Raw genomic sequence first — 57,671 nt, 5'->3', positions numbered from 1 at the left:
CGAAGCGTTATCCGAAGGCGTCACGCGCCGTCATAAGCAAGGTTGCGAGCGAACAGAAACGCCTCGCCTGCTGAGGTCTTCCGGAATGTCTCCGGACGCCGCATCGCCTCGACAGGCGATCCGCCAGTTTCTCGCATCGCTTCGAAGTCCTGCGCGCATTCTCGTCGCGATCTCTGGCGGCAGCGATTCTACCGGCCTGCTTCTCCTCCTCGATGAAGTCGTAAAGGCCGCGCCCCATCTTGAAATTTCCCTTTGTGCCGCGACCGTCGACCACGCGCTGCGTGCCGGTTCCGCAGACGAGGCGCGAGAGGTCGCAGCCCTCTGTGCAGCCCTCGGCATTCCCCATATGAGCGCCACATGGCAGGGCGAAAAACCGAAAACCGGCATCATGGCCGCGGCACGCGAGGCCCGTTACAGCCTTCTAGCCGAGGCGGCCGAAGCGCTCGGCGCCAACCTCATCGTCACCGGCCATACGCTTGACGACCAGCGCGAAACGCTTGCCATGCGTGGCATGCGAACGGAGCAGGTTTCGACCGGTATTGCCGATGCCGTGCTTTTCGACCGGCGATTCTGGATTTTGCGTCCGCTTCTATTTTCCACTCGGATGGATATCCGCGCTTTCCTGCGGGCGCGGGGCGTGCGGTGGATCGACGATCCGAGCAATGAGGATACGAATTACGAGCGTGTGCGGATGCGCCGGCAACTTTCGGCCCATACATCTGTGGAGAGGGATATACGCGCCGCCTGGGCGGAGCGGCTCACTCTCTCGTCTCGAGCCGCCGAATGGCTGGATCGCCATTTCCAGCTTCACGGCGGCGTGCTTGGGCAGGTGATGCCTGGCGGGTTGCGGCAGGACCGAGCGGTCCTCGACTATACGCTCGGCCGGCTGACGGCGGTATTCGGCGGGCAGCCATTCGCGCCGGGCAGGGTGAAGATGGAACGTATTCTCGCATTCGTCGCCGGCAGCAGCGCGCCGGGACGGATGACCGCCGGCAGAGTGGTGTTCGATCTGAGGCGCGACGGGCTTTATCTGGCGCGCGAGTACCGAGGGATGGTGCCGCTGATATTGCAGTCGGGGGAGACGGGGGTTTGGGATGGCAGGTTCCGTGTTGAAAACCGATTAGGAACGACCATGAGGGTGGAAGCTCAGGCCGCGCGCTCCTCTCTCATTCCTGTGCCTGGAATCCAGCCACCGCGCGTCGGCGCGGTGAATGACTCACCGATGCGTAACGAGTCTTCTGCGCCCAAGGACTTGGGCGCGCTGGATTCCTGTGACGAGCACAGGAATGAGGGAGGGCGAGGCAGGGGGCTTCCCACATCCGCATGGAAACGCGCAATCGCGTCGGCGCCTGCCTTATCCTCAGATGGAGCCTATTTATCTCCAGAATCCGCTTCAATGGTTGAACTGACGCCTTATTTCGCACCCTTCGACCGCTTTTTGACACGATTTGATTTCATCTTTGCCGACAGGCTTTCGGCGGTTTTCGCGATGGCGCCCTATGCGGGGCTGCCTTTAAGAAGTATTGACGGAAAAACCATCTGACTTGGGGGATTGCCTTGGCAATAGCGCGGGGCAACCCTATGTTAGAACCTAATAAGACGGTCGCCATGAGGCGGCTGTTGCAGTGCTGGGGAGTTCAATGAACCCTAACTTACGTAATTTCGCATTGTGGGCGATCATCGCGCTTTTGCTGATCGCCCTTTTCAGCATGTTTCAGACGGCGCCGGCGCAGACGGGCTCCCGCGATATCCCTTATTCGCAGTTTCTGCGTGAGGTTGATGCGGGCCGTGTGAAGGAAGTCGTGGTCACGGGCAACCGTGTCTCCGGAAGCTATGTTGAAAATGGCTCCACCTTCCAGACCTATTCGCCTGTCATCGACGACAGCCTGCTCGATCGCCTGCAGCAGAAGAATGTGCTGGTGTCCGCCCGTCCCGAAACGGATGGTTCTTCGGGTTTTTTAAGCTATCTCGGCACGTTGTTGCCGATGCTTCTCATTCTCGGCGTCTGGCTGTTTTTCATGCGGCAGATGCAGGGCGGCTCGCGCGGCGCGATGGGTTTCGGGAAATCCAAGGCCAAGCTACTGACGGAAGCGCATGGCCGCGTTACCTTTGAAGACGTCGCCGGCGTCGACGAGGCCAAGCAGGATCTCGAGGAAATCGTCGAATTCCTGCGTGATCCGCAGAAGTTCCAGCGTCTCGGCGGCAAGATCCCGCGCGGTGTGCTGCTGGTCGGCCCTCCTGGCACGGGTAAGACGCTGCTCGCCCGCTCGGTCGCCGGCGAAGCCAACGTGCCCTTCTTCACCATTTCCGGTTCCGACTTCGTCGAGATGTTCGTCGGCGTCGGTGCAAGCCGCGTGCGCGACATGTTCGAGCAGGCGAAGAAGAATGCGCCCTGCATCATCTTCATCGACGAAATCGATGCCGTCGGCCGCCATCGCGGCGCCGGTCTCGGCGGCGGCAATGATGAACGCGAGCAGACGCTCAACCAGTTGCTCGTCGAAATGGACGGCTTCGAGGCGAATGAAGGCGTGATCCTGATCGCTGCCACCAACCGCCCTGACGTTCTCGATCCCGCGCTGCTGCGCCCCGGCCGTTTCGACCGCCAGGTCGTGGTACCGAACCCCGACATCGTCGGCCGTGAGCGCATTCTCAAAGTGCATGCCCGCAACGTTCCGCTGGCGCCGAATGTCGATCTGAAGGTTCTCGCCCGCGGCACGCCCGGTTTCTCCGGCGCCGACCTGATGAACCTCGTCAACGAAGCCGCTCTCATGGCTGCCCGCCGCAACAAGCGCGTCGTCACCATGCAGGAGTTCGAGGACGCCAAGGACAAGATCATGATGGGCGCCGAGCGCCGTTCCTCGGCAATGACCGAAGCGGAGAAGAAGCTGACCGCCTATCACGAGGCCGGCCACGCCATCACCGCGCTCAACGTCGCCGTTGCCGACCCGCTGCACAAGGCGACGATCATTCCCCGCGGCCGTGCGCTCGGCATGGTCATGCAGCTTCCCGAGGGCGATCGCTACTCGATGAGCTACAAATGGATGGTCTCGCGCCTCTGCATCATGATGGGCGGGCGCGTCGCCGAGGAGCTCACCTTCGGCAAGGAGAACATCACATCGGGCGCCTCCTCCGACATCGAGCAGGCGACCAAGCTTGCCCGCGCCATGGTCACGCAGTGGGGCTTCTCCGACCAGCTCGGTCAGGTCGCCTATGGCGAGAACCAGCAGGAAGTCTTCCTCGGTCACTCGGTTTCGCAGTCGAAGAATGTTTCGGAAGCGACCGCGCAGAAGATCGACAATGAAGTGCGCCGCCTGATCGACGAAGCCTACGACCAGGCCCGCACGATCCTAACGGAAAAGCACGATGAGTTCGTCGCGCTTGCCGAAGGCCTGCTTGAGTACGAAACGCTGACCGGCGATGAGATCAAGGCTCTGATCCGCGGCGAGAAGCCGTCCCGCGACCTCGGCGACGATTCGCCGCCGAGCCGCGGATCGGCCGTTCCGAAGGCTGGGGTGCGGCCAGCCACCAAGGGCGATGAGCCCGAAGGCGGCCTTGAACCGCAGCCGCATTGAGCTGCGACACGATCTCGAAAAAGGCCGGATTTCCGCGATGGGAGATCCGGCCTTTTTCATTGGTAACGGGATATAATCATTTTTCTCGCTAATTTACGTGCCGATTGCCACAATTTGTGGCATTCCGCTGAAGAGAAGCAAGCATGAATCACGCTCCTGGACTGACGACAATCCATTGAAGCCGGATTTGCTTGGAACGATGCGCTGCCTTGAATGGCGCGCCAAAGCGCAGGAGTGCAGATGAAAAGACGCTATTTCGGTACGGACGGTATTCGCGGTCAATCCAACGTCTTCCCGATGACACCGGATCTTGCCATGCGGGTCGGCATCGCCGCCGGCACGATCTTCCGCCGGGGCAACCACCGTCATCGCGTCGTCATCGGTAAGGATACGCGCCTTTCCGGCTATATGCTTGAGAATGCGATGGTGGCAGGCTTTACGGCTGCGGGCCTCGACGCCTTCATTCTCGGCCCGATCCCCACGCCTGCCGTCGCCATGCTGACGCGTTCGCTGCGCTGCGATATCGGCGTAATGATCTCTGCTTCGCACAATCCTTATGAAGATAACGGCATCAAGCTGTTCGGTCCCGACGGCTACAAGCTGTCGGACGACATCGAGGCCGAGATCGAGGACCTGCTCGAAAAGGACCTGAACGCGCAGCTTGCCAAATCCGACGATATCGGCCGGGCCAAGCGCGTCGACGGCGTGCATGACCGTTATATCGAACATGCTAAGCGCACGCTGCCGCGCGACGTGACGCTGCAGGGACTGAGGGTGGCGATCGATTGCGCCAATGGTGCTGCCTACAAGGTGGCGCCCGCCGTGCTCTGGGAACTCGGCGCCGATGTCGTCACCATCGGCAACGAACCGAACGGCACCAATATCAATCTCAATTGCGGTTCCACCAGCCCCGTCGCATTGCAGAAGAAAGTCGACGAGGTTCGCGCCGATATCGGCATCGCGCTCGACGGCGACGCGGACCGCGTCATCATTATCGATGAGAACGGTTCGATCGTCGACGGCGACCAGCTGATGGCCGTCATCGCCGAGAGCTGGGCCGAGAGCCAGCAGCTGCGCGGCAACGGCATCGTCGCCACCGTCATGTCCAATCTCGGCCTCGAGCGTTTCCTCGACGAACGCGGCATGGCGCTTGCCCGCACGAAGGTCGGCGACCGCTACGTTGTCGAGCATATGCGCCAGCACAATTACAATGTCGGCGGCGAGCAATCGGGCCATATCGTGCTTTCGGATTACGGGACGACGGGCGACGGTCTGGTCGCGGCGCTGCAGATCCTTGCCGCGGTCAAGCGCACCGGCCGCACCGTCAGCGAGGTCTGTCGCCGCTTCGAGCCGGTGCCGCAGCTCCTGCGCAATGTCCGCATCAGCGGTGGCAAGCCGCTGGAGGATATTCAGGTCCAGAAGGCGATCGCCGATGCCGAAGCCGAGCTCGCCAGAAACGGCCGGCTCGTTATCCGGCCTTCCGGCACCGAGCCGCTGATCCGCGTCATGGCCGAGGGCGACGACCGCGCCCAGATCGAGCGCATCGTCAACGAGCTGATCGGCACGATCTCGAATGTCCGGACCGCTGCCTGACCCTGCAAGAACAGACAATCAAAAGGCCGGTGCGTGAGCGCCGGCTTTTTTTGTTGCGTAGGTGGCATGTATCACTGCGCAAACCATTTCATGACGCGGTCGATCTTCTGTTTCATGCGGCCGAGATGCTTGAAATCAAAGTAAACAAGCGTGGTTAAGCAGCTTTTAACGTTTCCAATTCATTATCCATGCAAAGCGTATCAGATTGGCAGCGACGGAGCTTGCCGACGCAACGGGATTTTGGAGTGAAATCCATGAAAAGAAGCTTGTCCGGCGTCCTCGCCGCATTCTTGATAGCGACAAATGCCTATTCTGCGGATCTCGCGCCTGCCGAGCCCATTCCGGAGCAGCCGCCGGAGGTGACCGTCAGCGAAGCGACCGGCTGGTATCTGCGCGGCGATGTCGGTTATGCTTTCACAGATCTGCGCGGCGCGCGCTATTTCCAAGGCAGCAACGCCACGGAGGTCGATTTCGACGACGCCGATCTCGATGACGCATGGACGGTTGGTGGCGGTGTCGGTTACCAGATCAACAGCTATCTGCGCACCGATCTGACTTTCGACTATCTCACCCAGGCGGATTTCAAGGGCTCGACATCTGGGCAGTGCGGCTTCCCGCTGGTGGATTGCACCTCGAGCGACCGCTCTTCGCTGACCGCCTACACGCTACTGGCCAACGCCTATGTCGATCTCGGCACCTACGGCTATGTGACGCCCTATGTCGGCGCCGGTATCGGCGGTTCCTACGTCAAGTGGAAAAACCTGCGCAACGTCGCCTGCGCCGACGACGGCAGCTTCTGCGACGATGAGGTGACCCATGGCGGCAAGGGCAACTGGCGCTTCACCTATGCGCTTATGGCCGGCGCCTCGATCGACGTGACCTGCAACATCAAGGCCGACGTCGGTTACCGCTATCTGCATATCGACGGCGGCAATATGTTCGGCTACGCCGATAATGGCGGCCCGGGCCGCGACAGGGGCCTCAACGCCCATGAAGCCCGCGTGGGCGCCCGCTACCTCTTCGGTGGCTGCGCTCAGCCGGTCGCCTACGAGCCGCCGGCAATCCCGCTGCAGCAGCCGGTCTACAAGTAGGCCGATCAACCATCGCATCAGAAAGCCGCCCTCGCGCCGGGCGGCTTTTTCATTTTTTCGCCACCCTGCCTGCGTCAAAATATCTACAGCTTGCGACACTTCGATCTTGACTATGACGCTTCCGATCCATACACACGGCGGCGGGACACCCTTCCCCAACGAAGGGCTTTCTATCTGAGAGGATAGCATCATGGCGAAGACCGCAAAGCCGGACATCCGTCCGCACAATACCCATTTTTCTTCTGGCCCCTGCTCGAAGCGCCCCGGTTGGTCGCTCGAAGCCCTTTCCGACGCGGCCCTCGGCCGTTCGCACCGCGCGAAGGTCGGCAAGGCCAAGCTCAAGCAGGCGATCGACCTTACCCGTGAAATTCTCGAAGTGCCGGCAGATTACCGCATCGGCATCGTGCCGGCTTCCGACACCGGCGCCGTCGAAATGGCGCTCTGGTCGCTGCTCGGCGAACGCGGCGTCGACATGCTCGCCTGGGAAAGCTTCGGCGCCGGCTGGGTCACCGATGTGGTCAAACAGCTGAAGCTCAAGGATGTGCGCAAGCTCGAAGCGGGTTACGGCGAGCTTCCCGATCTATCCGCCGTCGATTTCGACCGCGACGTCGTCTTCACCTGGAACGGCACGACCTCGGGCGTGCGCGTGCCGAATGCCGATTTCATTCCTGCCGACCGCAAGGGTCTGACGATCTGCGACGCCACCTCGGCCGCTTTTGCCCAGGAGCTCGATTTCGCCAAGCTCGACGTCGTCACCTTCTCCTGGCAGAAGGTGCTGGGCGGTGAGGGCGCCCATGGCGTCATCATTCTCTCGCCGCGGGCCGTCGAGCGTCTCACCACCTACACGCCGGCCTGGCCGCTGCCGAAGATTTTCCGCATGACCTCGGGCGGCAAGCTGACGGAAGGCATTTTCCAGGGCGAGACGATCAACACGCCGTCGATGCTCTGCGTCGAGGATTATATCGACGCGCTGCTCTGGGCCAAGGAGATCGGCGGTCTCCAGACGCTGATTGCTCGTGCCGATGCCAATGCCAAGGTCATCCACGATTTCGTCGCGGCGAACGACTGGATCGCCAATCTCGCCGTCAAGGCGGAAACGGCCTCCAACACCTCCGTCTGCCTGAAGATCGTCGACAAGGACATCACCGCGCTCGATGACGACAGCCAGGCGAATTTCGCCAAGGGCCTCGTCGGCCTCCTGGAAAAAGAAGGTGTCGCTTATGACATTGGCCATTACCGCGACGCGCCGTCCGGCCTGCGCATCTGGGCCGGCGCCACGATCGAAGCATCCGACATGCAGAAGCTGATGCCGTGGCTTTCCTGGGCTTTCGAAACGCAGAAGGCGCAGCTCGCTCAGGCCGCTGCCTGACGTGATCGCATCCGGCTCCGCCACTGGGCGGAGCCCCTGATTTCAATCATCGCTGAACACTTTTGAAGGAGGCCACAATGGCACCTCGCGTTCTCGTATCCGACGAATTGTCGGAAACCGCTGTCCAGATCTTCCGCGACCGTGGCGTCGAAGTCGATTTCGAGCCGCAGCTCGGTAAAGACAAAGATCGTCTGCTCGAAGTCATCGGCAAATATGACGGCCTTGCCATCCGCTCCGCCACCAAAGTGACGGAAAAGATCATCGCAGGGGCGACGAATCTCAAGGTCGTCGGCCGCGCCGGCATCGGCGTCGACAATGTCGATATCCCGGCCGCCTCGCGTCGCGGCATCATCGTCATGAACACGCCCTTCGGCAATTCCATCACCACGGCCGAACACGCAATCGCGCTGATGTTCGCCGTCGCCCGCCAGCTGCCTGCGGCCGATACCTCGACGCAGGCCGGCAAGTGGGAAAAGTCGAAATTCATGGGCGTCGAAATCACTGGCAAGACGCTCGGCGTCATCGGCGCCGGCAATATCGGCTCGATCGTCTGCGCCCGCGCTATCGGCCTGAAAATGCATGTCGTCGCCTATGACCCGTTCCTGTCCAAGGAGCGCGCCGAGGAGATGGGCGTCACCAAGGTCGAGCTGGACGAGCTTTTCGCCCGCGCCGATTTCATCACGCTGCACGTGCCGATGACCGACAAGACGCGCGGCATCCTCAACAAGGAAGCGCTGGCCAAGACCAAGCCCGGCGTGCGCATCATCAACTGCGCCCGCGGCGGCCTCGTCGATGAGGCAGCCCTTGCCGAAGCCATCAAATCAGGCCACGTCGCCGGCGCTGCCTTCGATGTCTTCGAGGTCGAGCCCGCCAAGGAAAGCCCGCTCTTCGGCCTGCCGAACGTCGTCTGCACGCCGCATCTCGGCGCTTCGACGACCGAAGCGCAGGAAAACGTCGCGCTTCAGGTCGCCGAACAGATGTCGGATTACCTCGTCAACGGTGCCGTCTCCAACGCCATCAACATGCCGTCGATCACTGCGGAAGAGGCGCCGATCCTGAAGCCGTTCATCCGGCTTGCCGACGTTCTCGGCGCCTTTGTCGGCCAGGTCACCGAAGAGCCGATCAAGGAAATCGAAATCCTCTATGACGGCGTCACCGCCAACATGAACACGCGGGCGCTGACGAGCGCGGTGCTTGCCGGCCTCATCCGCCCGCAGGTCGCCGACGTCAACATGGTTTCGGCGCCGATCATGATCAAGGAAAAGGGCATCGTGCTTTCCGAGGTCAAGCGCGACAAGACGGGCGTCTTCGACGGTTACATCAAGCTGACGGTGACCACCGAAAGCATGACCCGTTCGGTCGCCGGCACGGTGTTTTCGGATGGCAAGCCGCGCTTCATCCAGATCAAGGGCATCAATCTCGATGCCGATGTCGGCTCGCATATGATCTACATCACCAATACCGACGTCCCCGGCATGATCGGCTTCATCGGCACGACGCTCGGCACTGCCGGCGTCAACATCGCCAACTTCCAGCTCGGCCGCGACAAGCAGGGTGGCGACGCCATTGCGCTGCTCTATGTCGACGGCGAGGTGGATGATGGCGTGCTGGCGCAGTTGACGGCGCATCAGGCGATCCGGCAGGCAAAGCTGCTGACCTTCAACATCGACTAAAGCGCGTCGCGGCGCGACCTGCTCTGGTTTCCTCCTCCCAAGGAAAACATGGAAAACCCGGTGCCGGAAACGGCGCCGGGTTTTCTACGTTGGGGAATGATGATTTTCAGTGGTGCCGGCGTTTGCGGCGGACCATCTTACCGAAGCGGGCTCTGTCGTCCTCGGCCTTCGTGCGGTGAAGGAAGGCGAGTCTGCTTCCGTCAAAACCCTGGAAGAACTCGTCCCAGGAGATCTCCTCCTGTGAGTCCGCCGAGAAATCGACGCGAACAGTTTCGCTATCCCTCGCATCCTTGATCCGGGCGGGATGACCGCCGCGCGCCTCGATCCAATCTCTGATCCTGCTGTAATCTGTCGTCGTGCCGAACCTGGCCATCAAACCCTCCGCAGCATTCGATTGCGACATTGATTACTTCCAACGCATGATCGACGGAATAGTTCCATAGGGTGATAATTAATTGTCCGGCGATATCCAGTTGAGCTAGTTGATGTTCAAGCATTCGTTATTTTGAGTTAATTCATATGGGCTGAAATGGAGGATGATGTGAAACGCTATTCATTCTCGATAATCGTGTCTGTTGTCATCGCCAATCCAGGCATCGCATTCGCCTGCAACAAGCTGATCGGCACCTGAGCCGCACCCAGCTTCCAAGGCGTGACTTCGGCCGCGCCTTCCTTTGTGACGCGATTGCGAAACGATCGGCTCCCCTTGCGTCCTGCTGCAATCCTTTCTATATCGGTCGCTTACCCAGAAAGGCGGCCGATCCCGCCTGAGATCAGCAATCCGCCGCAATTGCAGCGCAAGGGCGGGTTATGAGCGCGCAGAATTTGGCACCACCGTTGAACACACTGGATTTTGACAAGAAGCCGGAAGAGACCCGCGTCGTCGTCGCCATGTCGGGCGGCGTCGATTCCTCCGTCGTGGCCGGCCTTCTCAAACAGCAGGGTTACGACGTGCTCGGCATCACGCTGCAGCTTTATGATCATGGCGCCGCTGTTCACCGCGCCGGCTCCTGCTGCGCCGGCCAGGACATCGACGACGCCCGCCGCGTCTGCGAAACGCTCGGCATTCCGCATTATGTGCTCGACTACGAGAAGCGCTTTCGCGAAACGGTGATCAATCCTTTCGCCGAAAGCTATGTAGCCGGCGAGACGCCGATCCCCTGCGTCTCCTGCAACCAGACCGTCAAGTTCGCCGACCTTCTGGCAACGGCGAAGGAGCTCGGCGCCGATGCGCTGGCGACCGGCCACTATATCCGGTCGCGGCCGAACCCCTCGTCTGAACATCCCGGCCGCCGCGCGCTATTCCGTCCGGCCGATGCCGACCGCGACCAGAGCTATTTCCTCTTCGCCACGACGCAGGAGCAGATCGACTATCTCCGCTTTCCCCTGGGCGGCCTGCCGAAGGCCGAGACCCGCCGACTTGCCGAAGAAATGGGCCTCGTCGTCGCGAAGAAGGCCGACAGCCAGGACATCTGCTTCGTGCCGCAGGGCAAATACTCCGACATCATCACCAAACTGAAGCCGAATGCGGCGCTCGCCGGCGAAATCGTCCATCTCGACGGCCGCGTGCTGGGAAACCATGAAGGCATCCTGCATTTCACCATCGGCCAGCGCCGCGGCATCGGCATCGCCACCGGCGAGCCGCTCTACGTCGTCTATCTCGACGCCCGTTCGCGCCGCGTCATCGTCGGGCCGAAGGAGGCGCTGGAGACGCACCGCGTCTATTTGCGCGACGTCAACTGGCTGGGCGACGAGACGCTCGCGCAGGCTGCTTCCGGTGATGGCTTTGCCTGCTACGCCAAGGTCCGCTCGACGCGGGCACCGGCGCCTGCCGTACTGCATGTCGATGCGACAGGCACCTATGTCGACCTGACCGTCGGCGAGGCGGGCATCGCGCCGGGGCAAGCCTGCGCGCTTTATTCGGCGCCCGGTGACGACGCCCGCGTCTTCGGTGGCGGTTTTATCGAACGCTCCGAACGCGAACCTTCGGCCGAAGCCTCGCTGAAGGCTCTGCTGGCCGGCCCCGTCGCCGCCTGAAACCCATCGGAAACGACTGGCGGCAAAGCTCAGCGTTTTTCTCCATCCTGCGCTTGACACAGAGCCGAAGCGCACCTTATAAGCCGCTCATCCCACGAGCCCGCAGCGCTTCGCGAGCAGGTATCGTTTGGGCAGTGGCGGAGTAGCTCAGTAGGTCAGAGCAGAGGAATCATAATCCTTGTGTCGGGGGTTCAAATCCCTCCTCCGCTACCATCTCTTTGTTAAAGAATTTGTGATCCTTGCGCTCGATATTGAGCTGCATTCACGCGGACGCGGTAGCACATTCCAGCTCCAAACGCTGCGGCAAGCGGACAAAACAGTTCAGCCTCAGGATATCCGCTACGCCGAGAACAGCTATCTGTAGAGCGCCAAATGCAATAGAGGCATTTTCATCGCGTAGAGATGGGATGCGGCAGCGATGATAGCAGCCCATACGGCCAGTGAGAACATGACCGCCGCCAACTTAATTCCGACTGACTGCATCATTTCCTCCATGCCAGTATGATTTGTGCTCCTCCGCACGATCGAAGGCTAGCAGGGTGGAGGTCGATCAGCTATCGCAAGAAATCGCTACCAGAAAAGCCGCTCGGTAAGCTGGGAAAGCCTTCGGGAACCCGATACCTCCCCCATTCTCAAACGACAAAGTAAAAATTGTCGTATTGCGCGCCATAGTAATCAGGCCCGCTCGTTTCGGTAATGACGGGTTCGGTGTCGAGTATGAGATAGTCGATCAGCCCATAGGCACTGAGATCAATCACTTGCGGGTCATGAATGCTGTCGGCGGTCACGTTGACCGTGACCAAGAACACGGTATCGCCGTTCAGCCTCCCTTCGATCGTCAGAACGTTGTCATAGTCTGATGCGCCGTTTGCCACGCTGAATTGCTCGATCTGAAAGGTGCCGCCATCTGCGGCCTGGATGGGCGTCCAGAATACGCCGCCTGAGAGATAATGATTGCCATCAGCTTCCTTTTGTATCGTTGCATCGTCGCCATCGTGCCAGGCGCCCCAATCGAAGCCCTTGTAGCCTATGGGGAAATCGTGTTTGCCGACATCCTCGAAATTGACGAAGATGTCGCCGCGCTCCGGCAGGTCGACAGCGATATTGAGCAAGCCAAAGTCGGTAGCGCCTCTACCGTCCGAAATCTTGAAACTGAACTGGTCGAGGAGTTGATCTCCCGGGCCGAGCGCTGATACCACCGGATTGGAGGGATCGAGTTCATAGGTGTAATAGCCGTTGGAATAGACGGTCAGCGTGCCGTACTTTCCCTCGATCGTCGTCGTGGCCGGTCCATCCGGATTGGGCGGTTGCGGAATTCGCTGCCCGTTCACGAAGTTGAGACGCACAAGATCTCCGTCGGCATCAATGTAACTGGTGCTGTCCAGAATGTTGCCGTCAATCGGTTTGTCGACATCGAAAATAGGCTGGTATACGTCACCTGCGATCGGCTTGTGGTTTGCCATTTCCACCTCCCGTCTGAAGTATTGTTTGAATATGCAACCCTTTCGGGTGCTTGGCAACGAAATTGACGGAGCGTCAGATCAATTCAGCTGTCAAACCCGACAGGCGCAATTTTCTGCAGCTCAAATATCCAAGTAGAGGCGTCGGCTTCGACGTCTGCCAGTCTGATGATGACGTGATCATGACGATATACTGCATTGATTGCTTCAATGCAGGCCGCCCACTCCGAGCAAGCTTTCTACTGCTTCGTGATCCTTCGACAAGTCCGACGGCGTTCCGGTCCAGGCCACCCTGCCGCGTTCGAGAATGATGACCCGATCGGCGAAATCGAGCGCGCTCTGAATGCGTTGTTCGACCAGAAGGATCGTCATGTCGCCTGATTTGGCGAGTTCTGTGAAGGCCGCCATCAGTTCCTCGCAGATCACGGGGGCCAGGCCCTCCAACGGTTCGTCGAGCAATAGCACGGACGGGCGTCCGAGAATGGTGCGGGCTGTTGAAAGCATCTGCTGCTCGCCGCCGGAGAGCTGGTTGCCGAGGTTTCGGCGGCGCTCCTTCATGCGCGGGAACATGGCATAGGCTTCCTCCAGCGCCGTCTTCGGCCGCGCCTTCAGACCGACGAAAAGGTTCTCTTCGACCGTCAACGTCGGAAAGACGCAGCGTGTCTGAGGCACATAGCCGAGGCCCCTATGGGCGCGCATTCCGCTCGGTGCTGCGGTGACATCCGAACCACCGAGGTGGATCTGGCCTTGATACCGCCTGGTCTGGCCGGCAAGCGTTGCCAGCAGCGTGGTCTTGCCCATGCCGTTACGGCCGAGCACGGCAAGACGGGCGCCCGCCGGCACGGTGAAGGAGATGCCTTCGAGCACCCGCGTCGGCCCGTATCCGGCCGACAGGTTTTCAACCTCAAGCGACAGGGCTGGCATTGGCATAGCTCCCGAGATAGGCCTCGCGCACGCGGACATCCTTGGTGACATCGGCCGGCAGGCCGTCGAAGATGATCGCGCCGGCCGCCAGCACGATGACGCGCTTGGCAAAACGGAAGACGAGATCCATGTCGTGTTCGATCATCAGGACGGCGAGATCGGCGGGAAGGTCGGCCAGCGCCTGTTCGATTCGGCCGGTATCGCTTTGCGGCACGCCGGCCGCCGGCTCGTCGAGCAGCAGCACCTTCGGCCTCAGCGCCAGCGCCACGGCAATTTCGAGGAGCCGCTGCTGGCCATAGGCGATCTCGCTGACTCTGCGATGCATTAGCGAGGCCAGCCCAAGTTTACCCAGGAGATCGTCGACCTCCGACATGACGTCGGGCATGGCGAGGAAATTCCCGAACATCTTGCGGGTCTTTCCGTCACGCTGAAGGACGGCGAGCCCCACATGTTCGGCGGGCGTCATATCCTGAAAAAGCCGCGTCACCTGAAAGGATCGGACGAGGCCGCGTTTGACCCTGCCGATCGCATCCACCTTCGTCACCGCCTCGCCGCCGAGGCGAACCTCGCCGGAATCGGGGGAGAGATTGCCGGTGACGAGGTTGACGAAGGTGGTCTTGCCGGCGCCGTTCGGGCCGATCAGCGCGATGCGGTCGCCGGGCGCCATTGCCAGCGAGACATCATTGGTGACGGCAAGGCCGCCGAAGGCTTTCCTGAGATTGGTTACTTCGAAGACCGGGCTCATGCGCGCGTCTCCTTCCGGCGGCCGATCAAGGCGGCGGCCGTTCCGTAGAGGCCTTTCGGCGCAAACAGCACGACGGCGATCAGCAGGGCGCCGACCATGGTCAGCCAGTGAAAGGGGTTGGCGGCCGAGACATAATCTTCGAAGAACATGAAGATGACGGTGCCGGAGAGCGCGCCGAAGAGGAAGCCGGTGCCGCCGAGCACGAGCATGACAAGCGCTTCGGCCGATTGCGTGAAGGACAGGCTGTCGAGCCCGACGACCTGGGTCGAGATCGCATTCAGCGCGCCGCCGACGCCGGCAACGGCGCCTGAGATCACGTACATCTTGATGAGAGCGGCCTTCGGCGAGCCGCCCATGGCGCGGATGCGCAGCGGGTCTTGCCGGATGCCGCGGCAGAGCATGCCGAAGGGTGAGCGAACCAGCAATCGCAGCAGCACGAAGACGATGACGAGCAGTGTCGCTCCGAAGAAGAAGGCGGTGTGGCCGTAGAGATCGAATTCGAAAATGCCGAATATCGGATCCGGCGCGATGCCGGAAAGCCCGTCGCTGCCTCCCGTCCAGGCGGAGGCCTTGTTGGCAAATTCATGGAAGAGGTGGACGAGCGCAATCGACAGCACGAGCTGCGGCAGCCCATGCGCGCGCAGGATGATCGCGCCGCAGAGCAGCCCGGCAACCGCACCCCCTGTTATGCCGGCAAGCATCATCAGCAGCGGGTCGTTGATGCCGTAATGCGCCGACAGGATCCCGGCGGCATAGGCGCCGGAGCCGAACAGCGCGGCATGGCCGAGCGTTGCGACGCCGCAATAACCGGTCACGAGATCGAGCGACAGGACGAGCAGGGCGATCGTGATCATCCGCGTCAGAAGCGCCAGATTGTCGGGAAAGGCGAAATAGCCGATCGCGGCGATGGCCGTGATCACCGCTACTCCGAGAAGATCGGCATTCACTGCGCGCCGATGCCGGAGGCGTTCGGTTTCGTTGTTCATGACGAGCGTCATCCTATTTCATCCTTCCGGCAAGGCCGCGCGGGAAGACGCAGATGATAGCGATTACGGCGAGATAGAAGAAGAATTCCCCGAATTCCGGCATCAGATAGCGTCCCGTCGTATCGATGGCGCCAAGCAGCAGGCAGGCAATCAGCGCGCCCGGAATGGAGCCGGCGCCGCCGACGGAGACGACGACGAGGAAGGTCACCATATAGCGCAGCGCGTAGTAAGGTTCGACCGGCAGCAGCTCGGCGCCGACCACACCGCCGAAGGCGGCAAGCCCGACGGCAACGGCAAAGCTCACCGCATAGATGATCTCGGTGCGCACGCCGAGTGCGGCAGCCATCGCGGCATCGTCGACGGAGGCGCGCAGCTTGACCCCGAAGCTCGTTCGCTCGATCGCGAACCACAGGGCGAGCGCAACGGCGAGACCGCAGAAGATGACGAAAAGCCGGTGCACGGGAATGGTGCGGAATCCGAGATCGACCGATCCCTGCAAGGCGCCGGCAAGCGGTATCGTCTTCAGCGTCGGTCCCATCACGTAGTTCGCGATGCCGATGACGCAGAAAGTGATGCCGATTGTCATCAGCACCTGGGTCAGTTCAGGGGCGCCATAGATCCGGCGGTAGAGAAAACGCTCGAGCGGAATTGCGATGATGATCGTGACGACGACGGCCGCGACGACTGCGACAGCATAACTAAGACCGAGGTCACGGGCGGCATAGGAGGCGATGTAGCCTCCGATCATGGCGAAGGCGCCATGCGCCAGGTTGACGACACGCATCAGCCCCATGGTCACGGAAAGGCCGATCGAGATCACGAAGAGTGCCATGCCATAGGCAAAGGCGTCGACGGCGATGCTGAAGACTGTCTGCATGAAAATACCTTACTTTGATGCGGCGGGCGCGATGCGCGAGCCCGCCGCCGGTCCGGATGCCGCAATCTTACTTGGCCGCCGCGAGGCCCGGATCGCCCTGCTTCTCGAACGTCTGGATCTCCTTGTTGATGTAGGTCCCATCATCGGCCTTGACGACTTCGCGCAGATAGATGTTCTGGGTGATGTGCCGGCTTTCCGGATCGATCGAGACCGGGCCGCGCGGGCTCACCCAGGCAAGGCCCTTGACCGCGTCGACAGCCTTCTCTGCATCCTGCTTGCCACCCGTCGCCTCGATCATCTTGTAGATGACATACATGCCGTCATAGGCGCTGACCGAGGGGAAGGAGAGTTCAGCCTTGTTGCCGATCGCCTTAGCGGCAGCCTCGACGAAGGCCTTGTTCTCGGGCGAGTCGTGGGAAACGGCATAGTGGAAGGTCGTCTGGATGCCGAGTGCGGCATCGCCGAGCGCCGGCAGATCGGATTCCTGCGTCAGATCACCCGGCGCGAAGAACTTGATACCGGCGGCCTTCAGGCCGTTTTCATTGTAAGCCTTGACGAAGCCGAGTGTCGTCGGTCCCGACGGTAGGAAGGCGAAGACGCCCTCTGCACCGGAATCCTTGATGCGCTGCATGATCGGGCTGAAATCGTTGGTGGCAAGCGGCATGCGGATCGCCTCGACCACCTGACCGCCGGCCTTTTCGAAGCCGGCCTTGAAGGCATTCTCGGCGTCAATGCCGGGGCCGTAATCGCTGACGACCGAGATCACCTTCTTGACGCCTGCGTCGAAAGCGACCTTGGCGATCGGCGTCGAGGTTTGCCACGTCGTAAAGGAGGTGCGCACCACGAGCGGGCTCTTGGTCACGATCGCCGAAGTGGCGGCGTTCATGATAATCATCGGCACGTTGCCCTGCTTCAGGATCGGCGTCACCGCCATGGCGTCGGGGGTGAAATAGAAGCCGGCGAGATACTGGACCTTTTCCTTGACGATCAGTTCCTGCGCCAGCGCCTTGGATTGGGCCGGATCGGCCTGCGGCACGTCGCGGTAGACGATCTCGACCGCGTCGCTGCCGACCTTGTTGCCGTTGACAGTCATATAGGCTTCGATGCCGGCCTTGAAGTTCTTGCCCTGGAGCGCGAAGGGACCGGAGAACGGCCCGATGACGCCGACCTTGATCGTGTCGGCATAGGCGCTGGTGCCCATAACAATTGCCGCAGCGGCGGCCAGAAACAGCTTCCTCATTTTTCTCTCTCCCTTTTCGGCGTACTCCAGCGCCGTATTGAATTTCTGGTTAGCTTGTCATGCGAAATGGTGATGTAAAATGAAATAAATCCCCAAACACATGATTTGCCGGTTATGGTTCTGCGTGGTCATAACCACTCGTTGTTCGCTGCGTCTATGCGCGACTTTCATGCTCGATCTTCGTGTCAGAACGGCAATCCCACGTAGTTTTCCGCGAGCACCGTCGAGGCCGCACGGGAATGGGTGAGATAGTCGAGTTCGGCTTCCTGGATCTTCTGATCGAAATCGCCGGTATCCGGAAATCGGTGCATTATGGTCGTCATCCACCAGGAAAACCGCACGGCTTTCCATACGCGGGCGAGCGCCGTCTGCGAATAGGCGTCGATGCCGCTGTCGGAGCCTTCGCGGTAATGCTCGAGGAGCCCGCAGAACAGGTAATGGACATCGCTAGCTGCAAGGTTCAGCCCTTTGGCGCCGGTTGGCGGCACGATATGGGCGGCGTCGCCGACGAGAAAGAGCCGTCCGAAACGCATGGGCTCGGCGACGAAGGAGCGCAACGGAGCGATCGATTTTTCGAAGGATGGGGCGGTCGTCAATGCTTCGGCGTGATGGGCCGGCAGGCGCCGTCTCAACTCGTCCCAGAAGCGCTCGTCGCTCCAGTCTTCGATCTTCGCGTCAAGCGGGCACTGGATATAGTAGCGGCTGCGCGTGGCCGAGCGCATCGAACAGAGCGCGAAGCCCCTCGGGTGGTTGGCGTAGATCAGTTCATGGCTGACCGGCGCCACGTCGGCGAGTAGGCCGAGCCAGCCGAAGGGATAGACCTTCTCGAAACTTCGGATCGCCCGTTCGGGAAGGGCTCGGCGACTCGTTCCATGAAAGCCGTCGCAGCCGGCGATGAAATCGCAATCGATGCGGTGGCAGATACCATCCTTCGTGTAGGTAACGAAGGGCGAGCCACCGTCGAAATCATGCGGAGCCACATCGGCGGCATTATAGATCGAAAGGACGCCACAAGCTTCTCGCCGCTGCATGAGATCGCGCGTCACCTCGGTCTGTCCGTAGACGGTCACGCGCCTGCCGCCGGTCAGTTCGTGAAGATCGATGCGGTGGTCGCGCCCGTCGAAGGCCAGCGAGAAGCCGTCATGCGGCAAACTTTCGGCATGCAATCTATCTCCAGCTTTGGCCTCGTCCAACAGCCCGACAGTGCCTTCCTCCAGCACGCCGGCGCGGACGCGGCCGAGGATATAGTTTTTGCTCACGCGGTCGAGGATGACGTTGTCAATTCCAGCTTCGGTCAGAAGCTGACCGAGCAGAAGGCCGGATGGCCCCGAACCGATGATGGCGACCTTAGTTCGCAAATGCTTCCTCCCTCGCATTTTTGCGTTTTGTCAGATTCTGCCGTGCCGCCATTGCCGCAACAATGGACATTCCGACCGAAAAATTGCACTTATCGAACATTGGCACAGGAGAGAGCCGATGAGCAGGCATATACCGACCTACGAGCTCTATGGCGAAAATACCGGGCGATCTCCGGAATTCTGGTTGCATTGCGAAACAATTCGCTCCCGCAGCAGCCTGCATCAATGGGAAATTCGGCTTCACCGCCACGAGAGCTTCTTTCAGATATTGTACATCGAAGCCGGTTCGGGCGATGCGATCTTCGGCAACAGGAACCACGCCATCTGCCCGCCTGCGATCATCACGGTTCCCCCTGGGCTCAATCACGGCTTTCGCTTCTCACGTGATATCGACGGCCTGGTGATCACTATATTGAGGTCCCATCTTAGCCACCCGCCAGGCGAGCGAAGCCAGCTGGGCGAGTGGCTGGCGATGCCGCTTCTGACGCCGCTCGCTCCCGATAACGCCGAGGCTGCCTATGTCATGCAGACGCTGAGGCGGCTCGGCGACGAATTCGAAAACCGCCGCGGTGGCCGCAACGAGGTGTTGGCTGCCTATGTCGGGCTGGCGTTGCGGCTGACGGCGCGGATTTCGCATGAAGGACATGCACAGGAGCTTCCGTCAAACGAGAACGAGCGGCGGATGGAGATGCTGGACGAACTGATCCAGCAGCATTTTCGATCGCACAGGCCGGCTTCCTTCTATGCCAAGGAACTCGGCATTTCGTCGACGCATCTCAGCCGTATCGTTCGCTCCATGACAGGAAACACCCCGCATGAGCTGATCGCCGGGAAATTGATCGAAGAGGCGAAGCGCCAGCTCGTCTTTACCATCGGCAGCGTTCAGGAGATCGGATTTCGCCTTGGCTTTGCTGATCCCGCCTATTTCTCGCGCTTCTTCCTGAAATATACGGGCGAAACGCCGCGGGTCTGGCGGATGAACGAAAAAGCTCGGCTTGAACGGGCATAGGGTCCGGCATTCGGTCGTCCGACATCGCGTGCGTCAGTCGCAGATGTCTCACGCGGCTGGCCACATCCAGTTCCGCACCTCCGGCATGTCCTCGCCATGTTCCCTGACGTAATCATGATGTTCCGCGAGCTTGCCGCGGAAGGCGGCCAGCGCGTCCTTCGCCTTCTCCTTCAGGCCCGGCACGCGCTCGATGGCTTCGATGGCGAGATGGTAGCGGTCGAGTGCGTTAAGGACGGTCATATCGAAAGGCGTGGTCGTCGTTCCCTCCTCGACGAAGCCGCGGACGTGGATGTTTTCGTGGTTGGCGCGCTTATAAGTCAGGCGATGAATGAGATAGGGATAGCCGTGATAGGCGAAAATGACCGGCTTATCGGCGGTGAAGATCGCGTCGAAGGCCTCGTCGGCAAGGCCGTGCGGATGCTGGTCTCTGGATTGCAGCGCCAAGAGGTCAACGACATTGACGGTGCGGATCTTCAGCTCGGGAATGGCCTTGCGCAGAAGATCGACGGCGGCGAGCGTTTCCATCGTCGGGACATCGCCGGCGCAGGCCATGACGAGATCAGGCGAGATCGTGTCCTCCTCGTTGCTTGCCCAGTGCCAGATGCCGATGCCGGTCTCGCAATGTTTCACCGCCTCGTCCATCGACAGCCATTGCGGCTCCGGCTGCTTGCCGGCGACGATGACGTTGACGCGGTCATAGGTGCGCAGGCAATGATCGCCGACCCAGAGCAGGCTGTTGGCGTCCGGCGGCAGGTAGATGCGGACGATATCGGCTTTCTTGTTGGCGACGAGATCGACGAAACCAGGATCCTGATGGCTGAATCCGTTATGGTCCTGTCGCCAGACATGCGAGGTCAGCAGGTAGTTCAGCGATGAGATCGGCTTTCGCCATTCGAGCTCGCGCGTCACCTTCAGCCATTTGGCGTGCTGGTTGAACATGGAATCGATGATGTGGATGAAGGCCTCGTAACAGGAAAAGAGGCCGTGCCGGCCAGTCAGGAGATAACCTTCCAGCCAGCCCTGGCAGAGATGTTCGGAGAGCACCTCCATGACACGCCCATCGCGAGAGAGGTGGACATCATAGGGTTGGATGTCCTCCATCCAGACACGGTCGGTGACGTCGAAGACGCTGCCGAGGCGGTTCGATTCCGTCTCGTCGGGGCCGAAGATGCGGAAGTTTGCCGCCTTGGCGTTGAGCTTCATCGTGTCACGCAGGTAATGGCCAAGGATCTCCGTCGATTGGGCGACAACGCTGCCGCGCCTGCCGATGTCGACTGCATAATCCCGAATATCGGGCACGGCCAATTCCTTGCGCAGCAAGCCGCCATTGGCATGCGGATTGGCGCCCATGCGGCGTTTGCCAGCGGGGGCAAGGGCGCGCAGTTCCGGTTTCAGTCGGCCGTCGGCGCCGAACAGGTCTTCGGGATCATAGCCGCGCATCCAGTCCTCGAGAATCTTGCGGTGGTCGTCATTCCCGCGGCAGTTGGAGACCGGCACCTGGTGGGCTCGCCAGAAATCTTCCACCTTCTTGCCGTCGACCTCCTTTGGGCCTGTCCAACCCTTGGGGCTGCGCAGCACAATCATTGGCCAGCGCGGGCAGCCGGCTGTGCTCTTGCCGCTGCGGGCTTGCTCCTGGATCTCGCGGATGCGCTCGAAGACCCGGTCCAGCGTCGAAGCCATTTGTTGGTGCATGTTGCGCGGCTCATGGCCGGTGACGAAAAGCGGCTCGTAGCCGTAGCCTTCGAAGAGACGTCGGAGGTCGTCGTCACCGGCCCGGCCGAGAATGGTCGGATTGGCGATCTTGTAGCCGTTCAGATGCAGGATCGGCAGAACGGCGCCGTCGCGGGCGGGATTGAGGAACTTGTTGGAATGCCAGCTGGCGGCGAGCGGCCCGGTTTCGGCCTCACCGTCGCCGACGATGCAGGCGACGGTGAGGTCGGGATTGTCGAAGGCGGCGCCATAGGCATGGACGAGGGCGTAGCCGAGTTCGCCGCCCTCATGGATCGACCCCGGTGTTTCCGGCGCCGCATGGCTCGGAATGCCGCCGGGAAAGGAAAATTGGCGGAAGAGTTTGCGCATCCCCTCGGCGTCTTCGGAAATATCGGGATAGATTTCGCTGTAGGTGCCTTCGAGATAGGTGTTGGCGACCATGCCCGGCCCGCCGTGGCCGGGGCCGCATATGTAGATGATGTCGAGATCGCGGGCTCGGATGAGGCGGTTCAGATGCGCATAGATGAAGTTGAGGCCGGGCGTCGTGCCCCAGTGGCCGAGCAGACGGGGCTTGATGTGCTCTGACTTCAGCGGCTCGCGCAGCAGCGGATTGGCAAGCAGGTAGATCTGGCCGACCGAGAGATAGTTGGCGGCCCGCCAGTAGCGGTCGATCAGGGTGAGTTCAGCATCGGTCAGGGCGGCGGCGGTCGAGACATGCTTTTCCATTGGCTTCTCCCGTTCGAAAACACGTTCAACGTCAGTTCTAGCCGTTAGCGCCGGCGCGCCATTGATCTGGATCAGCGGGCGCGAAGAACGGACAGCGCTTCATCGGCGATCACCTGTTCTTCGTCCGTGGCAATGACATGGGCGACAATGCGGCTTTCCCTGGTGCTGATCGTGAAACCATTGGCGGCATTGGCCTTCTCGTCGATCGAAAGGCCAAGCCAGGACAGGTGTTTCGCCACGCCGGCGCGGATTTCCGGCTGATGCTCGCCTATCCCGGCGGTGAAGACGACGGCATCGAGGCCGCGGAGGGTTACCGCCATGCGGCCGATCTCGCCGGCAATGCGCAGTGTGAAAAGGTCGATCGCCTGGCGCGCTTCCGGCCGGCCGTCCTTCAACAGATCGCGCGTGTCGGCGCTGATGCCGGAGACGCCGAGCAGGCCTGAGCGGTGATAGAGCAAATCCTCGATCTCACCCAGAGACCGTTTTCTCTCTCCTGCCAGGTGCAGGATCACGCCGGGATCGAGGCAGCCCGGGCGTGTCGCCATCGGGATGCCGTCGAGGGTCGAAAAGCCCATGCTGCAATCGCGGCTGATGCCGTCTTCCATCGCACAGAGGCTGGCGCCGCTGCCGAGATGGGCGACCACAGCCCTTGCCGTATGCGGCGCCTTGCGAGCGAGTTCACTGGCGATGAACTTATAAGAAAGCCCGTGGAAGCCGTAACGCTTGATGCCCTCCTCATGCAAGGAACGGGGTATGGCGAGGCGGCGCACGAGATCGTCCTGCGTGGCATGGAAGGCGGTGTCGAAGGAGGCTGTCTGGACAAGATGCGGCTTCAGATGGCGGAGCGCGCGGATGAAGCGCAGCGCTTGCGGTTGGTGCAGGGGCGCGAGCGGGATCAGCGCTTCGATCCCATCGGTGGCGGCGTCATCAAGCGCGACGGCGCTCGTGAAGCGCTCGCCGCCATGGACGACGCGGTGGCCGGCCACGGCCGCCGCTGCCATATCGAAGTGATCGGCGAGACGCGTGAAGGTCTCGTCGATGACCCCGTGCAGATCGTACGTCACCTCCGCCTTCAGGGACATATCGAATGTCTGCGATCCCTTGGTCAGGACAAGCGAGAGCGGCTCGGCGCGGAGATCGATGACGCCCTTTCCTAGGTGTCGTGCCTCGGCACCATCAATCGAGAAGACGCCGACCTTCACCGTCGATGAGCCGGCGTTGAATGTCAGGAGGAGGTCGGTGGATGACATGTCTTCAGAGACTCCGCACAGTCGTCACGATGACCGAACTTAGCGCCGAAACTCCCGCCGGAAAGGCATGGCCGCCCGAGCGCCACATGCTGACGGCGCGTGGCAGCCTTGGGACAGTTTTGTCGAATTACGCGGGGGTCAGGCGGTTGACGCCAGATTGGCGTTGCGATCGCGGATGAAGATGCTCGCCTCGGCGGCGGGCATCGCCTTACCGAAAAGATAGCCTTGGCCGATGTCGCAGCCGAGCTGCAGCAGGAAGGCAAGCTGGCCATGCTCCTCGACACCTTCCGCAGTCGTCTTGATGTTGAGGCTTCTGCTGAGGCCAAGCATGGCGCGGACGATTTTTTCCTGGCGTTCGTCGTCGCGATAGGTGGCGATGAAGCTCTTGTCGATCTTGATCTTGTCGAAGCGGTAGCGGGCGAGCTGGGCAAGGCTCGAATAGCCCGTGCCGAAATCATCTAGGGCGATCTGGATGCCGGCCGCATGCAGCTCTTCGAGAATGATGGCTGCGATAGCGGGATCCTGGATCAGCGCGTTTTCGGTGATCTCAATCTCCAGGCGTTGCGGCGGCAGCCGGCTTGCTGAAAGGACCTTGAGGATGCGGGAGGCCAGCAGCCTGTCTTCCATCTGCACCGGCGACACGTTGAAGGACAGGGTGACATGCGCTGGCCAAGTGAGCGCATCGCCGCAGGCCTGCGCAAGGAGATCCTCGAACAGGGCGGTGATCATCCCGGTTTCCTCGGCAATGTCGATGAAAACAGGCGGCGGAATATTGACACCATCCTCGCCGACCCAGCGCGCGAGGGCTTCGAAACCGCAAAGCTTGCCAGTCCTCAAATCAATCAGAGGTTGATAGAAAGGCATGATCGCCTTGTCGGCGATTGCCGCACGCAGCCTGCTTTCCAAAGAGGCGCGTTCCGTTACCTTGTCCTGCATCGAAGCTTCGAAGACGAGATAATGGTTAGGGCCGCGTGATTTGGCCTCATACATGGCGAGGTCCGCACGGTGGGCGGCGTCTTCCAGCGGCTCGCTGCCCTCAAGCCAGCGATCGTAGCCGACGCTGGCGCCGACTTCGACGGCAAAGCCATCGATATGGATCGGCCGGGTGACGGCCTGGATCAGCAACTTGGCGAAACGCTCCTCGCGCTCTGCCGTCAGGGAAAAGGCGACGATGATGAATTCGTCACCGCCGAAGCGGTAAACGCAATCCGCGTTGCCAAGCGCGCAGATGCGTCTGGCAACTTCGACCAGCAACACGTCGCCGCCCTTGTGGCCGACCAGATCGTTGACTTTTTTGAAGCCGTCGAGGTCGACGGAGAAGATCGTGACGTTGTCGTCCCATTCCTCGATCTCGGCCTCGCCGCTTCTGACCGGCCGTGAGAGTATTTTGCGCTCGAAGGCGTAGCGGTTCGGCAGCTTGGTCAGATGGTCGTGGGTTGCCGTCCAATCGGCCTTAGCCTGTTCGGTGGCGCGCAGCTCCATTTCCTTGCGCAGGTCGGCGATGCGCAGCACCGAATAGATGAAGCTCATCGCGCCAGCGATGCCGAGAGCCAGAACGAGCTTATCCGCCCCGTACTCGCCGAAACCGGTCATGAAGGAGACGAGGCGGTCGTCGAAGTGCAGCACCGTACCGAGGATCCAGAGGGTTACTCCGAAAACCACAACCGACACGCATTGCCTTCCGGCCCTGCTTCGGAAAAACGCAGGCATTATCGCATTCTCCATCTCCACCCTGTGCCGGACTATCACGAAAATCTGAAATGTTCGTTGAAACCACAAGGCGAATTGTTGGAGGTGGCAGCCCGTCCGTTGCGGTGCTGTCGGGACGTCGGCTGCGCTACGGCGTTTCGCTGGTGCTGCTTCGAAGACTAGAGGATGTCCGGATTCAAGACGAGGGGAGCCCCACGAAAGAACGAGGGCGAGCGTGCTGTCGCATCGCTCGCCCTGTCTCGCTCTTTAGGCGGTGACGATCAGCAGCGGAACGCTGACGACCAGACCGACCATAACTAAGGTGAACGTCACGACCCTCATCAAGCGCAGGCGCCGCGTACGCTCCCCACTCCAATCATATGCCATAGCTTCCATCTCCTTGGGACAAGGAAGTAGTCCCGGTCAGACCCGGTTCAATAGAGATGACGCGATTTGCTTGCGTAAGGCTGGATAGTATGAGGGATGTCTAATTCTCTAGAGGCGCAGCGACCAGCGCTGTCCATTGCCGGTCATCCGAACGACCACCAGCGGCTCGACATCGACGAGCCAGAAGGAGGGGAGGGGAGCCTGAAGCACATGCGCAATCGCTGTTCTTATAATCGATGCGTGGGTGACGGCTATCACATGGCCGCCGAGCGTGGATTGCTCATCCATCCAGCCGGCGACGCGCGTCCGCAGACCGAGAAAACTGTCGCCGCCATGTGGGGCGGCTTCCGGATCGCTCATCCAAGCCATGAGGTTCTCCGGCTCTTCGGTGCCGATTGCCGCAATCGGCCTGCCGGCCCAGCGGCCATTGTCGCAGTCGGCAAGCCGCTGTTCTATTTGAGCGTCGAGACCGAGGGCTGTAGCGGTCTGGCGGGCACGCAAAGCCGGGCTCGTGACGATCCGGTCGGCGCGAGGCAGGGCAGTCATCCGGGCGGCTTCTTCAGAGGCCTTGTCTTCCAGCGGCTCATCCAGTGGGAACAGGGCCTTGCGGCTCGCCGCCGTGGCGCCGTGACAGATCCAGGTGAGGCGGGTATTCACGGTTGTTCCGATCTTCGCAATATGGTGGGGACGACCCTTCGCCGGCGTCTCGAAGTTTCGTTGACAGTCTCTTCGGCGTCCAGATATAACCGTGCTGTTGCGGGTTTGGAAGCCGGTGGAAATCCGGCGCGGTCGCGCCACTGTGACCAGCGGTTCGAAGTTCTTTACGCTGGAAGTCAGACCCTGCCGCACAACACTCTTTCGACTGAACGCGTCATTCCGGAGGGATACATGTCTGACACCACTTTCGCGCCCGTTGCGGCACCGGCGCCAATCCCTGTAGGGGAAATCCTGCCCTGGGCGGTTTTCGGCGGCCTGCTGATGCTCATCGTTCTTTATTTCGTCGGCACCGAGGAAGGCGCGATGGCGCTGTTCAACGGCATGTATGTGCACGAATTCGTGCATGACGGCCGCCATCTCCTGGGCTTTCCCTGCCACTAAAGCGCATCGCGATCTTTCAAATTCGCTTCTCGCGCTTTAGGTCTTTGTTTACGCATGTCGTTATCGCAAAACTGCTGCACACTTTTGTGCGACATGCTTAGTGGGAATATTGAGATGGTTGGAAAGCTTCTGCTTCGCGGCATGCTCGCGGGCCTGATTGCTGGCATCCTCGTTTTCGCTTTCGCCCATATCTTCGGCGAGCCGCTGGTCGATGCGGCAATCGCCTTCGAGGAGGCGAGCGCTGAGGCGGCGGGCGAAGCTGCCGAACCTGAAATCGTCAGCCGGGCCACGCAGGCTGGTCTCGGCCTTTTCACCGGCGTCATGGCCTATAGTATCGCCGTCGGCGGGCTCTTCTCGCTCGCCTTCGCCTTCGTACATGGCCGCTTCAGCAGCCTCTCGGCGCGCGGCACCTCGGCCGTCATCGCCATTGCCGCCTTCGTGGCAGTGGTGCTTGTTCCCGGAATCAAATATCCGGCCAACCCCCCGGCGGTCGGCAATCCCGAAACGATCGGCGTCAGGACCGAGCTGTTCTTCCTGATGATTGTCGTTTCGCTCGCCTCGCTGGTTGCCGCGGTCGCGCTTTCGCGCCGCCTTGGCGAGCGCTTCGGTCTCTGGAACGGCGCGATCATCGCCGGCATCGCCTATCTCGTCTTCATCGGCTTCGTGCTTTATCTGTTGCCGCCGATCAACGAAGTGCCCGAGAATTTCTCGGCGATGGTACTCTGGCGGTTCCGCACCACCTCGCTCGGCATGCATGCGATCCTTTGGGCAACGCTCGGTCTGGTTTTCGGAGCGCTGGCAGAAAGGGGTCTTGCCGCCAAGAGTGGACTGCGGCCGGCGTTCCGGTGATGCAGCATATTGGCAGGTTTGCTTTTCTCGGTCTCATCGCGAGCCTGTTGCCAATGTTTATCGGAAATGCTTTCGGCCATGGGAGCAGCTCTGGCGGCTCCGATACCGGGCTCGATATTCCGGCAATTTCCCACGGCGAGATGGCGATCATTTCGGAGTATCGCAGCAGCATCAGCATGCTGGCGTCACGGGCGGCCGATACGAACGAATCGTTCCGGCGTGTCTTGAACTACTCGGAAATCCAATATTCCTATTGCCTCTGGGGCCGAGTGCCGGGCAGTGTGACCGACGAGGAAAGCCCGTTCAACGAATGCGCCCATGCCTATCTCGCGGCGACGAAAGCCGTGCTGATGGCGATGCGTGAGATGCCGCGGGAGGCAACCGCGGCGGGCGAAATCATCTCGGCCATCGACGCCGAGATGGCGGGTCGCGGGCTTGCCTTCATTACCTGCCAGTTCAGCGGCGAGGCATTCAATACCGCCAATATCGTCAAGCCGAGCTGGAGCAAGGTGCCGCTTCATCCTGCCAGCATGGCGTCCCTGACGGGGTTGGCCGCCATGTTGGGGCTTGCCATCCTGACGCTTCGCCGTTTCCTGCGGCCGAAGGCTCAGTCGTCTGAATAGCGCTGCTCGCGCCACGGATCGCCATACATATGATAGCCGTTCTTTTCCCAGAAGCCGGCCTCGTCGGCGGCGAGCAACTCGATGCGGCGCAGCCATTTGGCGCTTTTCCAGAAATAAAGATGCGGCACGACGAGGCGCATTGGGCCGCCGTGCTCCGGTGTCAGCGGCAGGCCTTCCCAGGAGGTCGCCAGGATCGCATCCTCGGCGGCGAAATCGGCGAGCGGCAGATTGGTGGTGTAGCCGTCATAGCTCGTCAGCATCACGTAGGCTGCTTCCGGTTTCGGCATGGCGCGATCGAGCAGATCCCGCGTCGAAACGCCTTTCCAGTTGTTGTCATAACGCGACCAGGTGGTGACGCAGTGGATGTCGCTCACCCCAGTGCTCTGCTCCATCGCCTGGAAATCGGCCCAGGTGAGGGTGAGAGGCGTTTCGACCAAACCACGCACTTCAAGCTGCCAGCTCTCGGTTGAAATGACCGGCTGCTGGCCGAGATCGAGCACCGGCCAATTCTTGACGAGGTGCTGGCCGGGCGGCAGGCGCTCGGTCTCGGGCCTGCTGATGCGCCCGGTCAGGAACTTGCCCTCTGACGCCCAGCGGCGCTTGGAGTTGGTGAGTTTGCTGTCGGCGGGCGTTTGGTCGTCGCTCATGAATGGGTTTCCTTGCGGTGCAGCAATAGGACATCCGTCCCTGCCGAGTGTCAAGTTCCGGTGAGCCCTTGGAAATCCTCGCTTGCCTCATTAAACTGAGCCGTCGGGCATGCCTTGCTGGGGAGTGAAGGCAGAAAGGGAGGAGCCGGATCTGTCTTCGAGATATCGTGCCATCGCGGCGCTGCTGGTGGTGCCGTTTGTCATCTTCGCCTTCTTCACCTATGGAAGCGCGATTGCGACGCGCGCCTATATGCAGGAGGCTTCCGCTCAGGCGGGAACGGCGCTGCGCCTTGCCGTCTCGGCGCTCAGCGGCCACCTCAACCGCTACGAGGCGCTGCCGGCGCTGATCGCCGATCACGACGATATCAAGGAACTGGTGAGCGCGCCCAACGATATGGCGCTGCGTGATGCGGCCAATCTCTATCTCAAGGAGATCAACGGGCTTTTAAAATCCTCCGACATCTATGTGGTGAAGCCGGACGGGGAGACGATCGCGGCCAGCAATTACGATGGGCCGGGAAGCTTCGTCGGACAGAATTTCAACTACCGGCCCTATTTCCAGGAGGCGATCGAGGGCCGGCAGGCGCGGTTTTACGCCCTCGGCACCACGTCGTTAAAGCGCGGCTACTATTTTTCGGCGCCGATCAGGGTCGGCGCCGATATTCGCGGCGTCATCGTCTTCAAGGTCGATATCGACATGATCGAATCCTCCTGGAGCGGCGGCGAATACAAAATCTTCGTCTCCGATCCGGAAGGCATCATCTTCATGTCCGGCAGCCCGGAATGGCTCTACGGCGCGATCCTGCCGCTGACGGCCGATCGTATCGCCCGCACGGAAGCGTCGCGGCGCTATGCCAATGCAAGACTGACAGCCCTGCCGGTAACGCGCCATCGCTTCGAGCCGCATGATCTGATGACGCTTGCGAGTGATCGGGGCGCAAGGGAGTATCTGGTGCTGTCGCATTACATGCCGGCCGAGGACTGGACGGTGAATGTGCTGATGGAGACAAGCTCCATCCGCGCTCAGGCGCGCACCGCGCTTGTCGCCGTCTTTCTCATCCTTTGCATCGCCGGCCTTGCTGTCGCGGTCATTCGCCAGCGGCGGGCGCGACTTGCCGAGCGCATGCAGATGCAGGCCGAAGCGCGGGGTGAGCTCGAGCGGCGGGTGGAGGAGCGCACGGCGGATCTTGCCCGCGTCAACAGCCGCATCGAGGAGGAGATCGCCGAGCGGCGGTTGACCGAGCAGCAGCTTCGCCAGACCCAGGCCGATCTCATCCAGGCGGGCAAACTCGCTGGGCTCGGGCAGATGTCGGCTGCCCTTTCGCATGAATTCAATCAGCCGCTCGCCGCCGCCAAGACCTATACGGACAGTGCCTCGGTGCTGATCGATCGAGGCCGGACGGAGGAGGCGCGCGACAATATAAGGCGGATCGGCGGGTTGATCGACCGCATGGCCGCGATCAGTCGGCACCTGCGCAATTTTGCCCGCAAGCCGAACGAGAAGCTCGGGCCCGTTTCGCTCGACGAGGCGATGCGCGATACACTCGAGATCATCGCCTGGCGGCTGAAGGCGGCGGACGCCGAGCTCCGGCTCGATCTCGGAACGCAGCCGCCGGTGGTGCGCGCCGGCTCGGTGCGGCTGCAGCAGGTGCTGGTGAATGTGATCTCCAACGCGGCCGATGCGGTGGAGGGGTTGGATGACAGGCGCATTGAGGTTTCGGCCTTCGAGGAGGCCGGCAAGGTGGTGCTGACGGTGCGCGATCACGGACCCGGCGTGTCGGCGGCGATCGCCGAGCGCATCTTCGATCCCTTCTTCACGACCAAGGGTGTCGGCAAGGGGCTCGGCTTGGGGCTTTCGATCTCCTACAACATCGTCAAGGATTTCGGCGGCAGCCTGACGGCTGCCAATCATTCCGAAGGGGGCGCGGTGTTCCGCATTGAGCTGCAATCGGCGGCAGGGCTGATTCCGGAGGCGGCTGAATGAATGATGCGAAGATCCTGCTCGTCGACGACGAGGAAGAATTGCGCCGCTCGACGGCGCAGGCGCTGGAACTCTCCGGCTTCAGCGTCGAGACCTTTTCGAGCGGCGAACATGTGCTGGAACTGATTGGTTACAGTTTTCCCGGCGTCGTCGTCAGCGATATCCGAATGCCCGGCATCGATGGAATGACTTTGATGCAGAAGATCCGTGAGATCGATCAGGAGGTGCCCGTGATCCTCGTCACCGGCCACGGCGATGTACAGCTCGCGGTCAAGGCGATGCGCGAAGGCGCCTATGATTTCATCGAGAAGCCGTTCACGCCTGAAATGCTCGCCGGCGTCATTCGCCGGGCAATGGAGCGGCGCGGGCTGGTGCTCGAAAACCGACTGCTGAAGGCGGTTGCCGGCAAACGCGACGACATCGAGGCGCGGCTGCCGGGGCGCACGCAGGTGATGGTGGATCTGCGCTATCGCATCCGCGCGATCGGCGCCAGCGACGCCGATACGCTGATCGTCGGTGATACCGGGGCGGGCAAGGAGGTCGTGGCCCGCGCACTTCACGATATCAGTGCCCGGGCGAGCCGGCCGTTCATTGCGATCAATTGTGCCGCGCTGCCGGCGAACCTGATCGAGAGCGAGCTCTTCGGCCACGAGCCTGGCGCCTTCCCGGGCGCGGTCAGGCCGCGTTACGGGAAGTTCGAACATGGGCGCGGCGGCACCATCCTGCTCGACGAAATCGGCTCCATGCCCTTCGATCTGCAGGCGAAGTTCCTGCGGGTGCTGCAGGAGCGGGTGATCTCCAGGCTCGGATCGAACGAGGTCGTGCCGCTCGACGTGCGCTTCATCGCGACGAGCAAAGTAGACCTAGAGGCGGAGGTAGCAGCTGGCCGCTTTCGCGCCGATCTGTTTTACCGACTGAACGTCGCGACGCTGCATGTGCCGTCGCTGTCGCAGCGGCGGGCGGACATTCCGCTGCTTTTCCTGCAACTGGTGCGCGAAGCGGCCGCCCGCTACGGCCGCGACGAGGTGGCCGTGCCGCCGGAGGTGATCTCCGACATCGCCCAGCGCGACTGGCCCGGCAATGTGCGGGAACTGAGGAATGCCGCCGACCGTCTGGTCCTGGGTCTCGACAATGGCGGACGGCATACCGAGGAGGCAATCGGACTTGCAGAGCGGGTCGCCGAATTCGAGCGAGGGATTATCGCCAGCGCGCTGGTGGCGCATGGGGGCAGCCTCAGGCCTGTTTATGAATCCCTCGGCATCTCCCGCAAGACCCTTTACGAAAAGATGCAGAAATACGGCCTCGACAAGCGGATGCTGACTACCGAAAGCTGATCCTGGTTTGCGTCGTGCATTCTCCGGGACAATGGTGCTCCAGCCCGGAACGTTGCGCGTTGGGTGGAAATCCACCCATCGCCTATGCCGTTTGTTTCCAAATCGACCCATGCTGCATTGCACTGCCGCAGAATCATCTTGCGGAAGCGACGGTAATGATTGCGGCGCGATTTCTCTCGGCGGCAAATAGGTCATCCCCGGCGGAGGATGTGTCGGCGGGGCGGCTGTTTCATCAGGGAGGAAACGATGAAAATCCTGAAGGCCGTGCTCGGCCTGACCGCGGCTGCCGCGGTCTCTCTTCTCGCCGGCGTCGCTTCGGCGCAGACCTACCCCGAACGCACCATCACCATGGTCGTCCCCTTTGCGGCGGGCGGCCCCACCGACACCGTTGCGCGCCTTGTGGCGGAATCCATGTCGAAGGATCTCGGCCAGCAGATCGTCGTTGAAAATGTCGGCGGCGCCGGCGGCACGCTCGGCGCCGGCCGGGTGGCGAGCGCCGATCCCGATGGTTACACCATCCTGCTGCACCATATCGGCATGGCGACCAGCGCCACGCTCTATCGCAAGCTCGCCTACGACACGCTCGGCGCCTTCGAATATGTCGGACTCGTCACCGAGGTGCCGATGACGATCGTCGCACGCAAGGATTTCGAGCCGAGCGATCTCAAGGGACTGATCGACTACGTCAAGGCCAACAAGGAGAAGGTGACGGTCGCCAATGCCGGCATCGGTGCGGCTTCGCATCTCTGCGGCATGATGTTCATGAGCGCCATCCAGACGCCACTCACGACCGTACCCTATAAAGGAACCGGCCCTGCGATGACGGATCTGCTCGGCGGCCAGGTCGATATCATGTGCGACCAGACCACCAACACGACGAAACAGATTAAGGGCGGCACGATCAAGGCCTATGCGGTGACCTCGCCGAAGCGTCTCGATGTGTTGAAGGATGTACCGACGGCTGTCGAAGCCGGCCTGCCGGGCTTCGAAGTGGGCATATGGCACGGCATCTACACACCGAAGGGTACGCCGGCCGCGATCAACGAGCGCCTGTCCAAGTCGCTGCAGCTGGCGCTGAAGGATCCGAATGTCGGCGCCCGCTTCGCCGAACTCGGCACGGCGCCGTCTTCCGATGCAGATGCAACGCCTGCTGCTTTGAAAGCCAAGCTAGAAAGCGAGATAGCCCGCTGGAAGCCGGTGATCGAGGCTGCCGGGGAATATGCGGATTAGTGAGGGATGTGCCAGGAATAGCCCCTCACCCTAACCCTCTCCCCTAAACGGGGAGAGGGGACCTGCCATACGAGACATGGCGAGGGACGGAGAGGCTGCGGCATGTTCCCTTCTCCCCGCGAGCGGGGAGAAGGTGCCGGCAGGCGGATGAGGGGCCATCGCGGCAGTGACGGCATCACGTGAACCATCTCCAACTTCAGGAGACACCATGAAATCTATCAGTCTCGATAGCACCAATGCGATCTGCGGTGCGCTTTTCGTCGCGATCGGCGCTTTCTTTGCCTATCAGTCGGTCGGGCTCGATGTCGGCACGGCATTGCGCATGGGCCCCGGCTATTTTCCGTTTATCCTTGCCTGCGCGCTGATACTTCTCGGCGCGATCATCTTCATTCAGGCGCTGCGTGTGGAGGGGGAGCCGGTCGATCCCTTCGCCTGGCGCGGTATGCTCTTCATTCTGCCGGCTCCCGTCTTCTTCGGATTGACGGTGCGCGGGCTCGGATTTGCGCCGGCGCTGTTCTTCACCGCCTTTATCGCCTGCTTTGCGTCGCGCAAGATGAATCTGGTGTTCGCGGTCATCCTGTCGCTGCTGCTGACGGTCTTTTCGGTCGCCGTCTTCAGCTATGGGCTCGGACTGCCGTTCGAGCGTTTCGGCCCCTGGGTCCGGTTCTAGGAGGCGGCGATGGATCTTTTCAGCAATCTCGCGCTCGGCTTTGCCACGGCGGCAACGCTCGATAATCTCCTCTTCTGCCTGATTGGCGTGCTGCTCGGCACGCTGATCGGCGTACTGCCCGGTATCGGCGCCACGGCGACGATCGCCATGCTTTTGCCGATCACCTTCCAGCTCGAGCCGGTCTCCTCACTCATCATGCTCGCCGGCATCTACTACGGCGCGCAATATGGCGGCTCGACAACGGCGATCCTCATCAACATGCCGGGCGAATCCTCCTCGGCCGTCACCGCGATCGACGGCTATCAGATGGCGCGCAAGGGCAGGGCGGGGGCGGCGCTGGCGATTGCCGCGCTCGGCTCGTTCTTCGCCGGTACGGTCTCGACCTTCCTCGTTGCGGTCTTCGCGCCGCCGCTGACCGACATCGCGCTGCAATTCGGATCGGCTGAATACTTCTCGCTGATGATCGTCGGCCTCGTTTCCTCGATCGCGCTGGCGCATGGCTCGGTCGTCAAGGCGCTGGCGATGGTGGCGCTCGGGCTGCTGCTCGGCCTCGTCGGCACCGATATCTATACCGGCACACCGCGTTTCACGCTCGGCATCCGTGAATATGCCGACGGGCTGAATTTCGTGGCGCTCGCCGTCGGCGTCTTCGGCGTCGCTGAAATCCTGCGTAATCTCGAGGGAGAGTCGACAAGAACGGTGCTGATGGCCAAGGTATCGGGCCTCTTGCCTTCGCGCCAGGAATTCAAGGAGATGGTCGCGCCCATCATTCGCGGCACCGCCATCGGCTCGGCGCTCGGCATCCTGCCGGGTGGCGGGGCGATCCTCGCTTCCTTCGCCTCTTATACGGTGGAAAAGCGCTTGTCGAAGACGCCGAAGGAATTTGGCCAGGGCGCGGTTGCCGGCGTTGCAGGCCCGGAATCGGCCAATAATGCCGGAGCGCAGACCTCATTCATTCCGTTGCTGACGCTCGGCATTCCGGCCAATCCGGTGATGGCGCTGATGATCGGCGCCATGATCATCCAGGGCATCGTGCCAGGCCCGAACGTCGCCACCGAGCAGCCGGCGCTGTTCTGGGGCATCATCGCCTCGATGTGGATCGGCAATCTGATGCTCGTCATCCTCAATCTGCCGCTGATCGGGCTCTGGGTGAAGCTGTTGACGGTGCCTTATTACGTACTCTTCCCCATCATCATGGCCTTCTGCTCGATTGGGGTCTACAGCGTCAATTCCAACGTTTACGATCTCTATGCCGTCGCCTTCTTCGGCCTCATCGGCTATGTGCTGGCCAAGCTGCGCTGCGAGCCGGCGCCGCTGCTGCTCGGCTTCGTGCTCGGGCCGCTGCTGGAAGAGAACCTCAGACGCGCCATGATCCTGTCGCGCGGTGACCCCAGCACCTTCATCACGCGGCCGATCAGCGCCACGCTTCTGGCTATCGCGGTCGCCGTGCTCATCGTCGTCTTCCTGCCGAGCGTCAGGAAGAAGCGCGAGGAGGTATTCGTCGAAGAAGCTTGAGGGTTGAACTCGCCAGCTGTTTGATGAAAAACGAATGATCTGACGCGGGCGCCGTTCGGGCGCCCGTTTCACATGGAGGGATATCCGGCCCATGAGTATTCCTGCCCGGATCAAGGACGATCTGCCGTTCCTCACCGCCTTGCGCCGCGATCTGCACGCCCATCCGGAACTCGGTTTCGAGGAGGAGCGCACCGCCGGTATCGCCGCCAAGCTTCTTGAGGAGGCCGGCATCACCGTGCATCGCGGGCTCGCCGGCACCGGCATCGTCGGCACGCTGCAGGTCGGCAATGGCACGCGCAGGATCGGGCTGAGAGCCGATATGGATGCGCTCGCCATGCCTGAAATGGCGGAGCGGCCCTATAAATCGACAGCGCCTGGAAAGATGCATGCCTGCGGCCATGATGGCCATACGGCAATGTTGATCGGCGCCGCGCGGCATCTGGCGGCGACGCGGAATTTTTCCGGCACTGTGCATTTCATCTTCCAGCCGGCCGAAGAGGGCCGCGGCGGGGCAAAGCGCATGGTCGAGGAAGGGCTCTTCCGGCTTTTTCCCTGCGATGCCGTCTATGGCCTGCACAATATGCCGGGGCTTGCCGTCGACGAGATCGCCGTGGTCGAGGGACCGCAGCTCGCCTCCTCCGACAGCTGGCGCATCACCTTTCGCGGCGTCGGCACGCACGGCGCCAAGCCGCATCTCGGCCGCGATCCGATCACAGCAGCCGGTACTTTCCTGTCATCGCTGCAGACGATCGTCGGCCGTGTTGTCGACCCGCTGCAGCCCGCGGTCGTCAGCGCCTGCTTTCTGCAGGCGGGCGATGCCAAGGCGTTGAACGTCATTCCCGATATTGTGGAGATCGGCGGAACAGCACGGGCCTTTTCGCCTGCGGTGCGCGACCAGCTGGAGACCGAGATCGGTCGGTTGGCAAGTGGGACGGCTGCGATGTACGGCGTATCAGCCGACTATCGTTTTGAGCGGCGGATACCACCTGTCATCAATAATGCCGATGCGACATCACGGGCGCTTGCCGCCGCCGGCATCGTCTTTGGTGAAAAAGTGCAGAGGAGTTTTCCGCCGTCGACGGCCGGAGATGACTTTGCCTTCTTCGCTGAGAATGCGCCGGGCTGTTATGTCTGGATGGGCAATGGACCGGCGGTTGACGGCGCGCTGCACCACAACACGGCTTATGATTTCAACGATGAGGCGCTTGGATACGGGGCGGCTTACTGGGTGGCGTTGGTGGAGGGGGAGTTGAAGGTTTAAGCGATGTCCATTGCTCGGTTTTCGCTGTTTTGCGGCGCTGTGGCAGTCACGCACGACCTTTCGGAAGTGAGACGTCGTTCCACACTAGTTGACGGGCCAGACAAATAGCAGTGCCGGCACGCTGACGAGAATAATCAAAGCCGACAGCGGCAAGCCGAGACGCGGATAATCGGAAAACTTGTAACCGCCGGGACCGAAGACGAGCGTGTTGCACTGATGGCCGACGGGCGTGAGGAAGTCGCAACCCGCGCCAATAGCCACCGCCATCAGGAAGGCTTCCGGTTTGAAGCCTAGACCCGTTGCAAAGCCGGCGGCGATCGGTGCCATGACAAGGACCGTTGCAGCGTTGTTGAGGAAGGGGGTAACGGCCATGGCGGTCACCAAGATCAGGCCGAGCGCACCCCATGCCGGCAGATTCATCGCCGCCCCACTCAGCCAGCCGGCAATCAAATCGCTGCCGCCGGAGGTGCGCAAGGAGTCGGAGACGGGAATAAGGGCCGCGAGCATCACGAGGATCGGTCCATCAACCGATTTATAGACATCGGCAAGTGGAACAGCTCGAAAAACGACCATGCTCAGGGCGGCTGCGAAGAAGGCCACCGGAACCGGCGCGAGGCCGACGGCGGTCGTTGCCATCGCGAGCGCCAGGATAAGAAGCGGAATGAAGGCGCGGCGGCGGGTGCCGAGCAGCACCTCGCGCTGTGCGAGTGGCAGCAGGCCGAAATCCTGCAGAAGGGCAGTCAGGCTTTTCCGGTTGCCTTGCAGAAGGAGCACATCACCGGTGCTGATGGTCAAGTTTCCAAGACGTTCCTTGAGGCGCTCACCGCGCCGGCTAATCGCCAAAAGGTTGACCCCGCGCGTGTAGGAAAGCGCCAATTCTTTGGCCGAAAGGCCAGCGAGGGATGATTCCTGACTAACGATTGCCTCAAGCGAAATGATGTCTGCTTCCGGATGGCCGCCTTCTGCCAGAGGCTTGCCGGAAAGCTTCAATTTCCCCTGGGACACAATGCGGTCCATCGCTGCCGATGGACCTTCCAGCATGATAATATCCTCGGTGCGAAGCGTGAGATCAGGGAATGCAGCCATTCGGGTACCACCCCGCAGCACAGCCGTGGCTATGACCTCACCATCACCGAGCTTCAGGAGATCGCTCAATGCCTGCTCAACCAGAGTTGACTGGTCTGTGATCGCGACTTCGCTGGTGTAATTCTTGATTTCGATTGCATCTTCAATCGAGCTGTTCTGCTTGGTGCGGCTTGGCACCAGCCAGTGGAAGAACAAGAGGAAGGTGATGCCAACAATCGTGAGAACACCACCTATCGGCGTGAAGTCAAACATGGTGAAGGAGGTCCCCGTCATCTCCTCCCGCAACCGTGAAACGACGATGTTGGGCGAGGTGCCAATCTGCGTCATCAATCCGCCAAGTAAAGCGGCAAACGACATCGGCATCAGGTATTTTGAGGGAGAGGCGCCGGATTTTTTCGCGAACTTGAAGGCGACCGGCATCATGATCGCAAGCGCGCCGATATTTTTAATGAAAGCAGAAAGCATCGCCACCGCAATCATCAAGAGCGCGAGCTGCGTGTAAAACGTGTCCAGATTCGGGAAAAATCTCTTGATTGCCGAATCCACAATGCCTGACCGCGCTACGCCTGCGCTGACGACCAGTGCGCTGCCAACGATAATGACGATGTCATCCGAAAATCCGGAAAACGCTTTTCCCGGCGGCACAATGCCGGTTGCGACTGCCAATACAAGCGCACAACACGCGACAACATCATAGCGGAAGCGATCCCATATAAAGACTGCCATCATGAGCCCGATGACAGAAAAGGCGATTATCTGTTGTGTTGTCATGCGGCCCTGGGAAGAGGCTGGGATGTTGCGGACAGCCGAGCTGAAAATGATATTCAGAAACGCTGTAACGTTGTGCAAGTTCCTCGGCACCAACTCCGGGGCTCGAACCTCTGCATTTGCGGAGATACTCTCGGTTTTACGAGAAAAAACTCAACCGCCGATAAGGTTCTCCCAGCCGGCACCTCACCCATTTTGGTGATGGAACTAAACTGCCTAGCCGTGGTTCGGCGAACTTTCATGGTTTCGAAGCATAAGGGAAATCCTTTGAACGAGCTGCATCACGAATTCCAGCTACGAAGAGATTTTCCGCCGAGAGCCGAGGAGGACCAGTGGCCTCAACCTGAGCCCGCGGCATTGTCGGTGCACAGTCCACCGGACCTGCAAAGACCGCTGTGGCCCCGCCCATTAGTGGTTGATCTTGACGGCACCCTGGTGCGATCGGACCTGCTAATTGAGGCGGCCTTCTCGGAGCTTAGCCGTCGGCCCCATTCGATCGTCGATTTCATCAGGTCGCTTTCCGCCGGAAAGGCATGTCTGAAGCACCGCCTGTCTCAGCCAGCGGATTTCGATCCATCCATCCTTCCTTACGACGCGGAAGTGCTGAAGGTCATCAAGGCCGCACGGGAGCAGGGGCGTTCGGTTTATCTCGCTTCTGCAACCCACGAGCGCCTGGTTTGTGCGGTTGCAGACCACCTCGGCCTCTTCACCGGCTGGTTTGCAACAAGCGAGACGATGAATTGTGTCGCGGAGCTAAAGGCGGCAAAACTCGTCGCCGCCTTCGGGGAGGGTGGCTTCGACTATATCGGCAACGACTCGGCTGACTTGGCAGTCTGGCGCCACGCCGCAAAGTCTTATGCCATAAGGACATCGGCGGCAGTTGCGCGAGCGCTTTCGTGCCAATGCGAGAACGTCGAGCATCTGAGCCACGACAAAACGACATGGCGGATTTGGGCGCGTTCGTTGCGAGTGCATCAATACGTCAAGAACGCGTTGGTATTTGTCCCGCTGCTGACAAATCAACTCTTTGAGCTCCATAGCCTTGCGAATGCCTGCTTGGCTTTGGTGGCTTTTTCGCTCTGTGCCTCGGGCGTTTATCTTCTGAACGACTTGGTCGATCTGCAGGACGACCGCCGCCATAAAACCAAATGCCGCAGACCCCTTGCCTGTGGCGAGATACCACTGTCGCGCGCCGTTCTGGCAATCCCGATCCTGCTTTTGCTGGCGCTAACGGTCGCCGCCATGGTTTCATCCGTCTTTGTGCTCGTGCTGGCGGGATATTTCGCCTTGACCACCGCCTATTCTTTCTTCCTCAAGCGGAAGATGATCCTGGACGTGGTGGCTCTCGCCTCCCTTTACACCACAAGGGTGATCGGCGGCGCTGCCGCCGTCTCGGTGTGGCCATCTCCCTGGCTGCTTGCCTTCATGATGAGCTGGTTTCTCTCGCTCGCTTTGGTGAAGCGATACACCGAGCTCATTTCGCGACGCGCCGCGCACCTGCCGGACTCCAGAAACCGCGATTACAGGAAGGCGGATATCGGTATGGTGGGTGCCCTGGCAGCTGGAGCAGGAATGAACGCGCTGACGTTATTTGCCCTCTATGCCGCAAGCGACAGTGCCCAAGACATCTACACTAGGCCAGCTATGCTGTGGTTGGCCGGGCCGATTCTTGCCTGCTGGATTGCCCGCATCCTCATGCTCGCTCATCGGGGGCAGATGCATGACGATCCAGTCGTCTTCGCGATGAAGGACAAGGTCAGCCTTGCCACGCTCGGCGTTGCCGGCGCACTTGTCATTGCCGCGATGTGAGGTGGTCGCATGGGTCGCCAGTCTTCAGAGCGAAGCACTTCTGCCAGCCTCGCAACCCGCTACCTCGCCTTTGCCATGCTCTCCACGGCCGCCAATTTCGCGGTCCAGGCTAGTGTCATGCAGCTGGCGCCGTCGCCGAGCCTCATGCCATCTATGCTCGCAGGGACTGCTGCCGGCTTCGGCTTGAAATACGTCCTCGACAAAAGATGGATCTTCTTCGACGGCTACACGTCATACGGCGACGAGATGCTCAAGGTGGCGCTTTACGGCCTGTTCAGTGTCCTGACGACGCTCATATTCTGGGGGTTTGAAATTGCTTTTTGGACGGTCTGGAAGACGGACCTCGCAAAATACACCGGCGGAGCGCTCGGCTTGGCGATCGGCTACATCTCCAAATACGCATTGGACCGGAAATTCGTATTCAAACCAGAGGAGGCGTGACAAACTCATGGAGGGCTGGGGACGCTATCCGCACCATGAGAGCGAGGCCATCGACTGCCGGCTGCCGGAGGCGCTTGCAGGCACCGTGGCGGCTTGCGTGGGACTGATCGGGCGCGGAAATGGGCGCTCGTATGGTGACGCGGCGATCGGCGAACACTCCACCTTAATGTGCCGTGGGCTGAGCCGGATTCGGAGCTTCGATCCCACCAATGCGACGCTGACCGTGGAAGGGGGCGTAATGCTCTCGGACATTCTGCGCTCGTTTGTCCCGAGAGGCTATTTTCCGCCTGTGGTACCGGGCACCAAATTTGTCACGGTCGGCGGGATGATCGCCTCTGACGTGCACGGCAAGAACCATCATCGCGACGGCGGGTTCGGTGACCATGTCAGCGAGCTCAAGCTGGTGGTCGCCGGCGGAGAGATCCTCACCTGTAGCCGCACGCGCAACCCTGAGCTTTTCTTCGCGACGGTCGGTGGCATGGGCATGACCGGGATTATCGCGGAAGCGACCTTCCGCTTGAGACCGATCGAATCCGGCTGGATCGTGCAAAAGACGATCGTCACGAAAAACCTTGGCGAGGCGTTGAAGGCGCTGCAGCAGACCGAGGATGCAACTTATTCGGTCGCCTGGATCGATTGCTTTTTGCAAGGCGCTTCCCTTGGACGCTCGCTGATTTTCGCCGGCGAACACGCGTCGCTGGACGAGGTCGGCGGCATGCCGGAGGCCGATCGTTTTGCAGCGAAAAACGAGGGGAGGTTTTCACTGCCATTCGATCTGCCGCAATGGGTGCTCAACAAAACAAGCGTAGCAGCCTTCAACGAGCTTTATTTCAGGGCGGGAGCGCGAAAGGCAGCCAAGACGTCGCTGGTCCACTGGGATAAATACTTCTTTCCACTGGACGGTATCCTTGAATGGAACCGGCTGTATGGCAGGAGGGGCTTTCTGCAGCATCAGTGCGTGGTTCCTGCCGAGGATGCGCTCGCAGTCCTGAGTGGCATTCTCGAGCGCTTTGCGCGCTCGGGAAAAGGCTCCTTTCTTGCCGTTCTGAAGAAGCTGGGGCGCGGGAGCGGGCTGCTGTCCTTTCCTGCCCCGGGCTACACGCTCGCACTCGACCTTCCCGTCACGCAGGAAGTGTTCCGGCTGCTCGACGAGATCGACGAGCTGGTTGTCAAGGCAGGGGGGCGGCTCTATCTCGCCAAGGATGCACGACAGTCACGTCACACATTCGAGGCCGGTTACCCTCGGTTGGCTGCGTTCAAAGAGCTACGCAAAATAACGGGCGCCGATCGTCACTTTAATTCCCGCTTGGCAAAGAGGCTCGGCATATGACGGGGATCTGCAAGACATTGCTCCTGATAGGCGGGACGTCGGATATCGGTCGCGCGACGGCGCTGATCTATGCGGAGGCCGGATGGAATGTGCTTCTCACCGGACGAAAGCTCTCCGCCGTACAGCGCGAAGCCGACGACATCAGCGCGCGGACCGGCGCTAATGTCCTGGTTCACGAACTTGATATCCTCGCCACGAGCCACTTCGAAGATTTTGTGGGCGTCGTTTCGCCTCTGCCCGACACGGTGGTCTGCGTTGTCGGCGAACTGGGCGAGCAGTCTCGCGCTGAACGGCAGCTCGAGCACGCCGCCATGATCATGCGGACGAACTTCGAAGGACCAGCTTTGCTTCTTGGCCTTCTGGCAGAACGTTTTGCGGCAAGGGGATCAGGTACCATCGTCGGCATAAGCTCCGTCGCCGGAGATCGCGGACGCGCGTCCAACTATGTCTATGGCGCCGCAAAAGCCGGGTTGACCGCCTACTTGTCCGGCCTGAGAAACCGGCTGTCCGGGTCCGGCGTGCGCGTGCTCACCGTGAAGCCGGGTTTCGTTCGGACACGCATGACGCATGGCATGAAGCTGCCGCCGCTTCTCACAGCCGAACCTCGGGAGGTCGCGCAGAAGATCTTTACTGTCGCGGAGGGAGGCAGAGGCGGGGACGTCGTCTATGTCAGACGCATATGGCGGCCGCTCATGACGGCGATCCGGTTAATCCCGGAACCGATCTTCAAGAGGTTGCGGCTGTGACGGAACCAGGCAATCACGCCGCTTACGCGGCCATCGGAACGAGCGCAGGTGCCAGCAAGCGACCGGCGGCGAGGATACGGCGGTTGCTGTCGGCCGAAGGCGCAATCATTCTAACAGCATTGGCCTGCGCAGCCATGCTTGCCCTGCCCGGGAGGACCATCAACGCCGCCTTTATCAATGACGTGCTGGTCTTTATCGACGGTGCGCACCGCATCACGTTCGGTCAGGTGCCGAATCGCGATTTCCACACGGCGCTCGGGCCACTCGTCTTTTATCTTCCGGCGGCTGGATATCAACTGACGGGGAATTTCGGCGCTGCCATACCGGTCGGAATGGCTATTGTTGTCGTCGCCTTCATCCCGGCGATGATCCGCATTCTCGTGTCCCGCCTCAGCCCGTCATTGGCGGCCGCGCTCGGCATATTCCTCATTCTCATCCTCGCGGCGCCGATTAATCTCGGCAGTTCCATCTGGTATCCTTCCTTCGCGATGTTTTACAACCGCATCGGTTGGGTCGCGCTTGGCCTGCTGCTGGTGATGTATCGGACGCCGCAGCCCGCGCGCGGGCGAAGCGATGCCGCCGATGCCCTTGCCGCCGTCTTTCTTCTGCTCGTCTCATTCTACACCAAGGCGACCTACGGGCTTGCTGGAACCGCCTTTCTCGTGATCATCCTATTGGATCGGCAGCAGCGCCGCTGGGTCGTGACCGCCCTGCTGCTGACGGGGTTGGCCATGATCGCCATCGAGTTCTTCTGGGGCGGAACCGCTCAGCACATTGAGGATCTGCGGGCGGCGGCGCGTGTCAGCGGCGGCCATGATCTCGGCAGCATCCTGAAGAACCTACGTGAGAACCTTTCCGACCTCGTCGTATTTGCGACCTTCGCTTTGATCGCCATCTGGCAAACCCGCAGCTTCCGAGATTTTCTCTTCTCCGGGTTCTGCGTAGGCGCCGGCTTGGCGATCATCAACCAGAACGCCCACAGCTGGGGCATCATCACGCTCTACTGCGGTGCAGTCGTTCTGGCGCAGAAAGCCGCGTGGCTTCAGCAAGGTGATGAAGGGAGAAGGGCGGGAGGTTTGGCTCTTCCTGCCACGGCTCTGCCGCTGCTTGCGACCTTGTTCCTGTTGCCGCCGATCGTACACCACGCCGCAGCTCTCATTCTGCATACATCGCTTGCGGCTGAGAAAGCAGGGCAATCTCTCGGGCTGCCGCGTTTCGACGATGTTCGGGAGATCGATCCGCCCGGCGGCGAGCCTGACTTCATAAGGCGTTATCTCGACGACATCATCACCGGGGGAAGTCTGCTGCAGGCATTGCCGGTACCGCCGGAGCGCGTTTTCGTGCTTGATTTCGCCAATCCTTTTTCAGCGGGGCTCGGCATTCGTCCGCCTACCGGTGACTCCGCATGGTTTCACTGGAACCGCAATATCAACGAGAAAGCCTACATCCCACCGGAAGTGCTCTTTGCGGATGTAAAGTTCGTCATGGTGCCAAAAACAGGAATCAACAGCCTGCCGCTGCAGGCGCTGTACGGCCCGTTTCTTTCGGCTCGGTTCGAGGTCGTTCAGAAAACATCCGAGTGGACGATCTACCAGTGGCGCCAGGCGAAGACGCAAAGCGAGGTGCAGTGACTGAGACGGAAAGGTCGGTGGAAACGGCAGACGCCGCATCGCCCCTGGCGTCACGGTTGAGCCGGTCGTGGGTTGTCATCGTCGGCATGGGTTTCGTTCTCGCCGCCCTTCTCGCTTTGCCTGGCCGAACGGCGACGACCAAGTACGTCAACGACCTCTTCGTTTTCCTGGATGGTGCTCATCGCATCGTGCGTGGCCAAGTGCCGAATGTGGATTTCCATTCGTCGCTCGGGCCGCTGACATTTTATATTCCCGCTGCCGGCTATGGCTTGTCGGGCAATCTGGGCGGCGCGATGCCGGCTGGAATGGCGATAGTGGTCCTCCTGCTTACTGCCATTGCCGCGGAAATCGTGAGCGGCCGGATGCATAAGGCGTTCGGACTTCCGCTTGCGCTCTTCCTGCTCCTGATAGTTGCGGCTCCCGCGAATCCGGGCGAGCGGATAGGGGAGCTAACTTTTGCGATGTTCTACAACCGGATTGGATGGGCGTCGCTCGGCTTTTTGTTGGTGATGTATCTGCCTCGATTGCCGGCCGCCGGGAGTAGCAAAGCAGTCGATGCGGCATGCGCCAGTTTCCTTGTGTTGCTGATGCTCTACACCAAAATCACCTATGGGGTCGTAGGGCTTGGCTTCCTATTGTTCATGCTTTTCGATCGTCGCCAGATCGGTTGGGTGAGGTTGGCGCTGGGGATGATCGCCTTCAGCGTCATCGCGATTGAAATCGTCTGGCGCGGCGGGTTCAACTACCTTGCCGACCTTGGCCTTTCAGCAAAGAACAGCGGCGGCGTTCTGACGTTGACCGCACTCGGTCATTTGGTACGGAACAATCTCGCCGACCTTCTTGTCTATCTGACAGTCGTGCTCATCGTTCTCAACCTGACGCCGAGCTATCGGCATCTGCTCTTCGTTGCCTTCTGCGGCACGACCGGAATCCTCTTGATTGGGCAGAATTTCCAGACCGTCGGTATTCTGACTCTGGGTGCAAGCGCCGCCATCATCACGGAAAGCCTCTTTCGCGCCAAGCTGCTCTCCCGATACGGGAAAGCGCGGTTCGCGCTGCCGCTACTCGTGGGATTCCTGTTATTGCCCGCCGCCGTCGGCAACGCTGCATCACTCGCAATTCACGCCTATTACGCTGCCGGCGGCCGAGGCAAAGCGATCCCGCTGCCGGCGTTTTCCGAGATCAAGCTCGTTGAGATGTGGAGCGCCGGCCAATACGAATATTTCGAGGAATACAACAGCACACTGGTGGACGCTTCGGCCATCCTGTCGCAACTCATGTCTGGTGACGAGCGCGTCGCGGTTCTCGATTTCGTCAATCCCTTCTCCGCCGGCCTGGGGCTGACGCCGCCCGCGGGCGACAGCGTCTGGTATCATTGGGGGCGAACTCTTGGGCCGTATGATCATCCGGCCGCGGAAGAGATGTTCGCCGACGTCGATCTTATCCTCGATCCGAAATGGCCGATCGAGATCTGGACGGGCAACGGGCTGCGCGATCTTTATGCCCACTATATCGCCCGCCACTATGCGCTGGTGCGGGAGACGGCCGATTGGCGCATTTACCACAGAAAGGCTTCCTGAGCCGGCGCAGCCTGCTTTTTCACCTCCGCGGCGATCAAGGCCGATGAGCATCAGTACGAGCGCGCAGGCGCAAATCGACCCTGCGCTGCCAAACGGGTAGCAGGAAAAGTGTGTAGTGGATTCATCCGAGCGGCGAAGCCAGCGGGATGCCAACAGCACGAAGCCACTCACTGCGACGACCGCCAGGAACAGGAATGCCGAAATTAGTGGATTTTGGCGCCGTATGCTCCAGTTCTGTGTGCTCGCCGCGGCCTCGTCATCAGCATGTCGCGGAGTGGCCCTGCTGCGTCATCGCAATCCGATTGCTCCGTCTGTCTTTGACGCTTGCTAACTCTCCCTTGATGCGGATGTCCCGGCCGGTCTGCAGCAGCGCGGCCGGGCGGCCGTCCCGACTTACGACAGCTTCCTGATGGTGCTGTAAATGATGTTACGGTTGGCACCGAACCAGACTGTCTTCTCAACCGTGTTTTCCGCCGCACTACTATTGGCAATACGCCACATGTCGGCCTCGGAACGCTGGAGGAGCTCCCAGTTCATGTAGGATTCCATGTATCCGTCATCCGCCATCTCATCGGAGAAGTTGGCAAATAGAAAGACGCCGCCCGGTTTCAGCATTTCCATGCAAATCTGCGTGAGCCGGATTGCTACTTTATCGGCAAGGTAATCGTACAGCCCTGCTGCGTAGATCAGATCGAAGGTGCCAAGCTGATGTTTGCGCGCGAGCAAACCGCGCACCGATCCGTCGATAGGCTCGACAGAAGTCCCATGGAATTGGCTCGCGATCGAACCAATACTTTGCGGATCCTGATCAAGAGCAACCCAGCGCTTAAGGCGGCCTTCTGCAAGCGCCTTTGATGCCTCCGCTTCGCGAAGGTGACCCGCGGCGATTGCCAGAACCTCGGTGTCCGATCCCCTTCGCGCAGCGGTGTCATCAACGTAGCGGGTCAGAATGTCGCGACGTTCCCTGACCGCTACCGGGCCGGGCGCATTGATCGTGTATTCAAAGATATCCAGGCCGAGAAGCGTGGATCTGGCAACTTCTTCGGCGACCGCCGGATGCCCATAAATAAAGTCTATAAGACTGGCGTCACCGGAATAGCCGCGAGGTTTTTCAAAGGACCAACGAGTGAACGGGCACTGCTGCAGAATCTTTGCCGAGGGATGGGCCTGAATGAATGGAATGAGCTTTTGCCATACAGCAGTACCGAATTTTTGGCGGACGTCATGAAGCTGGCCGATCAACCACCTGACTGCACCAGGCAGGTCTTTCCCGGCGCTGAACCGCTGCATTGCAATGTTGATGAGAATCGCAAACTCGGCCTCTGCCGTCCGCAGGAGGTCCGTTTCATTATGGTGGTGAGGTGAGGGGAACTTTTTGCTGACTGACTGCGGTGTAATCAAGCTTTGGCCATCAAGAGAAAAGAGGGGCTGAGCCACGGAAACCTCATTGGGGATAATGATTTAAACATTGAGTAAAATCTTCATCATTCTCATGAAGGTCAAGCGTCAAGGTTGGAGCGCAGTCGAAGTGCACGTCTTAATTTTAGAAAATATTAGTGAACCCGACAGATACTCTGCCCGCCGGAAGCTCGGTGGAGCGTTATCGGTTGATGTGGAGTCTGCGGGGGGCTATCCAGCGTTAGCTGGCAGTCTGCGTAGGGCAATGCTGCATTATTTTGGGTGGCAGGGGCATGATGCACGTGTTAGCCGAGACCGCAGTCGCCACCATAGGGCCGACACTATCGTCAGGACAGTTGCGTCGCCTTTACAAGCAGAAGAGCGAGAGCGGCCGAAAGACCGCTACGCGCAACGGCCTCTGGATAGCGGTGGCTGCTTACCTTGCATACTCCTTCACTGACTACCTTTTTATTGGCGATGTCGTCCGGTACACGATCGCCGGCCGATTGGCGGTTGGCGTCGGTGCGATATGCATGCTGGAGCTCTTGCTCTACCGCAAAGCAAAGGCCGATACGGTCGATATGGCGGCGGCGACGTCCGTGCTAGCGGCTTATTTAGTCTGGCTTCTGACGGCACAGATGACCACGGTCAGAGACGCCTTCTCATATTACATGGTTTTTGGCTCGATCTTCATGATGAGCGTCAACTTGTTCTTCAGTTTCCGGTTTCCGCTAGCTCTTGCGGCCTCCGTAACGAACATGCTCATCTTCATCGGCGCCCTCTGTTTATTCGCGCCGATGCTGCTTCTTCATAAGCTGATCCTGGGTGCGTTCTGCATATCCTGCTTCATTTTTACCTCTTACGTGAACCTTCAGCTCAACAGAGAGCGCTATAAAGTTTTCCTGAATGCTCTTGAAGCGAGTTTGCAGCAGGCCGCCGCCGAGGAAAGGGGCAAGGCGCTTTTGCACCTCTCCAACACCGACTCGCTGACCGGCCTGGAAAATCGCCGGGCGATCGACCAACGGCTGCGTGATTATTGGCAACGATGGCAGGACCATAGGGCGCCCTTTGCCGTGCTGCTCATCGATGTCGATTATTTCAAACATTACAACGACTGCTATGGCCATCAAGAAGGCGACCGATGCCTTGTCGCTGTCTCGCAGCTTCTCCAAAGTGTGGCCTCGTCCTGGGACTCCATCATCGGACGATACGGGGGTGAGGAATTCATCCTCATCACACCAACGCTGAATTCGGAAAGAGCGACGGAACTCGCAGAAGCGATTTGTGCTGCCGTCCGAGCGTTGGCTTGGCCACATGAGCATAGGCGAGACGGGACCACGGTCATCACCGTGAGTATCGGCGTGTCCTATACGCGGGATGAGACCAAACAGGTCGACAAGGTCATCCATGAAGCTGATCGCGCGCTTTATGCCGCCAAGGCATCGGGTCGCAACACCCTCGTGGTCTTCGATCCCGAAGACCCGCAGAGGAGCGATGACAGCGAGGATATAGCCGCGACCTTGAAAATCGCGATTGAACACGGCCTTGTCTCACTCGTCTATCAGCCGATCCGCAACATTCAGACAGGCAAGACGGACGGCGTTGAAGCTTTGATGCGTTTGAGGATGTTGGACGGGACGCAGGTGTCACCTGCTATGTTTATTCCTGTTGCGGAAAGGACAGGTTCGATCGTTGAACTCGGCCGGTGGGCAATTCGCACCGTTTGCCGAGACCTGTTGGCGACCGGCTTGGTGCAAGTTGCCAGCGTCAACGTTTCGCCGATTGAGCTCAAAATGCCAGGTTTCGCCAGCTATGTCGCAGCGACGCTCGCAGAATTCGGGGTGACGGGCGCTCGGCTTGCTTTCGAAATTACCGAAGGCGTTGAGCTGGAAATCGACCAGACCGTGGTTCGTTGCATCAGCGACCTGAGAAGGTTGGGCGCTCAAGTCTGGCTGGACGACTTCGGCACAGGCTTCGCCGGGCTCTCGTGGCTGCGCCTGATCGAATTCGACACCGTCAAGATCGATCGATCCTTCCTCCATGATTGCAATACGGAAAAAGGCAAGAGGATGTTGCTTGACATCATCAGCCTGCTGCGCAATCGCGGCGTGAGGATACTCATTGAAGGCGTTGAGACCATCGAACATCAGCGGCTGATGCAGCAGTACGGAATCAACCAGATCCAAGGATATTACATTGGACGGCCCGCGCCGGCAGCTCAGCTTGAATCTGATAATGTGCTGCCTTTCGGCCTGGTCAGGACTCATTGATTCCAAACGTCCATTCCGGAATGGGCAATAAGTTATGTTGGTCACGGCGGCAGGCGCCCGTAGGCGGATTGCACAGCACTCCCGCTCGCTTTTGATCCGTGCGTCCCTGCCTAGAAAATCTCCAGCACCGGACCTTCCAGCACTTTCCCCGTCACCACATCCGCAACCCCCCGGTCCGTCTGATGCGGGCCGGCATTGCAGGCGAGTGTCGCGCCGAAGCAGGCCTTGAAGACGCGGTAAGGTGGCTTCCAATCGACGATCTTGCCCATGGCCTTACGGATGTCGGCAAAGGCTGAGGCGGTGTCCTTCAGTGAGGCGTCGGTGACGAGGCCGGAGAGCGGCAGCGGCAGGATCGCTTCGATTTGGCCGTCCTTGGCGACCGCCATGCCGCCCCCGGCTGTTATGACAGCGTTGGCGGCGAGCGCCATGTCGGCTGCATTGCCGCCGAAGACGGTGAGGTTGTGGCTATCATGCGAGACGGTGGTGCAGAAGGCGCCCCGCCATTCGCCCCAGCCGCTGAGGAAACCGTTGCGCGGGGTGCCACCGGCCCTTCCGTGGCGATGGGCGACGGCGATCATGGCGCTGCCGACAGGTGGCACGACGAAGCCGTCCCGGATATACGTTTCCGCCTCTCCCCATTGAGTGAAGCGTGGGCGGTCGATGGTGGCGACGCGGACGCGCTCGCCTTTCGCGGGGATGCGGAAATCGTCGTCGGTCAGCAGCGGCAGCTTCACGGACTTGATCAGCGGCGCCGTATCGAGCGGCTGAACGGTCGCCTCCATGCTGCCGTTGCGGGCGACGACGCGGCCATCTGATATGACGAGGCGTGCTCGGAATTCCGTGAGATCCTCGAAGAGAACGAGGTCGGCGCGGCGGCCGGAGGCGACAAGGCCGAGATCGGAACGCTTCAGCCGCTCAGCGGCGTTGAAGGTCGCGGCGCGCAGTGCCCATTCCGGTTTCATGCCATAGCGCACCAGGCGACGGGCGACATCATCGAGGCCGCCGCTTTGGTAGAGTTCATCGGGAAAGACGTCGTCGGTGCAGAGCGTAATGGTTGGCGGCAGATGGCCGAGGCCGTTCAGCACCTCGACGAATTCCTGCAAGAGATGATCGTGAGAGCCACGCAGTTCGATCGTCAGACCGGCGGAAAGTTTGGCGCTAAGATCGGCGCCGGAGGTGAGTTCGTGGTCCGACGTGACGCCCGCTGCCATGAAGGCGTTGAGGTCCGCGCCGGTGAGGCCGCGGGCATGGCCACAGACGAGCTTGCCGGAAGCAAGGCCTGAGTTGACGATGGCGCTCATGCGCGGATCGCCGTTGATGACGCCGCGCATGTTCATGACTTCGGCAACGCCGCCGACGGCAGGAGAACGCAGCATCTCGGTGACGACGGCGGCATCGAAATCGGCGCCGGCGAGTTCCAGGCCCGGCGCAGACGGCACGCAGGAGGGGGCGAGCAGGATCATGCGCAGCGGCAGAGCACGTGCCGCCTCGATCGCCCAGCGCACGCCGTCGAGGCCGTGGACGTTGCCGAATTCATGCGGATCCCACACGACCGTGGTGACACCGCGCGGCAGCACGGCGCTTGCATATTCGGCGGGTGTCACCATCGAGCTTTCGACGTGCATGTGCGTATCGATCAGGCCCGGCGTCAGGATGCCGTCAGTCGCATCGATGATTTCGACCGCGTCGATTCGGCTCGCCCGGGCATGGACGCTGGCGATGAGCGCGCCGACGAGGCCGACATCAGCCTCCCGGATCAGGCCCGTCACCGTATCGAGCAGGCGGCCGCCGGTGATGAGCATATCGAACGGGGCGTCGCCGCGGGCGGCGGCAACGGCGCGGGCGCGCAAGGCTGGATCGTTGAGATCGAAAGGTTCCTGACGAGCAATGGCGTTCATCTGCGGGCCTCATTGATCAGGGCGGCGAGAATGATGGTACGCGCCTTCTCAACGTCGATATCGGCGGCGAATTGGGCGTTGAAGGTCGCATGCGTGGCGCGGGTCTCGACGACGGTGCGGCCACGGGTGAGGGCGCCCTGCAGTTCGACGTCGATGCGCGCGGGGCGGAAGCTGACGATATCGGGGGCGACGAAGGCCACGGCGGCGGAGGGATCGTAAATCGCCATGCCGGGACGGCCGCGGCTGGTGCCGATGCTTATATAGCCGGCGAACATGTCGCCGATCGGTTCGGCATTTGCGCCGCCGGCACTGAGTACCGGCTCGACATCCTCGGGCCTTGCCAGCACTTTGCGGCAGAGGTCGAGATCGACCATGCGCAGCGGCAGGCCATGGGCGATAACGATCGCCAGCGCCTCGGGATCGGCGAGCGCGTTGAACTCGGAGGAGGCCGTATGGTTGCCGGATGTGACGCCGCCGCCCATCCAGACGAGTTCGGTGATACATGCGGCAAGATCGGGGCGTGCGAGCGCCACGGCGGCGATATTGGTCAGGGGACCGAGAGCCAGGATGCGGTGTGGTCCGTTGCCCTCGAGCCAGCGGCAGAGCGCGGAGAAGGCGTCGCTCTCGGCCAGGGCGGCGGCTTTCGGTAGGCTCTTGCCGGATGTCGGAATGCCGGTTTCGCCGAGGATCGCCTGGGCGGTTTCGAGTTTGCCGAGAACGGGTGCAGCACGCCCGGTATGGACGGGGAACGTCCAGTCGAAGGCGCCGGCGGCGCCGGCTGCATTCATCCTCACCTGCGGCAGCGGCGTGTTGCCGAAGACCAGCGAGACGCCGTCGATCTGATATTTCGACTGCGCCACCACCAGAATGGCGGCGATGTCGTCGAAGCCCATGTCGGTATAGATCCACACACCCATGATGTCACCCGAAGCGCTTGAGGTTGGCCGCGCCGGCGACCGGCAGATCGAAGGCGAGCGCACTGCCGATCTCGTGCGGCGGCAGGCTCGCGTCGATTTCAGCCTTGATAGGCCCAAGCGGCGTATGGAGGAGGTATTCGCGTGTGTTGCCGGCGAAAGACGTGCCGTGCACTTTGCCTTGGAACGGACCGGAGCCGAGGGTCACCGTACGCGGGCGCCAAGCCAGGCCGGCCGCAGCTTGGGGCGGCGGATCGGAGAGTGCTGCGGGGCCGTGCGGCGTCACAAGCTTTCCGTCTTTCAGAGCGAAGACATTTTCGAAGCCCACGAAATCGGCGACGAAGGCGGAGGCGGGATTGTTATAGATCTCCTCCGGCGTGCCGATCTGTTCGATGCCGCCGTCCAGCATGACGACGATGCGGTCGGCGAGCGCCAAGGCCTCGACCTGGTCGTGAGTGACGAAGATCATGGTGACGCCGGTCTCCTTCTGCACGCGCTGCAATTCAGCGCGCATTTCGAGGCGAAGGCGGGCGTCGAGATTGGAGAGCGGCTCGTCGAGCAGCAGGACCTTCGGCTCCATCACCATGGATCGCGCCAGTGCGACACGCTGCTGCTGGCCGCCGGAGAGTTCGGCGGGCTTGCGGCCGGCGAAAGTGGTGAGGCCGACGGATTTCAGGCCGGCGCCGACGCGGGCATCGAGATCCGCGCCCGAAATGCCCTTGAGGCGCAGGCCGAAGGCGACGTTCTCGTAGACCGTCAGATGCGGGAACAGCGCGTATGACTGGAAGACGAGGCCGACGGCGCGCTTGTTGGCGGAGACGCCGGTTATATCGGCGCCGTCGAGGCCGATGCGACCGGATGCGGGCTTCAGCAGGCCGGCAATGGCGCGCATCGTTGTCGTTTTGCCACAGCCGGAGGGGCCGAGAAGGGCGACGAGCTCGCCCTTGGCGATCGCAAGGTCGAGATCCCTCACGGCGACCGTGTCACCATAGCGCAGCGTCAGCTTGTCGAGTTGGAGATAGGCATCAAACATAACGCGAGAATCCCAGGAAGCGTTCGGCGAGGAAGACGATGCCGATCGAGAGGAAAGCGAGAAGGGCGGAGAGCGCCGCGATGGAAGGATCGTAGGTGGTTTCCATATAGCCCAGCATATCGATCGGCAGGGTTCGGACACCCGGGCCGGAAAGGAAGAGCGAGACCGGCACCTGATTGAAACTGGTGACGAAGCCGAGGATGAAGGCGGCCAGGATGCCGCCGCGGATATTCGGCATGACCACGCGGAAAAAGGCACCGAGCCTGGAGGAGCCGAGCAGGACGGCCGCCTCCTCGATATCCGAGCGCAGATTATCGAGGCTCGCCGACACGACGCGCACGGCATAGGGCAGTACGAGGGCCGCATGGGCAAAGAAGAGCGCAAGCGTGATGTTGAAGCCGAAGGGCACGACGAGATAACGCAGCAATGCCAGGCCGACGATGATGCCGGGGACGATGATCGGCAGCGAGACGATGGTGCGGACGGTCTCTGCTGCGGGCAGCGGGTAACGCGACAGGGCATAGGCGGCGGGGATGCCGAGGATGAGGGCTGCCAGTGTTCCGAAAACGGCAAGGAACATCGACATGGCGAAGCTGTCGCGAAAGTTTTCAATAGTGAAGACCTTCATCACCCAGCGTAGCGAGAGGCCCTGCGGCGGGAAAGCCAGCGTGTCACCAGCCGAGAGCGAGGCGGCGATGATGATCAGAAACGGGCCGATCAGGAAAATAAGCAGCAGGAAGAGGACGACAGGCGAAAGGAGACGGATGCTCATCTGCGTCTCCTCGCCGTCGCAAGGCGTTTCAGCAGGATGTTGGCGGCAAAGCTCATGACGATCAGAATGAAGGCGATGACGCTTGCCGAGACGAAATCATTGGCGACCGACACCTGCTGATACATCAGTGTTTCGAGCATCAGCACCTTGGAACCGCCGAGGATGGCGGGGGTGATGTAGGCGGTGAGCGAGCCGGTGAAGACGAGCGTGCCGCCGATGACGAGGCCCTCGCGCGTGAGCGGCAGGACGACCTTCCAAAAGACCTGGAACCAGTTGGCGCCGAGCACGCGGGCGGCCGGGATCGCATCCCTCGGCATGTTTTCCAGCGCACTGATCAACGACAGGATCATCAGCGGCAGGAAGAGCTGCAGGAGGCCGATGAAGACGGCGGTCTCGGTGAAGAGCAGGCGCAGCGGTTCGGCGCTGAAACCGAGGCCCGTGATCGCCTGGTTGACGATGCCGGTGCGGCCGAGAATGACGATCCAGGCATAGGTGCGCGCCACTGGCGAGATCATCAGCGGCAGGGTGACCAAGCCGATCATGCGGCCTTTGCCGTTCGCCGGCAGGTTGACGATTGCAAAGGCTGCGGCGTAGCCGATGACGGCCGAGACAGCGGTGACCTCGAGGGCGAGCCGGAAGGAGCGCAGGAAAACGGTCCGGTTCAGCGTCTCGGAAAAGAAGCCTGTGTAGGCCGATATCGTCCAGGCATCGCCGGCGCGAAAACCCTCCGACAGCAGGATTGCGACGGGCAGCAGGAATACCACCGTCGCAAAGACGGCTGCCGGCAGGGCAAGCGCCAGGGCTTCCGCGCGGTTCTGGAACATGAGGCGCCTTTCCAGGAGAGGAGATGGCCCCGGCGAGCGGCCGGGGCGGGTTCATGCGGGCTCTACTGGCCGACCTTCTCGTTCCAGGTCTTCAGCCAGCCGGCGCGGTTGTCGAGGGCGATGGCAGAAGGGATCAGTTTGAGGCTCTTGGCCGTTTCCTCGCCATAGGTGAGGTTGCCAGCGGCAGCGTCCGAAAGCTTGACCTCGCTATTCGCTGGGCTGTCGATCAGCTTTTCGGCGAGCTTGGTTTGGGTCTCGGTCGAGAGCCAGAAATCCATGAACTGCATGGCGAGATCCTGGTTTTTCGAACCTTTGGTCAGCACGAGAACATTCATGCCGCCGGTCTGTCCCTCTTTCGGCGTTGCCCAGGCAATGGGGAGGTCGAGCTTGGTGAAGCCGGCCCAGGAGAAACGGCCGATGGGGGCTGCCCAGATTTCCTCCTGCTGCATCAGTTGCACGAGCTGCGAAGATTTTTCATAGAAGGTGACGATGTCGTCCTTCTTGTCGCCCAGCGCTGCGATCGGGCCTTGCAGATCGGGCGTATCCTTGCCGAGCGCCAGGCCCAGCATGTAGAGCGCCGGCGGGCCCTGATTGGTGGTGACGTTCGGGAAGGCGACATGGCCAACATATTCCGGCTTCAGGAGGTCGGCCCAGGACTCGATCTTCATCTTGTCGGAACGATAAGCGATCGACGTGGCATAGAAAGTGTAGCCAACGCTCATGCCGTCGCCGTTCGGGTCCTTGGCGACGTCGTAGAGCTTGGCGAAATTGGCAAGCTTCGCGATATCGATCTTGTCGATCAGTCCGGTGCGTGATGCGGCAAGCGCATCGGCCATCGAAACGGCGGCGAGATCGACCACGGGGTTGGCCTTGTTCGCCTCCATTTTTGCCAGCCGCTCGACGCTGTTGCCGGTCTCGACCACCAGCTTGCAGCCGCATTGGGCTTCGAACGGATCATAGACCAGGGTCTTGAAGTCGTCCTGCGCGAAGGCATAGACGGAAATGGTCAGCGTCCGTTCAGCTGCGGAGGCGGCAAACGGCCAAAGTGCGGCGAGTGCCGCCGACGCCATGAGAGCTTTTTTCATCTTACATGTTCTCCATCTCTGAGGTTCTTGGTGCCGGGCTCGCAGGCCCGGATGATTGACGGACAATCAGCTGCATTGCCACGCGTTCGATTTCCGCGATCACGAGAACGCCTTCCCGGGTGCGGCTTTTTCTGATGGTATCGGCCAGCGCCGACACGGCAATCCCCGCAATTCTATCCATGTCCATTCTGACCGTCGTCAGCGACGGTGTGACAACAGGCGACCAGATGAGGTCGTCGAAGCCGGTGACGCTCACATCGCCGGGAACGCTGATGCCGGCTTGCTGCAGCTCGGTCAGCGCGCGTAATGCCTGCAGATCGGAGAGAGCCGCGAAAGCGGTAAAACCCTCCCGCACCTTTTCGGCAAGGCCGAGCGGACAGCCGCTGCCGCCATCCTGCTCTACCTTCCCGATCCACAGCGTTTCGGTATGCATGCCCGCGTGCATTCCGGCGCGAATCCCATCGGCGCGATCGTTCTGAACGCTGGATTCCTGGTTGTTGCCGATGATGAGGATGCGTTGGTGGCCGAGGGCCGCGAGATGGAGCGCGATTTCGCGGCCGCCCTGCCAATGGTCGGCTGAAACGGTGTTGCCTGGCGTCGAGGGGGTATCGATGAGAGCGACTGGGCAGGCGGCGGACAAAATGCGGGTGGCGCGGCGGGGAATAATGACCATGCCGTCGACGCCGCGTTCGACGAGACGATTGATCGCCTCGGTCTGAGTGGCAGCATCGCCGCGGGAGTCGGCGATTAGAACACCGTAACCAGCGGTGGAGGCGGCAAATTCGATCGCCTGTGCGATCTTCGGGAACAGAGGATTGGCGATGTCCGGCAACACCAGGCCGAGAACGCCGCTGCGGCCGGTTCTGAGCGCGCGGCCGGCCTGGCTCGGGACATAACCCAGTTCGGCGGCATGTTCGCGGATCCGTTCGACCAGTTGGCCGGAGACCCGGCCTTTGCCGGAAAGCGCATTGGAGACCGTGGCAATAGAGACGCCGAGCGAGGTCGCTATCCTGCTGAGGTTCGGTCCGGAGCGCGATGCAGCCATGATCTGATGCATTCTGATTAATCGTTTAATCAGTGCTATAGCAGCCGTCTCCGCTTGTCCAATCCAAATTCGTCTGGTGCCCGATTATTCCGGGATATTGTCGGGCATGAAAAAACCCCGCGAGGTGATCGCGGGGT

47 protein-coding genes and 1 tRNA gene (1 of these 48 running past the window's edge) are annotated in these 57,671 nt (G+C 61.0%); 26 read left to right on the top strand and 22 right to left on the bottom strand.

Annotation, left to right across the window (positions count from 1 at the left end; all coding sequences use genetic code 11):
* The 7 genes from ybgF to serA form a co-directional block, all read left to right on the top strand.
* On the top strand, window positions 1–74 hold the 3' portion of the coding sequence (gene ybgF, locus ACQ7C1_RS08090) for a tol-pal system protein YbgF (protein WP_430957918.1). The gene continues 913 nt to the left of window position 1, outside the view; the window shows 74 of its 987 coding nt (coding positions 914–987); the start codon falls outside the window, past its left edge; its stop codon occupies window positions 72–74.
* Window positions 75–85: 11 nt separating this feature from the next.
* Window positions 86–1,543, top strand: a complete 1,458-nt coding sequence (tilS, locus tag ACQ7C1_RS08085; RefSeq protein WP_430957917.1) for a tRNA lysidine(34) synthetase TilS — start codon at window positions 86–88, stop codon at window positions 1,541–1,543.
* Window positions 1,544–1,640: 97 nt separating this feature from the next.
* The gene (gene ftsH / locus ACQ7C1_RS08080; protein ID WP_085779317.1) at window positions 1,641–3,572 is read left to right on the top strand and encodes an ATP-dependent zinc metalloprotease FtsH; all 1,932 of its coding nucleotides are present in this window, start codon (window positions 1,641–1,643) and stop codon (window positions 3,570–3,572) included.
* Between the two features lie 240 nt (window positions 3,573–3,812).
* Window positions 3,813–5,165: a phosphoglucosamine mutase gene (glmM, locus tag ACQ7C1_RS08075; RefSeq protein WP_011426682.1), complete on the top strand. Its 1,353-nt coding sequence runs from the start codon at window positions 3,813–3,815 to the stop codon at window positions 5,163–5,165.
* Window positions 5,166–5,419: 254 nt separating this feature from the next.
* The gene (locus ACQ7C1_RS08070; protein WP_430957916.1) at window positions 5,420–6,256 is read left to right on the top strand and encodes an outer membrane protein; all 837 of its coding nucleotides are present in this window, start codon (window positions 5,420–5,422) and stop codon (window positions 6,254–6,256) included.
* Window positions 6,257–6,446: 190 nt separating this feature from the next.
* Window positions 6,447–7,625, top strand: coding sequence for a phosphoserine transaminase (locus ACQ7C1_RS08065; RefSeq protein ID WP_085779314.1), 1,179 nt, complete (start codon window positions 6,447–6,449; stop codon window positions 7,623–7,625).
* Between the two features lie 77 nt (window positions 7,626–7,702).
* Entirely contained in the window at window positions 7,703–9,298 is a 1,596-nt protein-coding gene (serA, locus tag ACQ7C1_RS08060) for a phosphoglycerate dehydrogenase (RefSeq protein ID WP_183698890.1), read from the top strand.
* A gap of 106 nt (window positions 9,299–9,404) precedes the next feature.
* On the opposite strand, the gene ACQ7C1_RS08055 is transcribed toward serA, so the two are convergent.
* Window positions 9,405–9,671, bottom strand: a complete 267-nt coding sequence (locus tag ACQ7C1_RS08055) for a hypothetical protein (RefSeq protein ID WP_430957915.1) — start codon at window positions 9,669–9,671, stop codon at window positions 9,405–9,407.
* A 464-nt stretch (window positions 9,672–10,135) separates the two neighbouring features.
* Between ACQ7C1_RS08055 and mnmA the strand changes: the two genes are divergently transcribed.
* Together mnmA and ACQ7C1_RS08045 are read left to right on the top strand one after the other, a co-directional pair.
* A complete protein-coding gene (mnmA, locus tag ACQ7C1_RS08050; RefSeq protein WP_430957914.1) occupies window positions 10,136–11,335 on the top strand; it encodes a tRNA 2-thiouridine(34) synthase MnmA in 1,200 nt (399 codons plus the stop codon).
* Between the two features lie 136 nt (window positions 11,336–11,471).
* Window positions 11,472–11,548 (top strand) — tRNA-Met (locus tag ACQ7C1_RS08045).
* 419 nt (window positions 11,549–11,967) lie between these two features.
* Here ACQ7C1_RS08045 and ACQ7C1_RS08040 read toward each other — a convergent pair.
* The 7 genes from ACQ7C1_RS08040 to pobA form a co-directional block, all read right to left on the bottom strand.
* The gene (locus ACQ7C1_RS08040) at window positions 11,968–12,798 is read right to left on the bottom strand and encodes a VCBS domain-containing protein (protein ID WP_430957913.1); all 831 of its coding nucleotides are present in this window, start codon (window positions 12,796–12,798) and stop codon (window positions 11,968–11,970) included.
* Window positions 12,799–13,002: 204 nt separating this feature from the next.
* Complete coding sequence (locus tag ACQ7C1_RS08035; protein WP_430957912.1) at window positions 13,003–13,719, bottom strand: ABC transporter ATP-binding protein; 717 nt, start codon at window positions 13,717–13,719, stop codon at window positions 13,003–13,005.
* Window positions 13,700–14,464 carry an ABC transporter ATP-binding protein gene (locus ACQ7C1_RS08030; protein WP_430957911.1) on the bottom strand — a complete coding sequence of 255 codons (765 nt, stop codon included), beginning with the start codon at window positions 14,462–14,464 and terminating at the stop codon, window positions 13,700–13,702. The genes ACQ7C1_RS08035 and ACQ7C1_RS08030 overlap by 20 nt, the downstream gene beginning before the upstream one ends.
* Window positions 14,461–15,462: a branched-chain amino acid ABC transporter permease gene (locus ACQ7C1_RS08025; RefSeq protein ID WP_430957910.1), complete on the bottom strand. Its 1,002-nt coding sequence runs from the start codon at window positions 15,460–15,462 to the stop codon at window positions 14,461–14,463. Before ACQ7C1_RS08025 ends, ACQ7C1_RS08030 begins: the two co-directional genes overlap by 4 nt.
* A 1-nt stretch (window position 15,463) precedes the next feature.
* The gene (locus tag ACQ7C1_RS08020; RefSeq protein ID WP_430957909.1) at window positions 15,464–16,327 is read right to left on the bottom strand and encodes a branched-chain amino acid ABC transporter permease; all 864 of its coding nucleotides are present in this window, start codon (window positions 16,325–16,327) and stop codon (window positions 15,464–15,466) included.
* Between the two features lie 67 nt (window positions 16,328–16,394).
* Entirely contained in the window at window positions 16,395–17,567 is a 1,173-nt protein-coding gene (locus tag ACQ7C1_RS08015) for an ABC transporter substrate-binding protein (protein WP_430957908.1), read from the bottom strand.
* Window positions 17,568–17,752: 185 nt separating this feature from the next.
* On the bottom strand, window positions 17,753–18,925 hold the full coding sequence (pobA, locus tag ACQ7C1_RS08010; RefSeq protein ID WP_430957907.1) for a 4-hydroxybenzoate 3-monooxygenase: 1,173 nt from the start codon (window positions 18,923–18,925) through the stop codon (window positions 17,753–17,755).
* Between the two features lie 118 nt (window positions 18,926–19,043).
* Here pobA and ACQ7C1_RS08005 point away from each other — a divergent pair, with 118 nt between their 5' ends.
* Complete coding sequence (locus tag ACQ7C1_RS08005; protein WP_430957906.1) at window positions 19,044–19,934, top strand: helix-turn-helix domain-containing protein; 891 nt, start codon at window positions 19,044–19,046, stop codon at window positions 19,932–19,934.
* 48 nt (window positions 19,935–19,982) lie between these two features.
* On the opposite strand, the gene ACQ7C1_RS08000 is transcribed toward ACQ7C1_RS08005, so the two are convergent.
* The 4 genes from ACQ7C1_RS08000 to ACQ7C1_RS07985 form a co-directional block, all read right to left on the bottom strand.
* Window positions 19,983–22,370, bottom strand: coding sequence for a phosphoketolase family protein (locus tag ACQ7C1_RS08000; RefSeq protein ID WP_430957905.1), 2,388 nt, complete (start codon window positions 22,368–22,370; stop codon window positions 19,983–19,985).
* Window positions 22,371–22,441: 71 nt separating this feature from the next.
* The gene (locus ACQ7C1_RS07995) at window positions 22,442–23,620 is read right to left on the bottom strand and encodes an acetate/propionate family kinase (protein WP_430957904.1); all 1,179 of its coding nucleotides are present in this window, start codon (window positions 23,618–23,620) and stop codon (window positions 22,442–22,444) included.
* 138 nt (window positions 23,621–23,758) lie between these two features.
* Complete coding sequence (locus tag ACQ7C1_RS07990) at window positions 23,759–25,330, bottom strand: putative bifunctional diguanylate cyclase/phosphodiesterase (RefSeq protein WP_430957903.1); 1,572 nt, start codon at window positions 25,328–25,330, stop codon at window positions 23,759–23,761.
* A 474-nt stretch (window positions 25,331–25,804) separates the two neighbouring features.
* Entirely contained in the window at window positions 25,805–26,353 is a 549-nt protein-coding gene (locus ACQ7C1_RS07985) for a histidine phosphatase family protein (RefSeq protein WP_430957902.1), read from the bottom strand.
* Window positions 26,354–26,584: 231 nt separating this feature from the next.
* On the opposite strand from ACQ7C1_RS07985, the gene ACQ7C1_RS07980 reads away from it, so the two are divergent.
* From ACQ7C1_RS07980 to ACQ7C1_RS07970, 3 genes are all read left to right on the top strand, one after another.
* Window positions 26,585–26,794 (top strand): CbtB domain-containing protein, encoded by a 210-nt coding sequence (locus tag ACQ7C1_RS07980; RefSeq protein WP_085779300.1) that lies wholly within the window; start codon window positions 26,585–26,587, stop codon window positions 26,792–26,794.
* Between the two features lie 114 nt (window positions 26,795–26,908).
* On the top strand, window positions 26,909–27,643 hold the full coding sequence (locus tag ACQ7C1_RS07975) for a CbtA family protein (RefSeq protein WP_430957901.1): 735 nt from the start codon (window positions 26,909–26,911) through the stop codon (window positions 27,641–27,643).
* A 53-nt stretch (window positions 27,644–27,696) separates the two neighbouring features.
* The gene (locus ACQ7C1_RS07970; RefSeq protein WP_430957900.1) at window positions 27,697–28,266 is read left to right on the top strand and encodes a hypothetical protein; all 570 of its coding nucleotides are present in this window, start codon (window positions 27,697–27,699) and stop codon (window positions 28,264–28,266) included.
* Here the strand turns inward: ACQ7C1_RS07970 and ACQ7C1_RS07965 are convergent.
* The gene (locus tag ACQ7C1_RS07965) at window positions 28,251–28,913 is read right to left on the bottom strand and encodes a sulfite oxidase-like oxidoreductase (protein WP_430957899.1); all 663 of its coding nucleotides are present in this window, start codon (window positions 28,911–28,913) and stop codon (window positions 28,251–28,253) included. The genes ACQ7C1_RS07970 and ACQ7C1_RS07965 overlap by 16 nt on opposite strands.
* Window positions 28,914–29,022: 109 nt before the next feature.
* Between ACQ7C1_RS07965 and ACQ7C1_RS07960 the strand changes: the two genes are divergently transcribed.
* The 6 genes from ACQ7C1_RS07960 to ACQ7C1_RS07935 all read left to right on the top strand — a co-directional run bounded on the left by ACQ7C1_RS07960 (window position 29,023) and on the right by ACQ7C1_RS07935 (window position 36,904).
* A complete protein-coding gene (locus ACQ7C1_RS07960) occupies window positions 29,023–30,897 on the top strand; it encodes a sensor histidine kinase (RefSeq protein ID WP_430957898.1) in 1,875 nt (624 codons plus the stop codon).
* Window positions 30,894–32,228: a sigma-54-dependent transcriptional regulator gene (locus tag ACQ7C1_RS07955; protein ID WP_430957897.1), complete on the top strand. Its 1,335-nt coding sequence runs from the start codon at window positions 30,894–30,896 to the stop codon at window positions 32,226–32,228. The genes ACQ7C1_RS07960 and ACQ7C1_RS07955 overlap by 4 nt, the downstream gene beginning before the upstream one ends.
* Window positions 32,229–32,474: 246 nt before the next feature.
* Window positions 32,475–33,458: a tripartite tricarboxylate transporter substrate-binding protein gene (locus tag ACQ7C1_RS07950; RefSeq protein ID WP_430957896.1), complete on the top strand. Its 984-nt coding sequence runs from the start codon at window positions 32,475–32,477 to the stop codon at window positions 33,456–33,458.
* A gap of 208 nt (window positions 33,459–33,666) precedes the next feature.
* Window positions 33,667–34,128: a tripartite tricarboxylate transporter TctB family protein gene (locus ACQ7C1_RS07945; protein ID WP_430957895.1), complete on the top strand. Its 462-nt coding sequence runs from the start codon at window positions 33,667–33,669 to the stop codon at window positions 34,126–34,128.
* A gap of 9 nt (window positions 34,129–34,137) precedes the next feature.
* Window positions 34,138–35,643, top strand: a complete 1,506-nt coding sequence (locus tag ACQ7C1_RS07940) for a tripartite tricarboxylate transporter permease (RefSeq protein WP_085779293.1) — start codon at window positions 34,138–34,140, stop codon at window positions 35,641–35,643.
* A 91-nt stretch (window positions 35,644–35,734) separates the two neighbouring features.
* A complete protein-coding gene (locus ACQ7C1_RS07935; RefSeq protein ID WP_430957894.1) occupies window positions 35,735–36,904 on the top strand; it encodes a M20 aminoacylase family protein in 1,170 nt (389 codons plus the stop codon).
* A gap of 84 nt (window positions 36,905–36,988) precedes the next feature.
* On the opposite strand, the gene ACQ7C1_RS07930 is transcribed toward ACQ7C1_RS07935, so the two are convergent.
* A complete protein-coding gene (locus ACQ7C1_RS07930; RefSeq protein WP_430958085.1) occupies window positions 36,989–38,761 on the bottom strand; it encodes an SLC13 family permease in 1,773 nt (590 codons plus the stop codon).
* A 264-nt stretch (window positions 38,762–39,025) separates the two neighbouring features.
* Here ACQ7C1_RS07930 and ACQ7C1_RS07925 point away from each other — a divergent pair, with 264 nt between their 5' ends.
* The 6 genes from ACQ7C1_RS07925 to ACQ7C1_RS07900 all read left to right on the top strand — a co-directional run bounded on the left by ACQ7C1_RS07925 (window position 39,026) and on the right by ACQ7C1_RS07900 (window position 46,295).
* The gene (locus ACQ7C1_RS07925) at window positions 39,026–40,567 is read left to right on the top strand and encodes a UbiA family prenyltransferase (RefSeq protein WP_430957893.1); all 1,542 of its coding nucleotides are present in this window, start codon (window positions 39,026–39,028) and stop codon (window positions 40,565–40,567) included.
* A gap of 9 nt (window positions 40,568–40,576) precedes the next feature.
* Window positions 40,577–41,008, top strand: a complete 432-nt coding sequence (locus ACQ7C1_RS07920; protein WP_430957892.1) for a GtrA family protein — start codon at window positions 40,577–40,579, stop codon at window positions 41,006–41,008.
* Window positions 41,009–41,015: 7 nt separating this feature from the next.
* Complete coding sequence (locus ACQ7C1_RS07915) at window positions 41,016–42,338, top strand: FAD-binding oxidoreductase (RefSeq protein WP_430957891.1); 1,323 nt, start codon at window positions 41,016–41,018, stop codon at window positions 42,336–42,338.
* Window positions 42,335–43,084 carry an SDR family oxidoreductase gene (locus tag ACQ7C1_RS07910; protein WP_430957890.1) on the top strand — a complete coding sequence of 250 codons (750 nt, stop codon included), beginning with the start codon at window positions 42,335–42,337 and terminating at the stop codon, window positions 43,082–43,084. The genes ACQ7C1_RS07915 and ACQ7C1_RS07910 overlap by 4 nt, the downstream gene beginning before the upstream one ends.
* Entirely contained in the window at window positions 43,081–44,715 is a 1,635-nt protein-coding gene (locus ACQ7C1_RS07905) for a hypothetical protein (RefSeq protein ID WP_430957889.1), read from the top strand. The genes ACQ7C1_RS07910 and ACQ7C1_RS07905 overlap by 4 nt, the downstream gene beginning before the upstream one ends.
* 86 nt (window positions 44,716–44,801) lie before the next feature.
* A complete protein-coding gene (locus ACQ7C1_RS07900) occupies window positions 44,802–46,295 on the top strand; it encodes a hypothetical protein (RefSeq protein WP_430958084.1) in 1,494 nt (497 codons plus the stop codon).
* 393 nt (window positions 46,296–46,688) lie between these two features.
* Here ACQ7C1_RS07900 and ACQ7C1_RS07895 read toward each other — a convergent pair whose 3' ends face one another.
* The gene (locus ACQ7C1_RS07895) at window positions 46,689–47,732 is read right to left on the bottom strand and encodes a class I SAM-dependent methyltransferase (RefSeq protein WP_183698937.1); all 1,044 of its coding nucleotides are present in this window, start codon (window positions 47,730–47,732) and stop codon (window positions 46,689–46,691) included.
* A gap of 254 nt (window positions 47,733–47,986) precedes the next feature.
* Between ACQ7C1_RS07895 and ACQ7C1_RS07890 the strand changes: the two genes are divergently transcribed.
* Window positions 47,987–49,963, top strand: a complete 1,977-nt coding sequence (locus tag ACQ7C1_RS07890) for a putative bifunctional diguanylate cyclase/phosphodiesterase (RefSeq protein WP_430957888.1) — start codon at window positions 47,987–47,989, stop codon at window positions 49,961–49,963.
* A 110-nt stretch (window positions 49,964–50,073) separates the two neighbouring features.
* Here the strand turns inward: ACQ7C1_RS07890 and ACQ7C1_RS07885 are convergent, their stop codons facing one another.
* The 7 genes from ACQ7C1_RS07885 to ACQ7C1_RS07855 form a co-directional block, all read right to left on the bottom strand.
* Window positions 50,074–51,861, bottom strand: coding sequence for an adenine deaminase (locus ACQ7C1_RS07885; RefSeq protein WP_430957887.1), 1,788 nt, complete (start codon window positions 51,859–51,861; stop codon window positions 50,074–50,076).
* Entirely contained in the window at window positions 51,858–52,778 is a 921-nt protein-coding gene (locus tag ACQ7C1_RS07880) for a nucleoside hydrolase (RefSeq protein ID WP_430957886.1), read from the bottom strand. The genes ACQ7C1_RS07885 and ACQ7C1_RS07880 overlap by 4 nt, the downstream gene beginning before the upstream one ends.
* Before the next feature lie 4 nt (window positions 52,779–52,782).
* Complete coding sequence (locus tag ACQ7C1_RS07875) at window positions 52,783–53,808, bottom strand: ABC transporter ATP-binding protein (protein ID WP_430957885.1); 1,026 nt, start codon at window positions 53,806–53,808, stop codon at window positions 52,783–52,785.
* Complete coding sequence (locus ACQ7C1_RS07870; RefSeq protein ID WP_430957884.1) at window positions 53,801–54,580, bottom strand: ABC transporter permease; 780 nt, start codon at window positions 54,578–54,580, stop codon at window positions 53,801–53,803. The genes ACQ7C1_RS07875 and ACQ7C1_RS07870 overlap by 8 nt, the downstream gene beginning before the upstream one ends.
* On the bottom strand, window positions 54,577–55,404 hold the full coding sequence (locus ACQ7C1_RS07865) for an ABC transporter permease (protein ID WP_183698947.1): 828 nt from the start codon (window positions 55,402–55,404) through the stop codon (window positions 54,577–54,579). Before ACQ7C1_RS07865 ends, ACQ7C1_RS07870 begins: the two co-directional genes overlap by 4 nt.
* A 62-nt stretch (window positions 55,405–55,466) precedes the next feature.
* On the bottom strand, window positions 55,467–56,489 hold the full coding sequence (locus ACQ7C1_RS07860; protein WP_430957883.1) for an ABC transporter substrate-binding protein: 1,023 nt from the start codon (window positions 56,487–56,489) through the stop codon (window positions 55,467–55,469).
* Between the two features lies 1 nt (window position 56,490).
* Entirely contained in the window at window positions 56,491–57,534 is a 1,044-nt protein-coding gene (locus ACQ7C1_RS07855) for a LacI family DNA-binding transcriptional regulator (protein ID WP_430957882.1), read from the bottom strand.
* Window positions 57,535–57,671 lie beyond the last annotated feature (137 nt).

Origin of the sequence: Rhizobium sp. Nf11,1, assembly GCF_050587665.1 — a bacterium.
GTDB lineage: Bacteria > Pseudomonadota > Alphaproteobacteria > Rhizobiales > Rhizobiaceae > Rhizobium.
This window is presented reverse-complemented; position numbering and strand designations above follow the sequence as displayed.

Excerpts from the sequence above, each read along its gene's own strand:
- ACQ7C1_RS08065 (WP_085779314.1), top strand. The coding sequence starts at position 6,447 with ATGGCGAAGACCGCAAAGCCGGACATCCGTCCGCACAATACCCATTTT.
- ACQ7C1_RS07910 (WP_430957890.1), top strand. The coding sequence starts at position 42,335 with ATGACGGGGATCTGCAAGACATTGCTCCTGATAGGCGGGACGTCGGAT.
- ACQ7C1_RS07940 (WP_085779293.1), top strand. The coding sequence starts at position 34,138 with ATGGATCTTTTCAGCAATCTCGCGCTCGGCTTTGCCACGGCGGCAACG.
- ACQ7C1_RS07980 (WP_085779300.1), top strand. The coding sequence starts at position 26,585 with ATGTCTGACACCACTTTCGCGCCCGTTGCGGCACCGGCGCCAATCCCT.
- ACQ7C1_RS07970 (WP_430957900.1), top strand. The coding sequence starts at position 27,697 with ATGTTTATCGGAAATGCTTTCGGCCATGGGAGCAGCTCTGGCGGCTCC.
- ACQ7C1_RS07960 (WP_430957898.1), top strand. The coding sequence starts at position 29,023 with ATGCCTTGCTGGGGAGTGAAGGCAGAAAGGGAGGAGCCGGATCTGTCT.
- ACQ7C1_RS07920 (WP_430957892.1), top strand. The coding sequence starts at position 40,577 with ATGGGTCGCCAGTCTTCAGAGCGAAGCACTTCTGCCAGCCTCGCAACC.
- ACQ7C1_RS07990 (WP_430957903.1), bottom strand. The coding sequence starts at position 25,330 with ATGCCTGCGTTTTTCCGAAGCAGGGCCGGAAGGCAATGCGTGTCGGTT.
- tilS (WP_430957917.1), top strand. The coding sequence starts at position 86 with ATGTCTCCGGACGCCGCATCGCCTCGACAGGCGATCCGCCAGTTTCTC.
- ACQ7C1_RS07955 (WP_430957897.1), top strand. The coding sequence starts at position 30,894 with ATGAATGATGCGAAGATCCTGCTCGTCGACGACGAGGAAGAATTGCGC.
- ACQ7C1_RS07945 (WP_430957895.1), top strand. The coding sequence starts at position 33,667 with ATGAAATCTATCAGTCTCGATAGCACCAATGCGATCTGCGGTGCGCTT.
- ACQ7C1_RS07890 (WP_430957888.1), top strand. The coding sequence starts at position 47,987 with ATGATGCACGTGTTAGCCGAGACCGCAGTCGCCACCATAGGGCCGACA.
- ACQ7C1_RS08030 (WP_430957911.1), bottom strand. The coding sequence starts at position 14,464 with ATGAGCCCGGTCTTCGAAGTAACCAATCTCAGGAAAGCCTTCGGCGGC.
- ACQ7C1_RS08040 (WP_430957913.1), bottom strand. The coding sequence starts at position 12,798 with ATGGCAAACCACAAGCCGATCGCAGGTGACGTATACCAGCCTATTTTC.
- ACQ7C1_RS07880 (WP_430957886.1), bottom strand. The coding sequence starts at position 52,778 with ATGGGTGTGTGGATCTATACCGACATGGGCTTCGACGACATCGCCGCC.
- glmM (WP_011426682.1), top strand. The coding sequence starts at position 3,813 with ATGAAAAGACGCTATTTCGGTACGGACGGTATTCGCGGTCAATCCAAC.
- ACQ7C1_RS07885 (WP_430957887.1), bottom strand. The coding sequence starts at position 51,861 with ATGAACGCCATTGCTCGTCAGGAACCTTTCGATCTCAACGATCCAGCC.
- ACQ7C1_RS08035 (WP_430957912.1), bottom strand. The coding sequence starts at position 13,719 with ATGCCAGCCCTGTCGCTTGAGGTTGAAAACCTGTCGGCCGGATACGGG.
- ACQ7C1_RS07855 (WP_430957882.1), bottom strand. The coding sequence starts at position 57,534 with ATGGCTGCATCGCGCTCCGGACCGAACCTCAGCAGGATAGCGACCTCG.
- ACQ7C1_RS08000 (WP_430957905.1), bottom strand. The coding sequence starts at position 22,370 with ATGGAAAAGCATGTCTCGACCGCCGCCGCCCTGACCGATGCTGAACTC.
- ACQ7C1_RS07950 (WP_430957896.1), top strand. The coding sequence starts at position 32,475 with ATGAAAATCCTGAAGGCCGTGCTCGGCCTGACCGCGGCTGCCGCGGTC.
- ACQ7C1_RS07935 (WP_430957894.1), top strand. The coding sequence starts at position 35,735 with ATGAGTATTCCTGCCCGGATCAAGGACGATCTGCCGTTCCTCACCGCC.
- ACQ7C1_RS08055 (WP_430957915.1), bottom strand. The coding sequence starts at position 9,671 with ATGGCCAGGTTCGGCACGACGACAGATTACAGCAGGATCAGAGATTGG.
- ACQ7C1_RS07860 (WP_430957883.1), bottom strand. The coding sequence starts at position 56,489 with ATGAAAAAAGCTCTCATGGCGTCGGCGGCACTCGCCGCACTTTGGCCG.
- ACQ7C1_RS08020 (WP_430957909.1), bottom strand. The coding sequence starts at position 16,327 with ATGCAGACAGTCTTCAGCATCGCCGTCGACGCCTTTGCCTATGGCATG.
- ACQ7C1_RS08005 (WP_430957906.1), top strand. The coding sequence starts at position 19,044 with ATGAGCAGGCATATACCGACCTACGAGCTCTATGGCGAAAATACCGGG.
- ftsH (WP_085779317.1), top strand. The coding sequence starts at position 1,641 with ATGAACCCTAACTTACGTAATTTCGCATTGTGGGCGATCATCGCGCTT.
- ACQ7C1_RS07875 (WP_430957885.1), bottom strand. The coding sequence starts at position 53,808 with ATGTTTGATGCCTATCTCCAACTCGACAAGCTGACGCTGCGCTATGGT.
- ACQ7C1_RS07995 (WP_430957904.1), bottom strand. The coding sequence starts at position 23,620 with ATGTCATCCACCGACCTCCTCCTGACATTCAACGCCGGCTCATCGACG.
- ACQ7C1_RS07930 (WP_430958085.1), bottom strand. The coding sequence starts at position 38,761 with ATGACAACACAACAGATAATCGCCTTTTCTGTCATCGGGCTCATGATG.
- ACQ7C1_RS08070 (WP_430957916.1), top strand. The coding sequence starts at position 5,420 with ATGAAAAGAAGCTTGTCCGGCGTCCTCGCCGCATTCTTGATAGCGACA.
- ACQ7C1_RS07870 (WP_430957884.1), bottom strand. The coding sequence starts at position 54,580 with ATGAGCATCCGTCTCCTTTCGCCTGTCGTCCTCTTCCTGCTGCTTATT.
- ACQ7C1_RS08015 (WP_430957908.1), bottom strand. The coding sequence starts at position 17,567 with ATGAGGAAGCTGTTTCTGGCCGCCGCTGCGGCAATTGTTATGGGCACC.
- ACQ7C1_RS07915 (WP_430957891.1), top strand. The coding sequence starts at position 41,016 with ATGGAGGGCTGGGGACGCTATCCGCACCATGAGAGCGAGGCCATCGAC.
- serA (WP_183698890.1), top strand. The coding sequence starts at position 7,703 with ATGGCACCTCGCGTTCTCGTATCCGACGAATTGTCGGAAACCGCTGTC.
- ACQ7C1_RS08025 (WP_430957910.1), bottom strand. The coding sequence starts at position 15,462 with ATGACGCTCGTCATGAACAACGAAACCGAACGCCTCCGGCATCGGCGC.
- ACQ7C1_RS07865 (WP_183698947.1), bottom strand. The coding sequence starts at position 55,404 with ATGTTCCAGAACCGCGCGGAAGCCCTGGCGCTTGCCCTGCCGGCAGCC.
- ACQ7C1_RS07965 (WP_430957899.1), bottom strand. The coding sequence starts at position 28,913 with ATGAGCGACGACCAAACGCCCGCCGACAGCAAACTCACCAACTCCAAG.
- ACQ7C1_RS07900 (WP_430958084.1), top strand. The coding sequence starts at position 44,802 with ATGGGTTTCGTTCTCGCCGCCCTTCTCGCTTTGCCTGGCCGAACGGCG.
- ACQ7C1_RS07975 (WP_430957901.1), top strand. The coding sequence starts at position 26,909 with ATGGTTGGAAAGCTTCTGCTTCGCGGCATGCTCGCGGGCCTGATTGCT.